The following is a 57,671-nucleotide window of genomic DNA, read 5'->3' as shown; positions in this document are numbered from 1 at the left end:
CGCGGTGCGGGGTGATGCCGAGCAGCCCGGCCATCTTGCGCACCAGCCGCTGCGCGACGGGAAGGGGGCGGGTCATGCCGCCATGGCCGCTCTGCACGATCGCGCGTGCGAACAGCCCGTCGGCGAGCGGCGAGGCGATCAGGTCGGCGATCGCCATCGCGCCGGCGCTTTCGCCGAAGACGGTGACATTGCCGGGATCGCCGCCGAAGCAGGCGATGTTCGCCTGTACCCAGTGCAGCGCGGCGATCATGTCGCGCAGGCCGAGATTGGTCGGCACGCCGGGGATCGGCAGAAAGCCGTCGACGCCCATCCGATAGTTGATCGCGACGTACAGGATGCCGTCGCGTGCGAAGGTCGCGCCATCCTGCACGCCCGCATCCTTGCTGCCGACGACGAAGCCGCCGCCGTGGATGAACAGCATGACCGGCAGGGGCCGATCCGCCCCGGCCGGCTGCCAGATATCCAGCGTGAGATAATCGTCGCCCTGCGACCAGCCGCGACCGATCAGCGGCGCGGCGTCCAGCCCCGGAACGACCCGCGTCCGTTGCGGGGCGTTGGGACCGGGGTCGCTCGCCTCGCGGATGCCGGACCATGGCGCGACCGGCTGCGGCGGCTGGAAGCGGCGTTCCCCTACGGGCGCGGCGGCATAGGCGATGCCGCGGAAGACGGTGAGATCGCCGACCCGGCGACCTCGCACCGTGCCGGCGGCGATCCGGATCGTGTCTGGCGATGAAGACGTCATGGCCCATCATGCCCTGCGCCGTCCGCGAACCAAACCGCCGTCACTGTGCCCGGTGGCACATTCGCGATGCTGCGCAGGTGAAGGCGGACGGCGCGGTCGGGTGCGGGCAGATGCCCGACCGCGCCGTCATCGGTCAGCGCGCGGCCGCGGCGCCGTCCACCTGGCCGGCCTTCACCTGCGCGGTCGACGCAGTCAGCGCGTCGCCGACCGGTTCGGCGCGGCCGCCGAGGCATTTGGCGAGGAAGTTCTCGGCGACGGCGTTGAACGCGATGTTGTTGACCGGGCGGGCGAAGCCATGGCCCTCGTCCGGGAAGACGACATAGGTGACGGGGATGTTCTTCGCCTTCATCGCAGCGACGATCTGGTCGCTCTCGGCGACGTTGACGCGGGGATCGTTGGCGCCCTGGCCGATCAGCAGCGGCTTGCTGATCGCGTCGGCATAGGTCAGCGGGCTGCGTTCCTTCAGCAGCGCCTGTCCCTCGGGCGTGCCGGGGTCGCCCATCCGGCGGTACATCTGCTGCTTGCCCGCCTCCCAATAGGGCGGGATCGTCTTGAGCAGCGTGAACAGGTTCGACGGCCCGACGATATCGACACCGCACGCGAACACGTCCGGCGTCATCGTCAGGCCAGCGAGCGTGGCATAGCCGCCGTAGCTGCCGCCCATGATCGCGACCTTGTCCTTGCTGGTGACGCCGCGGTTCACCGCCCAGTCGACCGCGTCGAGCAGATCGTCGTGCATCTTTCGGCCCCATTGCCGGTCGCCCGCCTGGACGAATTTCTTCCCGAAGCCGGTCGAGCTGCGATAATTGACCGACAGCACCGCATAACCGCGATTGGCGAGCCATTGGTGATAGCCGTTGAAGCCATAGCCGTCGCGCGCCCAGGGACCGCCATGGACGAAGAGCACCATCGGCACGGGCCCGGTCGCGTTCTTCGGCCGCGTCAGGTAGCTGACCATCGACAGGCCGTCGCGGGTCGGGATGTCGATCGATTCCATCGCGACCAGCGGCGCCCCGACCAGCTCCGGTCGCGGCGTGTAGAGCTCGGTCAGCGCCCTGGCCCGGCGGTCGTAGAGCCAGGTGGAGGAGGGGGCGGTGACCGGGTCGAAGGTCACCAGCCAGCGGTCGTCGGCATCGGTGCGGCTGCCGACGAAGAACTCGCCCTTGTTCTGCGCTTTCAGGAAGGCGAGGTCGGCCTTCACCGCGTCGCCGACGGGGACATATTCGTTGCGGTGGAAATAGACCGAATAGGCCTCGACCTTGCCGGTCTTCGGATTGGTGAGGCCGCCGCCGACATCGGCGCGGTCGTCGGCGCCGATCGTGGTGAATTTGCCCGTCGCCATGTCCTGCGCGAGCAGCGCGCGGGTGTCGCGGCCGCGGGCGTCGGTCCAGTAGAGCGTCTTGCCGTCCTGCGTGAAGCCAAGCGGCGCGGTCGAGGACGCATCCTCGTAATCGACGCTGGTGAAAGGCTTCGGCTCGACCTTGTTGTCGACGATGCGATAATAATCGACGCCGCTGTCAGGCCGCGTCTTCGCCGCGATACGGAGCTTCAACTGGTCGTCGGTGACGAAATCGGCATAGCCGTCGTTCTGGAAGACGGGGGTGAGCGTGCCCGTGGCGAGGTTGAGTTCCTGCACGTCGTGCCAGCGCGGGTCGCGGTTGTTGACGCCGACGAGGATGCGATCCTTGATCGTGTCCGACGTGCCGACGATCTGGACGCGCGTCTTCTCGAACGGAGTCAGCGCCTTCTGCCGGCCGGTCGCGAGGTCGACGCCGTAGAGCAGGAAGTTCTCGTCGCCGCCCTTGTCGTTGACGAACAGGATCTGGCGCGAATCGGGCGACCAGAAATAGGAACGGATCGGCCGCGTCTTCTCGGCGGTCAGCGGGCGTGCCTGACCGGGGGCGTCGACGGGCGCGACCCAGACGTTGAGCACGCCGTCGCGCGGCGCGATGAAGCCGAGCCACTTGCCGTCGGGCGAGAGCTGGCCCGCGGTGCGGGTCGGGTTGCCGAAGAGCTTGGCGCGCTCGATCAGCGCCACGCCCGATGTCGACGCCTGAGCGCCTGCGTTCGTCGTCATCAATGCTGCTCCTGCCGCGGCTGCCAACAAGATCGTCCTGCGCATGTTCGCCTCTCCCGGAAATGGTGTGTTATCAATACAGCACGCTTCGGACGGATCGGCAAGCCGTGCGATCGGGTGGCGAACCGCCCGGGTTCGGGCCCGATCGACGGTTAGCGCTAGCGGACGGGCGTGGCCTTGCCGGGGCGATCCTGCGCCATGTCGATCATCACCGCCGCCGCCGCCAGCGCGTGGGCGAACATCGCGCGCGCGGCCGGGTCCCGTCGCGCGGCGAGGCATGGGGGCAGCTGACCGAGCGTCGCCGGATCGGCGAGCAGGCGGCACAGCAGGGCCTCGTCGCCGTCGGGGCCGAACGGACAGCCGCGACACAGGGCGCGGCCGAGGCAGCATTCGCCCAGCGTCATCACGCTGTCGAGGACGGGCGCGAGCATGTCGTAGCCGAGCGGCGCGAGCAGCCCGTGCAGCCGCTGCTGCGCCGGCTCGTGCCGATCGCGGGCGGTACGCCAGCAGCGCGCGGCGCGCGCGATCACGGCGGCGGGGATCGTCACCCGTGCCTCGGCGGCACGCGCCGGTTCGTCCGGGCCCGATCCGCGGTGGATCGGGCCGGCGACCATGGCCGACGGGATCGGCGCCGGGGCGTGCGGGGGGTCAAAAGCGCCCTTCGAAACTGAGGCCGACGACTCGCGGCTCGCTGATCGAGCCACGCCTGCGGCCGTCGAAATCGGTGTAGAAGCTGGTCGGCCGTTGCGTATCGAGGATGTTGCTGGCGATCAGGAATGCGCCGAAATGCCGCCCCTGCCAGCCGGTCTTCGCATTGACCAGCGTCAGCCCCCTGATGTCGCGCCGGATCTGGTCGACGTTGGTCTGGAACAATGCGCTGCGGAAATTCGCGTTCACGTTGGCGATCAGGCCGTTGGTCCGGTGCCACGTCATGCCGGCCGAGGCGGTCCAGCGCGGCGATCCGCCGAATTCATTGCCGTTGGCTGCCCCCGATGCCGTCCCGACCGGAACGGTGAAGTCGAGGAACTTCGACCGGCTGTGGCCGCCGCCGACGTAGAGGTCGAGCGTCCGGGCGGGGCGGCCGCGCAGCTCCACCTCGAACCCGTAGAGTCGCGACTTTCCCGCATTCACGACCTGCGAATCGAACACCGCGCCGGGCGTCAGCTGGACCGCCACCTGCTGGTCCCGCCAGTCGATGTAATAGGCGTTGGCGTTGAAGGTCAGCTTGCGCCCGAACCATTCGGAGCGGAGCGCCAGTTCGTAGTTCCAGGTATATTCGGGGTCGTAGGTGAAGGCCTGCGCGCGCTGCTGGTTGATGCCCGCGCCGCCGGCGCGATAGCCGCGCTGCACGGTCGCGCTGAGCGCCACGTCGCGCGCTACGTCCCATGTCGCGCCGAGCTTGGGCAGCCAGGCGTCATAGGTCACCGTGCGGACCGGTTCGACGCTGTTGGCACCGGCCGCCGTGGCGGCGAGCAGAGCGTTGAGCCGGGCGACGACCGGCGCCAGCGCCGCGACCGGCACCGTCGCGGGATCGGGCAGCGCGCCGTTCAGGACCACCGTCTGCGTGGCCCCCCGCTGCTGGCGCTCGCTGTCGTACCGCAGGCCGGCACGCAGCCGCAGGCGATCGGTGATCGGGAAGGTGAGGTCGGTGAACCCGGCGAGATTGCGCGTCAGGCGCGGTTGCGACAGGCTGTTCCGGATCGACACGACGCCGCCATAGAGCGCGAGCACCGCATCCACGGTCGGTCGGGTCAGCCCCAGCGCCAGCAACTGGCGATCGACGCCGAGACGGGTGAGGTTCAGGCTCTGCGTCGCCTCGAAGCCGTACCCGCGATTGTCCTCGCGCAGATAATAGGCGCCGACCAGCCCCTCGACCCAACCGAGGTCGAGCGCGAGCCGCACCTCCTGCTGGTACGTCTTCGCCGGATCGCGGGTGTTGCTCGTCTGCCCGGGTTCGGGATTGCGATCCGGATCGGACAGATAGCCGGCCTGCACGTTCGAATAGTTGGTGACCGACGTCAGTGTGCCACGGTGTCCCAGGTCGTAGCTCGCTTCCAGCGTGCCGATATCGCTGACGATCCGGCTGACGGAGGCGACATCCTCGGTGACGATCCGGTCGTTGCGGGCGTAGGGGGCATCGAATTCGTTCGCGAACGCGCCCCGCGTGTGCCGATCGTGCAGATAGGTCGCCACGACGCGCAGGGCGGGGAGGGCGGTCGGCGTCAGCAGCAACTTGCCGCGGATCGTCTCCGAGGCGCGGGGATCGGCGTCGCGGTGCAGCGTTCGGTTGTAGAGCAGGCCGTCGGCCCGCGCGACCTCGCCCGCGAGGCGGAAGGCGACCTGTCCGTCGACGACCGGGCCGCCGATCGCGCCGGCGGCGCGGCGCTGTCCGTCGGCGTCGGTCATCATCAGCCGCGCGCGTCCGCTCCAGTCGAAACCGGGATCGGTCGTCCGCACGATGACCGCCCCGGCCAGCGCGTTGCGGCCCTGCACCGTCGACTGCGGCCCGCGAAACACCTCGACCTGCGCGATATCGTAGAGGTCGAGCGGCCCGTTGTTCAGCGCGGCGCGCGGCAGCACCGCGCCATCGACATAGACGCTGGCGAGCGCCCCGTCGCCGGCGCCTGATACGTTGAACGCATCGATCCCCCGGATCGTGAAGCTGTTGCGGTTGGCGCCGATCGCGACGTTCGGCGTGCGTTCGAGCACGTCGTACACGTCGATCAGATTCTGTTCGACGATCGTCTCGGCGGTGGTGACGGCGACGCTGGCGGGCGTGTCCTGCAGCGTCCGATTGGCCTTTTCGCCCATGACGACGATGTCGTTGCTCGCATCCTCCGCAGGCGGGGTCGCCGCCACCGGCGCCTCCTGCGCCGCCAGCGGCGCGGCGGACGAGCAGAGCAGCGCGGCGATCGCCGATCGAACCAGAAACATCTTGACCCCCCAATGTCGTTACGGCAGCGAGCTAGTCATGATGCACATGCGAGTCAATCGCATTAGCGAAGGTGTTAAAATGCTGGTGATATTGGGGGCGGGCGGAGTCGGAGCGACGGTCGGGGCGATCGTCGCATTGTGGCGCGGGTCGGCGACGCCCGCCCGCGGACGGGTGTTTCGCCGCCTCGCGGCGATGCTGGCGCTCGCCTCCGCCGCTTGCTGGATCGCCGCGTTCGGCGCCGAGATCGGCATCCCGTTGCTGCTCGAGACATGGGCGCTCGCCGGCTTCGCCTTCATTCTGACCCGGCTGGAGCGGCGCCCGGACCGGGCGGCGCGCGAGCGTGTTCAGGCTGGTGCGGCCGTCCCCCGCAACGTGTCGCGCGGGATCGCCCGGGTCGCGGTCGCGGGGCCGCTCGGCTTCGCCGCCGCGATCGGGATCGCCGCCGCGATCGCGACCCGCGCGCCGCTCGCCGAACAGACGCGGCTGATCGGGGCGGGATTGCTGGTGCCGAGCCTGTGGGCGGTGTTCGTCGGCTGGACGCTGATGGCGCGGCGCCTGCCGATGCCGGCGGCGGGCATGGCGGCGCTGGCCGGCAGCGGCCTGGGTCTCGCCCTGCTGGGACAGGGATAGGCCGATGCGCGCACCCTCCAGCGATTTCACCCGCCGGATGCTGGACGGCCATGGCTGGCTCGGCCTGATCTTCGGCGCGATCCTGTACGCGATCTGCCTGTCCGGCACGCTGATCGTGCTCGTCGACCAGCTCGGCCGGTGGGAGCGCCCGGATGCCCCGGTGGTGCGGGGCATGGCGACGCCGCGGCTGGCGATGACGATCGACCGCGCCTTCGCCCGGGCGCGCGCCGAACATCTCGACCACGACCTGATCGTGCGGATGCCGAGCGACGAATATCCGCGGATGAGCGTCTTCGCGATCGGGGAGAGACGCAGCGCCGAATGGTCGGTCGATGCGGCGGGGCGGATCGGCGATCCGGTCAGCACGCCCTTCGTCGCGTTCGTCCAACTGCTCCATTTCAACCTGACCGTACCGGGGGCGATCGGCCGCTATCTGGTCGGGATCTTCGGGACGATGCTGCTCGCCAGCCTCGGCACCGGCATCCTCGCGCACCGGCGCATCTTCAAGGACGCCTTCCGGTTGCGATGGGGCGGATCGCGGCGGCGGAGCAATGCCGACCTGCACAATCGCATCGGCGTCTGGGCGCTGCCCTTTCACCTCGTCGTGTCGCTGACCGGATCCCTGCTCGGCCTGTCGGGCCTCATCATCATGATCGTCGCGCTGATCGCCTATCGCGGCGATCAGGAGAAGGCGATCGCCTCGCTGCTCGGACCGCAGCCGAGCAAGGACGCCCGACCGGCGCCGCTGCCCGACGTGGCCGCGATGATCGCGCGGGTGCAGCGCGACATCCCCGGCGCCAGCGTCACGCAGATATTCTTCCACGAGGCGGGCCGGGCGGGGCAGATCGCACAGGTGGCGGTGGCCGCGCCCGCGCATCTCGCCCGCAACGAGACGTTCACCTTCGCGGGCGACGGCCGGTTGCTCGCCAAGGCCGGATATACCGACGGGTCGGTCGGCATGCGCGTCTATGGCATGATAACGCCGCTGCATTACGGCACCTATGGCGGGCTGCCGCTCAAGCTCATCTATGTCGTGCTGGGGGCCGGGCTGACCCTGATCGTCGCGACCGGCGGTACGATCTGGCTCGCGCGGCGGCGCGAACAGGGGCGTGCCGCGCCGCGGCTAGAGCGGGCCTGGCCCGCGGTGCTGTGGGGGCAGCCGATCGGCATCCTGTTCGCTGCGCTGGCCGGCTTCGTCGCGCTGCCCGCCCTGCCGGTCTATTGGAGCGCGACGGTCGCCCTGCTGCTCGTCGCGCAGGGGCTGCGGTCGCCAGACACGGTCGTGGCGATCGGGCGCCGCGCCGCGGCGCTGTCGTCGCTGGCGGTGGGGGCGATCCATCTCGCGACGACCCGGCCGGGCGATCCGATGGCCTGGGCGATCGACGCGGTGCTGATCGCGGCGGGATCGGCCTTGTTGTGGCGGCGGCCGGCGCCGCGCCGGACGCCGGCCGGATAGGCGGCGGCACGCGTCCCGGCGGAGCGCCGCGGCGCCTCGTGCGGGACCGATTGTCAGGAATGTCGGATAACGTATTGATCCAGATCGGTACGCGGAAACAACGGCGTGTGAGGTCGTTACTCGTTCAAACAAAACGGGGCGGCCTTGTTCATAGTGCATATGGCGTTGGGGGGCTGCCTTAAGGCCCCTCCGATCAACTTTGGCATCACCGCCGATTCCGGTGGTCATCTCGCCTATGTGATGGACGCCGCGCTGGCACAGGCGGCGCTGCCCGCGGTGAGCCACGTCTCCATCGTCACGCGTCGTTTTGCCGATGCGCACCTGCCGGTCGAGCATGACGTCTGCCGCGAGATCGTCGCCGACCGGGTGACGATCGACCGCATCTCCACCGACAATGCGCTCTATCTCGAAAAGGAAGCGCTGGCGGCCGAATTGCCCGCCTTCGTCGCGGCCTTCTGTACCTATCTCGCCCGTCTGCCGGCCTTGCCCGACGTCATCCATGCGCATTTCGCCGATGCCGCGGCGGTGGCGATCGAGGCGCGGCGGCGCTTCGGCATTCCGTTCGTCTACACGCCGCACGCGCTCGCGATCGACAAGCGCGGGCAGGGGCTGGGCGACGACGGCCTCGATGCGCGGATCGCCGCCGAGCGGCAGGCGATCACCGCCGCCGATGCGCTGATCGTCTCGACCCTCGACGAGGCGGAGCGGCAGGTGCGCGCCTATGGCGTCGCGGTCGAGGGGCGGATCCGCTGTATCGCACCGGGGGTGCCGCAGCGGCTGGGCGGCGTCACCGCGCCGACGCTGGTCGATCGGCTGGGAGAGATGGTCGACCGGCCCGAACTGCCGATCATCCTCGCCATCGCGCGGCCCGTCGCCAAGAAGAATCTCGCCGGGCTGGTGCGCGCCTATGCCGGCGACCCTTCGTTGCAGGCGCAGGCCAATCTGGTGATCCTCGCCGGGCAGGACGATGGCCGCTCGTCCGACGAAGAGGGTGCGATCCGCGCGGAACTGTCCCGCCTGTGCGATACGCCGGCGCTGCGCGGACGGGTCGCTCTGCCGCAACGCCATGACGCCGCGGACGTCACCGCGCTGTACCGGCGCGCGGCGCAGGGCGGGGTGTTCGTCAATCCGGCGCTGCACGAACCGTTCGGCCTGACGCTGATCGAGGCGGCCGAGGCCGGCGTGCCGGTGGTGGCGACGCGTTATGGCGGGCCGACCGAGATCGTCGCGGCGATCGGCCATGGCCTGCTGGTGGAGCCGCGCGACGGCGTGGCGATCGCCGCCGCCTGTCGTGCGATCGTCGGCGATGCCGCCGCGCACGCGGGGTTCCGCGCCGCGGCGCTGGCCAATCACGGCCGCTACGACTGGACGCGCTATGCCGCGGAAGCCGTGACGGTCTATCGCGGGCTCAGGCGCCAGCCCGCGCTGCTCGCTTGCGATATCGATCATACGCTGACCGGCTGCACGGCGGCGGCGGCGGCATTCGCAGGCTGGCGACGCAGCGCGTCGATCCCGTTCGTGGTCGCGACCGGGCGCTCGTTCGCCGAGGCGTGCGCGGTGCTGGCGCACTGGCAGCTGCCGGAGCCGGACGCCTTCATCACCGATGTCGGCACGCGCATCATGCTGGCCGGCGACGACGGCGCGTGGCGGGCGTGCCCGGCCTATGCGGCGGCGCTGGACGCGGACTGGGACCTGTCCGCGGTTCGCGACGCGCTGGCGCCGCTGGGCATTACGCCGCAGGCGGAGGCGACGGCAGGGCCGCACAAGCTGAGCTTCTTCGGCGATGCGGCGGATGCCGCGGCGATCCGGGCGACGCTGGCGGCGGCGGGCCTGTCGGCGCGGGTGATCTTTTCGCATGGCCGGCTGATCGACGTGCTTGCGCCCGCCGGCGGCAAGGCGGCGGCGATCGCCGCCTATGCGGACCGGTTCGGACTGACGCTGGCCGACTGCGTCGCGGCGGGAGACAGCGGCAACGACGTGGATATGCTGGAGCGCTGCGGCAGCGCGATCGTCGTCGGCAATGCGGGCGACGAACTGGCGATGCTGGCGGAACGCCCCGGCCTGTACCGCGCGGAGCGGCATCATGCCGCCGGGGTGCTGGAGGGACTGGAGCGGCTCGGCCTGGCCGATGCCCCCGCCACCGTCGCGTCGCGGATCGCGGCATGATGCGGCCGTTCGGCTATTTCGTCCATCATCAGGGTCGCGGCCATGCTGAGCGCTGCGCGGCGATCGCGCATGCGCTCCCCGCCGAACGGCCGCTGACGATCTTCTGCGCGCGCGACGACATCTTTCCGGACCTGCCGCCGCAGGCGCAGATCGTCCGCATCCCGTCGCTGTTCGAGCCGACCGGGATCAAGGCGGCCGACGCCGACTGGGTGCCGACCCCGTCGACGCTGCATTGCGCGCCGCTCGGCTGGCCCGGCATCCGGCAGGCGATGGCACGGATGGCCGGCTGGTTCGCGGAGGCCGATCCGGCGCTGATGATCTGCGACGTCTCGGCGGAGGTCGCACAGCTCGCACGCATCTGCAGCGTGCCGCACGTCAAGGTGCTCCAGCATGGCGATCGGAGCGATGCCGGCCACCGCGCCGCCTATGACGGTGCGGCGGGGCTGCTCGCCGCTTTCCATGCCGATCTCGCGCAGCCCGAATGGGATGCGGCGATGCGGCAGCGGACCTGTTTCGCCGGTGGCCTCGGCGTCGACACGCGCGTGCCGGAGCGCGAGCTGGCGCGGCAGCGGATCGGCGTCGGCGCGGACGAAGAGGTGATCCTGGTGATGGCGGGCGGCGGCGGCGGCGGGTTCGGCCAGGCGCCGCTCGGCGTCGGCGCGCGGAGCCGCCCGTCGGCGCGCTGGATCACGATCGGCCCGGTGGTGCGCGACTGGCATGCGACCGAGCCTGCCAATATCGAACATCGCGGCTGGGTGGACAATGCCGCCGATCACGTCGCCGCGGCCGATCTGGTCATCGCCTCGACCGGCAACACCACCTGCCAGCAGATCCTCGCGGCCGCGCGGCCGTGGCTGGCGGTGCCGGAATGGCGCTATTTCGACGAACAGCATCGCAAGGCGGAGGCGCTCGCCGCCGCCGGCGTCGCCTGCGTGCGGCCGCACCTGCCGTCGTCCGCCGATGCGTGGACGCAGGCGATCGAGACGGCGCTGCTGACGCACGACCCCGTGCGGCAGCGGGCGATGATCGCCGACGCGCCCGCCGCCGATGCGGCGCACTGGCTGGAGGCGCTCGCCGCGCGATTGTGGCCCGAGCCCGGCGCAGGCACCGACTCCGGCATCGATCCGACTGCCGTCCAACCCCTTCCTTCGATCTGACCGGAGCCCCGTCATGTCCGTTTCCGTCGTTACGCTGGCCGGCGGCCGCCCCGATCATCTTCGCAACCTCGTCACCGGGCTGACCCGCCAGACGCAGCTGCCGGTCGAGCTGATCGTTGCGGTCATGCAGGATGGCACCTATGACCTGCCCGCCGCGCCATTCCCGATCCGCCAGATGATGATCGCCGGCGGCGACCTGCCGCTCGCCGCGGCGCGCAATGCCGCCGCGGGTGCCGCCGTGGGCGATGCGCTGGTGTTCCTCGACATGGATTGCATTCCGACGCCGACGCTCGTCGCCGATTACGCGCGCCGGCTCGGCGAACTCGACGGCTTGCTGATGGGGGAGGTGATGTACCTGCCCGGCGGTGCGACCGACGGCGACTGGCAGAGCGCGGCGTTCGAGGCGATTGCGGTGCGGCATTCGGACCGCCGCGGGCCGCCCGCGGACGGCATCGAATTGTGCAACGACTATCGCTGCTTCTGGTCGCTCAACTTCGCGATGCGCCGCGCCACCTTCCTCGCGGTGGGCGGCTTTCACGAGGGGTATCGCGGCTATGGCGGCGAGGACACCGATTTCGGCAAGCTGCTCGACACCGCCGGCGTGCCGATCGCCTGGATCAAAGGCGGGCTGGCGCACCACCAATACCATCCGCACCATATGCCGCCGGTCCATCATATCGACAGCGTCGTGCGCAACGCCGAGCTGTTCGAGGCGCGCTGGGGATATCGCACGATGGGGCATTGGCTCTATGCGTTCCGGCTGATGGGGCTGGTCGACGATGCCGAGAATGCGCCGATCCGCATCCTGCGCCGTCCCGATGCCGACGACCTCGCGCTGACCGGGCAGCAGAGCCATCAGCCATATGCCAATACCGCGAGCGTCATCCGCGTGCTCGAGGCGCGCATCGGCGGCGCGGATCGCGTCGCCGCGTGAGGATCGCGCTGCTCGCCCATGTCCGCCAGCGGATCGCGCAGCCGTTCATGGGGGGCATGGAATCGCACAGCTGGTATCTGGCGGAGGGGCTGGCGGCGCGTGGTCATGACGTCGTGCTGTTCGCCGCGGGCGACAGCGATCCGCGCTTCACGATCGACCCGGTGCTGGCCGAACATTACGAGCGGACCTTTCCGTGGGCGGAGCATCGCGGCTCGGCGCCCTTGATCGCGCATGTCGATGCCGGCTATGCCGCGGCGTGCGACCGGATCGCGGCGGGCGGGTTCGACGTCGTCCACAACAACAGCCTTCACCGCTTTGCGATCGAGCCGGCGCGGACCGCACGCGTCCCCACCGTCACCTCGCTGCACGTGCCGCCCTATGACGCGTTGCACTGGTTCGTGAAGGCGAGCCCCGCGCCGACCCACCGACTGACGGTGACGTCGCACAGCCAGTTGCGGGCGTGGTTCCCCGACGGTGCGCCGCCCGAGGCATCGGTGCTGCACAACGGCATCGACCCCGCGGCATGGCCGTTCGCCGCGACGGGCGAGGGCGCGATCTGGTGCGGCCGGATCACGCCCAACAAGGGCACGCATCTGGCGGCGCAGGCGGCCCTGCGTGCCGGCGTGCCGCTGACGCTGTTCGGATCGATCGAGGACCCGGACTATTGGGCGGCGGCGGTCGAACCCCTGCTGGGACCGATGGTCCGTTATGGCGGGCATCTGGAGGGGAATGCGCTCGCCGTCGAGCTGGGGCGGGCGGGGGTGTTCCTGTTCACGCCGTGCTGGGACGAGCCGTTCGGGCTGGTCGCGATCGAGGCGATGGCCTGCGGGCTGCCGGTCGCGGCCTTCGACCGCGGCGCTGCGGTCGAGGTCATCGGAGAGGCGGGGCGGTTCGCCCCCGCCGACGATGTCGACGCGCTTGCCGCCGCGATCCGCGCCGCGCTTACGATCCCCCGCCACGTCCCGCGCGACCGGGTCGAGCGATTGTTCACCCGCGACCGCTGGCTCGACCGATGCGAGGCCCTGTATGCCGAGGTCGTCGCCGCACGGCTGTCTCGGGCCGCGTGACGGGGATCGACGTCGTTGCGCGCCAGCAGGCGGCGTTGCTGGCGATGTACCGCCGTCACGTCGGTCCGGGCGACCGGTATGCGCTGGTCGATTTCCCCGACCACGCCAATGTCGGCGACAGCGCGATCTGGCTCGGCGAGATCGCGATGCTGCGGGGCATCACCGGCCGCGATCCGGACTATGTCGCGAGCTGGGACGGGTTCGACATGGCGGCGTTTCGCGCGGAGAGCCCGACGGGCGTGCTGTTCCTGCACGGCGGCGGCAATCTCGGCGACATCTGGCGGCATCATCAGGCGTTCCGCGAGACGATGCTGGCGACGGTGCGCGACCGGCGCATCGTCCAATTGCCGCAGTCGATCCATTTCCGCGATCCTGCAGGCATCGCCACCTTCGGCGCGCTGGTGGCCGGGCATCCCGATTTCCACCTCCATGTCCGCGACCGCCCCGGTCTCGCGCTGGCACGGCGCCATTGGGCCTGCCCGGTCGATCTCGCCCCCGACAGCGCCTTCGCGCTCGGCCGGCAGGCGCGCAGGGCAGCGGACTGCGACCTGCTGATGCTGATGCGCACCGACGACGAGCGCGTCGCGCACGATGCGGTCGAGGCGGATGCCGTGGTCCTCGACTGGCTCGACGACGGTCCGCTGCCCGAGCGCCGGGCGGGCGAGACGCATCCCAGCCATTGCGAGCGCCTCGCCGCCGCGCGCGTCGATCGCGGGCTGGCGCTGCTGTCGCGCGGGCGGCGGATCGTCACCGACCGGCTGCACGCGCATATCCTCTGCCTGCTGCTCGACATCCCGCACGTCGCGCTCGACAATGATTACGGCAAGCTGTCCGCCTATATCGCCGCCTGGACCGCGGATTCGTCGCTGCTCGCATGATCCACGTCAGCCTGCTGATCTGTACGCGCGACCGCGGCGTCTCGCTCGACCGGACGCTGGCGTCGATCACCCGCGCCGCAGCGGCATTTGAGGGGCTCGAGGTGGTGCTGGTCGACAATGGGTCGTCCGACGATACGCCGGCCCGGCTGGCCGCGTGGCGGGATCGGCAGCGATTTGCGGTGACTTTGGTCGACGAACCGCGGCCGGGGCTGGCGCGGGCGCGCAACGCCGGTCTGGCGCGGGCGCGGGGGCGGATCGTCGCGCTGACCGACGACGATTGCGTGCTCGACCCCGGCTATTTCACGATGCTGGTCGCGCGCTTTGCCGACGTGCCGGCGCCCGTCGTCATCGGCGGGCGCATCCGGCTGGGTGATCCGGCCGACCTGCCGGTGACGATCAAGCTGGAGGATCATGCGATGGTCGCGCCGGCGGACGGCTTTCCCGGCGGGTTCGTGATGGGCGCCAACCTCGCCTTCACGCGCGACGTCGTCGCCCGCGTCGGGACGTTCGACGAACGATTCGGGGCGGGGGCGCCGTTCCGCGCGGCGGAGGACACCGACTTCCTGTTCCGCGCGATGGGCTGCGGCATCCCGGTTCGCTACGATCCGCACTTCGCCATTCTACATTATCATGGCCGCCGCTCCCCCGAAGCGTTGCGGACGTTGCTGACCGGCTATGCGTTCGGTGACGGCGCGCTCTATGCGAAGCATCTGTTCGCCGACCGGCGGATCGCGCGCGTGCTTCGCCGCGACGTCGGCGACGCGGTGACCGAGCTATGGCGCAGGCGACCGGTGTTCCCGACGATCCGGTTCTTCCACCTGTTCCGGCTGAGGACCCTGCTCAGGGGGTTCGTCTTCTACGGCCTGTGCGCGCTGCGGCCGCGCGACGATGCGTCAGTCGGGCGCTGATCCGGTTTCCGGGTTGAAGCGCGGATTGGCGAAGTCGATCGGCGAGGGCGTGACCTCGGCGGGGGCGGCAGCGCTTTCCGTCCAGGCGCGACACAGCATGTCGCGCAGCATCGCCGCGCCGGCGGCGGTGCGATCGTAGATCAGCTTGCGCACGTCCCGATCGGCGAAGTCGGCGAAGCCGTTCCGTTTCTCGAGCACATAGACGCGCTCCATCGCGTCGCCGGCGGTGTCGAGGAAGGCGAGCACCGCGTCGAACATGTCGCCGCTGCGATGCCCCGGTGCGCCGATGCGGGGGGCGATATCCGCCACCGTCAGTTTCATGCCGTCGACGAAGCGGCTTTCGAAGCGGCCGTGGATCGAGCGGTCCGTGGTGTAGCCCCTGGGGTTGTCCCCGCGCCAGCCGTCGCTGTTGACGGAATCGTGCAGCGGCTGCGCGCCATCGCCGATGTAATGGCCAAGGCGAATGACGTCGAAGGCGCAATGCTGTTCGGCGAACCCGGCATCGCGGCCCGCCGCGCGGGCGGCGCGGACGTCGCGCATGCAGACGACGATCCGGTCGTAGGCCTCGATCGCGGCATAGGGCAGGGTGCCGGTCCAGCGCACGTTGGTGCGCGCCGCCGTGGCCGGATCGGTGCGCTTGATCGTCTCGTGGTGCTTGAACAGCGCGATCACGAATTCGTATCGCGACCGCGGGATTGGACGAAGGAAGGTGAATTGTTCGCGGAACCAGCCGTGGTTCGGATCCTCCTCGATCTTCGAGAAATTCTCGGACGATCCGCGCCAGGCGTCGGGCAGCGACGCCGATCCCGCGATATAATCGACGTGGGCCCGCAGGAACGTCGGGCCGTCGTCGGGGATCGCCTCGATTGCGGCGCGGTCGATCACCGCATGCGCGGTGCCGCCCCATGCCTGCGCGGGGGCGGGAAGCAACGCCGCCAGCGCGCCGGCGGCGATCGTGGCAAGCAGGGCAGGGCGCATCATCGGGAGGGCTCCGGGATCAGGGATCGAGGGGGTCGCGCGGATCGACGCGCAGCGAGGCGGATGCAGGCTGGAATTCCAGTTCGGTCGGCGACAGACGCGGCCCGACGCGGCCCGGCGCATAGCCAAGTTCGGTGAGATTGCGCTGCGCGAAGGCGGCGCTGGCGATCATTGCGCTCTGGCCCGAATTGCAGACGATCAGCGCCGTCATCCCGGCGGGGGCCGCCAACATCGCCAGCATGCGGGCGGCATTGCGCAGGTTGGTCGTGGTGTGGCGCGCATAGGGTTCGACGAGGATCGCGTCCGCCGGCACGCCATAGCGGTCGATCAGCGCGCTCCGCATCTGCTCCGCCTCGGTGAAGCGGGTGGCGCGGGGATGCGCGCGACCGCCGGTGACGATAATGAAGGGCACGTCCCCACGCGCGAACCGCTCGGCGGCAAGCCGGACGTGATATTTGCCGAAGGGGCTCAACGGCATGTCGGGCGTTTCCGGCCCGACACCGGTCAGGATCAGCGCGCTGTAGCGCCAGCGCTTCCAGTCGAGCGTCGCCGCGCGTCGGAACGCGGCGGCGTTCAGCCCGCCGGTCAGCGGATCGAAGGCGATCGCATCCGTTCGGTCGCTGGCATCGAGGAGCGCCAGCGCGAATTCGACGCTGCCGTCCAGCGCCTGCGCCGACCCGGCGCGCGGCGTGCGCGACAGCCAGTCGGCCGCCTGCAACCGGGCGCGCGTTTCCTGCGGGTCGATCATGCCGGCGCCGTCGATCAGCGGGTAGCGCGGCACCTGGCCGAGGCCGAAGGTGCGCAGGACGACGTTGATGCCGTCGATCTCGCGCTGCGCCTGCGCCGCGGCGCCATCGTCCGCGGCCGGCGCGTCGGTCGGGATCGCGCCGACCAGCGTCGCGGCTTCGGCGGGCGTCCAGACCAGCGCCTGCGCGATGCAGGTGAGATCCTGTCCGCAGGCGGCGCGGCGGCCGGCCCGGTCCGCGAGCATCGCGGCGACGCCCGGTCGGGCGCGCAGTCGGGCGACCGCGGCCGGGTCCGTGCCGATCGCCGACAACAGCGGGAACAGGCGGTGCGACAAAGCGGCGGCGACACGGTCGCCGATCGCCGCCGCGGGTGCGGCGGGCGCTGCGATTACCGGCGTGCCCGTAAGCATCAGCGCCGTCGCCAGCAGCGCCCGCCGCAGCCTCACCACGATTTGCCGACGACGAGGCGGACGTTGCGGCCGAAGATTGGCCGGCCGTAGATCGCCTCGGCATTGCCCTGGCCGCTCAGCTGATCGGTCCGCGTATTGCCCTCGGTCAGGCCATGCGCGTTGAACAGGTTGTCGCCGACGACCTGCAACTGCCAGGTGCCGTGGCGTACGGTCACGCCGGCACCCGTGGTGCCGTAGGCGGGCAAGGCGGTGTTGTTGTACAGGTCGACGAAGCGCTTCCCCATATAGGTGTAGCGACCATAGACCGAGATGGCGTTGCCGCCCAGATCGAAGTCGAAGCTGGGACGGATGTTGCCGTAGATCTTCGGCTGGCGGACGATCTGCTTGCCCTCGGCCTGGACCGGGTCGGCGCCGGTCGAGCTCTGGAAGTTGCGGTACTTCGGATCGCTGACCGTTAGCGCGCCGTTGAGCGAGAACCACGACGTCAGGGCCAACGAGCCGTCGAATTCGACACCCTTCACCTGCGCCTCGCCGATGAAGGGGATGTTGACGTCGTTGCGCCCCGTCGTCGGGTCGAAGGCGAGGAACGAGGCGTTGAGCGGATCGAAGTTCGTGTAGAAACCGGTGACGTAGAGATACGAACGTCCCGCGGCGAGCTTCAGGCCGGCTTCGTACTGATCGGCGATCGTGGTGAGGATCGTCGGGTTGATGTTCATCACCGTCTGTACGCTGGGCGGCGTTTCCAAGTGCGAGGCGCGGCCGTAGACGCCGACATGGCGGCTGAAATCGTAATTGGCGCCGACGGTCCAGTTGGTGACGTTCGGCTTGCCGCGCTGGTTGACGATGCCGCCGGTGAAGGCGCGCGTCGTATCGTCGGCGAGCGTCGCGGCATTGCCGAGGTTCGCCGATCCGGTGAGCAGGGCATAGCCCTTGTAGCCGTAGCGTTCGTGGCGGATGCCGGCGTCGATGCGCAGGCCCGGCACGATCTCCCACGTGTCATTGGCGAAGACGGCGATCATCCGCGCATCCGCATTGCCGCGGGTCAGCGTCGCGGCATAGTTGAGCACGCCATTGTCGGTGACGCTGCCGATCCGCGTGCCGGCGGCGTTATAGGCGACCAGATCGAGCGTCCGCGGCTTGCCTGCGACCTCGATCAGGTAATTCTGGTAGATGGTGCGGCTGTCCTCGCCATACAGGCTACCGTAGACGCCGAGCTTCAGATCGTGGCTGCCGATGCCGGTGTCGAACTTCTTAGCGACCGTGACATTGGCCTGGTTCGAATAGAAGCGCGAATGGATGTCGCGATACTGGCCCTGCACGACCAGCCCGGACGCGGCATAGGGATTGTAGACCGTATTGGTGCCGGCGAGGACGTAGCCGAATGAGGCGACCGGCCCGAACGCGGTCGTCGCGCGCGTGCGGAAGCCGTTGGCATAGCTGTTGGCATCGACCGGATTGGTGGTCGAATAGAAAGCGTTGAAATCGAGCTTGCCCATGGTGAAGCCGGCCTTGGCGGACAGCAGCCAGCCGTCGAATTCGGCGTCATATTGCGTGCCGATGTTGAGCATCCGCATGTGGCGGCCATCGGCGAGATCGCTCGCCTGATTCTGGATGACGCCCGCGCCGTTGCGGTAGCGCAGGTTGACGTTGCGCAGCGCCGGCGAGTTCATCGTGCCGGAGAAATAATCGATGTAGCGGTCGAGCGACACCGACGGATTGCGCGGGTCGGCGGTCGGGATCGGCAGGTAGAAGACGTTGTGGTCGTTGACGTAATTGACGCTAAGCCGCAGCGAGCCGTTGTCGAGGTCGTGGCGGATGTTGGCGCGGAACTGGCCGCCCTTGTCGTTCGGGAAGCCGTTGTCGCGATAGCCGTCGTGATAGCGGACGAAGCCGCCCATCGCATAATAGGTCCGGTTGCCGAGCGGACCGGACTGGACGACGTCGGCGCGATAGAGGCCGGTGTCGCCGAGCGTCACCTGCGCCTTGCCGCGCAGCTGATCGCGTCCGGTGACCTCGATCGCATTGACGATCGCGCCCGAATAGCTGGCGTAGACGGGGGCGGGGCCGCCGCGGACGACTTCGACCCGTTCGGTCATCAGATCGGGTTTCAGGATGGCATCGCCGCGGAAGAAGACGCCGTCATTCTCGTGGAACAGCGGCAGGCCGTCCTGCTGGAAGCTGACGAAGCCGCCGTCGTTGGGCAGGCCGCGGATGCGATAGATATTCTGGACCTCGCCGCCGGTGATCTCCGTCTGGAAGCCGGGCAGCTGGCCGATCAGGTCGGCGAAATTGACCGGCGCGATCTTCTCGATATCCGCCTGCGAGACGGTGTTGATCGCATAGGAGGCATCGAAGCGGCGCTGCGCGCGCGTCGATCCGGTGACGATGATGTCGCTCTTCGGTTCCTCTTGGGTGGTATCCTGCGGTGTCGCCTCCGCCGTGCCGGCCGCCGCCGTGACGGGAACGGTCGTCGCCTGCGCGTGAACCGCGGTGGCGAAGGCGGGGCAGAACGACACGATCGCGGTGCCGGTTGCGAGAACGGATTTGAACATGGACCCCCACAGGACATTCGTGCTGCGATGCAGCGACGTCCGCCCGTTGGTATCCAATTGTTACACCTTCAATTATGCCGACGATTATATTGGGCGGAAAAGGCGCGGCGAGGGCGTGGCGGCCGTCAGCGGCCGGCCGTGGCGACCTTCATCTGCAGGATCGTGCCGCCGGCGCGGTCGATGCCGTAGAGCATGCCGGGCTGCGATTCGTCCCAGTCGATCGCCTGTCCGGCCGCCTCGATCGGGATCGTCGCGACATGGTCGAGCACCGCTCCGCCCGCAGGCAGGGTCATGGCATACATCTCCGGCCGGTCGTGGCCGGTCAGGTACAGGCGCCCGTCCGGTCCCCAGCCACCGCCGGATATGCTCATCGGAGCGATTCGGTCGAGGACGGAGGGCGGCAACGCCCAGCTCTGTGTCCGTCGCCACGCGTCGTCGAAGCGGACGAGAAGGGTATGGCGGTGGTCGCGGCCGGGCTCGGCGCCCTTGACGTCGTAATTGGCGAACATCGCCCACCACGCGCCGTCATGCCGGTCGACCCAGGTGAGCGAGCCGATGCCCTGTCCCAGCGCTACCGTGCGGCGATGCGCCAGCGTGACCGGATCGAAGAATTCGACCGAACTCCACTGCGGCACCGCGGGATAGTTGGAGAGGGCGCAGACCAGGTCGCGGGCGATGATCGCGCAGCTGTTGAGGTGGGGGAAGCGGGCCTTCTCCCCCTCCCAGACGGCGCGCCGTTCGCCGGTGGTCTTGTCGTAGCGGGCGATCCGGAAATTGGCGATCGCGTAGAGATCGCGCGGCCCGGCCGCGACGCCCTGCCGTGCCTCGACCGCGGGCAGACGGCGGACGGTTTCCGCGCTGCCGCCGAGCATGGCGGTGGCCGCGACGATCAGGCCCATCAACCGCATTCCATGCCCCCCGTCATGCCCTCGGCGGCTGACTAGACCCGGGCGGGTGCCGAGATCAATGCCGCGGCGATCGCATCGCGCATCGGCTTGGGACGCAGGCGTGCATCGAACGGGCAGGGGCGCTTGGGCAGGCCATCGGCGCGCGGGCGGAAGCCGTTGAGCCAGCTGTAGCGGTCGCCGAGCCCCCAGCACATCACCGTCCGCGTCTGCGGATAGGAGAGCATCAGGTCGAGATAGGCGCGGGTGTGAGCAGCAATCTCCGCATCGCGGCGGCGGATGTCGCCGGGCAGTGGATTGTCGTGGACGTCGAGTTCGGTGACGAGCAGGTCGAGGCCCATGCCGGTAACCTCGTCGAGGAACGTCCGCCACGCCCGTTCGTCGAGCGCGCCGAGGCCGGTTGGGCTGTCGCTGAACTTGCTGCCGAGATGGCTCTGCACGCCGAGCGCATCGACGGGCGTGCCGCGCCGTTTGAGCGTTTCGAGCAGCTTGAGCACGGCGGTGCGGTGGGCGCCCTCGTCGCTGCGCCAGCCCATATAATCGTTGTAGACGAGCTGGGCCCCAGGCGCGGCCTCGCGCGCGGTGCGGAAGGCGATGTCGATCACCGCCTCCGCACCGATCGGCTTCGACAGCGCGGTTTCGCGGAGCAGGCCGGTGTCGGAATCGATCGCCTCGTTGAAGACGTCGAAGCTGTCGACGTGCGGGGCATAGCGACCGGCGACGGTACGGACATGGTCGGTGAGCAGGCGCTCCGCCTCGGCGCGGGGATTGGCGCCAAAATCATGCTGCCTGACCCAGTCGGGCATCCAGCGTTCCGAATGCCACAGCAACGTATGGCCGCGCACGCCGAGGCGGTTGGCATTGGCCCAGTCGACGATCCGGTCGGCGGCGCGGAAATCGAACGTGCGCGCATCGGGGCGCGTCGCGCGCCATTTCATCTCCGTCTCCGGCACGACCAGCGCGCATTCGCGGGCGTTGAGCGCGCGATAGGCGGGGTCCTCGAAATTGTTGAGGCCGATCGTGCTGCCGAAGCGGATGCCCTTCGCCGCGGCGATGCGACCGAGCGTGTCCGGCGCGCGTGCCGCAGCGGGCAGCGGCAGCGCGAGGGCGGCCAGGCCGCCGATCGCGGCGCGCCTGCTGACCGTCATGCTCATACCTCGCCGGTGAACGGTCCGGCGATCGTGCGGTCGGGGAGCGAACGGCTGCCGATGGTGCGGAAACCGGTGACGTCGCGCAGCGCGAAGCCGACGCCGGCGGGAACCTTGACGCGGAAAGCGTCGGCGCCGGCGACGTCCTCGAACCGGAAGGCGGGGCGCGGATCGGGAGCGGCGACCGCCACCTCGACGTTGCTCAATTGCAGGTTGCGCGCGTGGCGGACGAACAGGCCGGTGGCGGGCAAGTCGCCGAACATCGTCGCTTCCGGATAGCCCAGTTCCTCCTCGGGCGGGTTCAGCCGCGCCATCGCGGCGGGGGCGCCGCCGACGTGGTGGAGGTAGACGTCGCTGATCCGTACGTCCTCGATCGGATGGCCGACGAGCCCGGCGATGACCGAGGGCAGGGGCGTGGCGTTGGAACTGACCACATTCTTGATCGAGATGCGGCGCATCGTCCCGATCGCGCGCCCCTTCGGCCCGCGCATCCGCTTGCCGAGGCGCAGGAAGATCGGCGCATCGACGATGCCGCGCATCGTGATGTTGTCCACCACGACATCCTCGATCATCGCGCCGTCGACGGTTTCGAAGGCGAGGCCGCGGCTGTCCTCGAACACGCAGTTGCTGACCGCGATGTTGCGGAAGCCACCGTTGCTTTCGGTGCCGAACTTGATTCGGCCGTGGATCGTTTTGGCGAAGGATGCGGGCATCTTCTGCCAGCTGCCGTCGATGACCGAACCGATCTTGTAGTTGCCGGTGACGAAGCAGTTCGCGATCGTCAGGTTCTCGGTGATGCGCGGCTCGCCGAGCGCGTAGCTGCTCTTGGGGCAGATCGCGTCGTCATAGGGCGAATTGACCGTGCAGTTGCTGATCCGCACGTTGCGGCAGCAATCGACGTCGAAACCGTCGCGGTTGGTATCGACCAGCAGATTGTCGATGGTGAGATTGTCGACGCCGGTCGCGAGCAGCGCGAACCAGCCGCCCTCCAGCAGTTTGAAGTCGCGGAGCAGGACGTTGCGGCAATTCTTGAGCGCGATCGCCTTGTTGCCGGTGCCGGGGCCGTTGGGGTCCTTCAGCCAATTGTCCTTGCCGTCGCCGCGGCCGAGGCCCTTGCCCCAGATCAGGCCCTGACCGACGATCGCGATATCGTGCAGCCCTTCGCCCCAGATCAGGCTGTTCTTCCAGTGGCTGTGGCCGAAGTCCTGGAACATGTCCCACGGATTGGGCTCGGCGACGTCGTAGCCGCCGCTCGCGGTTGGGGCGGCGGCGAGGATCGTCGCGCCATTGTCGAGGTGGAGCGTGACGCGGCTCTTCAGCCGGATCGTGTAGCAGGCATAGGTGCCGGCGGGGACGTGGACGGTGCCGCCGCCGCGCGCCGCCGCGGCGTCGATCGCGCGGTTGAAGGCGGGGGTGTCGATCGTCGTGCCGTCGCCCTTCGCGCCATGGTGGCGGACGTCGACCCAGCCACCGGATGCGGGAGCAGGGAGCGACGGACGGACCTGCGCGCCGGCGGTGCCGGGCAGCGCGGCGAGGCCGAACGCGCCGCCCAGGATCATCGAACGGCGGTCGAGCGTCATCGGGCGGCTCCTGAAACAAGAAAGCGGGCGGAGCGGCGACGTGCCGCTCCGCCCAGTTGGGGGACGGGTCAGAACTTCAGCGTCGCACCGAGGAAGAATTCGGTGCCGAGCACGTCGTAGGTTGCCGAGAAGGTGTTGGCGTTGGGACCCTGCGTCGTGATCGGGGGCTTGTTGTTGAAGACGTTGTTGGCGCCGCCGAACAGCTGGACCTGCTTGGCGATGTCGTAGCTGAACGACAGGTCGAAGTAATTCTGGTCGTCGAGCTTGGGGAAGGAGATGCTGGCGAGCGTCGGCGCGGCGGCGCTGCCCTGCCGCAGCGGCACGACGAAGCGGTCGGTGACGACTGGCCCGACGTAGCGATGGCGCACGCTGAGGCTCAGATCCTCGATGTTCCAGGTGATGCGGCTGGTCCCGCGCCAGCGCGGCAGCGGCTGGCCGCAGGTCGGGCCGAACGATCCGGCGCATTTGTTCTGGATGGTGGGGAAGGCCGCGACCGGGGTCGAGGTGAATTCCGCCAGCCAGGTGTAGTTGGTGCCGAAGTCGATCGAGCTGCTGCTGCCGAAGCCAGGCAGGCCGAAGCCGAGGTTGACGCGATAGCGCGCGGCGAAGTCGATGCCCGACGTCTTGAGCGATCCGGTGTTGGCATTGAGGATGCGCGCCACATAGGGATCGTTGATCTCGCCCGTGGTCGGGCTGCGGGTGATCGCGCGGCAGAACTCGCTGTTGGCGTCCTGGAGGACGTTGTAGCAGAGGTTGAACGTGTTCTGCAGTCCGCCGCCGAGCGACGACACCGCGCCGTCCAGCGTGATGTTGAAGTAGTCGACGCTGAGGTACAGCCGCGGCAGCGCCGACGGCGTGATGACCGCCCCGACGGTATAGGTGTCCGAGCTTTCCGCGCCGAGGTTGGGATTGCCGCCGAAATCGGCGGGGATGATGTTGTTGGGCTGGACCACGGCACTGAAGACGTTCGCGGTCGGCACGCCGGTCGCGACGCAGACGGCGCGGACGGCGGCGGTCTGTTGCGCGGCGGGGGCGCGGCTGGAGCAGGGATCGGTCGCGACGGCGACGACGCGGTTGACGCCGCCGAACAGCTCGCCGACGTTCGGCGCACGGATCGCGCGCTGGTACTGGCCGCGGAAGGCGATGTCGCGGTTGACCCGCCAGTCGAGCCCGCCGAGATAGGTCCATACCCCGCCGACGCCGCCGAGGCTGTAGTTGGAATAGCGGAACGCGCCGTTGGCGACGAGGCTGTCGATGAACGGCGTGTTGTGGATCAGCGGCACGCGGACTTCGCCGAACACCTCCTTGACGGTGGTGCTGCCGCGGGTCGGCAGGCCGGGGTTGAAGCCGGCGACGTCGCCCGACGACAGGAAGCTGTCGGGGGTGAATTGCGCGCTCGTCTTGCGCCATTCATAGCCATAGGAGAAGCCGACCGGGCCGGCGGGCAGCTTGAACAGGTTGCCGGTGACCGACCCCTGCGCGACCTGCTGCGTCGCGATCGTCGAATTGGTCGCGCTGATCGATATCGCCGAGGCGCAGGCGGTCGAGACGTTCGCGCCGAAGATGTTGCAGACCGGCGCCGCGCCGTTCACCGACAGCAGGTTCGCCTGCAACCGGCTGCGCGAGATGGCGTTGCGGAGCAGCAGCGTGTCCTCGCTGCGGGCGTAGGTGTAATAGACGTCGTATTTGAGGTCGGTCAGGACGTTCTCGCTGACGTCGCCCAGGTCGCCGCGGAAGCCCCAGGCGCCGCGGAAGACGTTGCGGCGCTCGCTGGCCTGACGCGCACCGACCTCGACGTAGCGGCGGCCGGCGGTGAGCACGGCGAGGCCGTCGCCCGCCACGGTGGTGCGGCTCGCGGTGCCGCTGACGACGTTGGTGGTGCCGACCTCGGCGAGGTCGAGCTGGCGCAGCACCGCCTGCAGCTGGGGGGTGAGGTACGGGTTGTTGACGTTGAACAGCGTCGGCGATCCGACGTTGGTCGGCGCGAGGCGGGCATCGACGACGTTGTTGCTGTAGTGCAGCTCCATGTAGCCGGTGATCTTGTCGCTGAAGTCATAGTGACCGAAGCTGTTGATCATCCAGCGTTCCTGCGGCTGGATCAAATAGTTGTCGGGACCGAGGTTGAAATCGTCCTGCGGCGTCAGCTGCGGACGGGCGGCGGTGCCGGCGTTATTGAAGGTAAAGCCGCGCGTGCCGAGCGCGCCGAGGCCGGCGGCGGCATAAGCGGCGTTGAGCCCGGCGTTCGATCCGCCGAAGGCGGGGATGCCCGAGAAGCGGCCGTTGGGGATGTCGCCGCTGCCGCCGGCGACGAAGCCGAGCGCGCCGCCGCCGGCGACGCAGCCGAGGCCCGCAGCGGGGCTGAAGGGCGTGCCGGCGCGGTCGGGGCTGACGCTGTCGCGGGTGACGCAGCCGTCGTTGAGCGAATCGAACGCGAAGCTGCCACGATCGCCGCGGGTGATCGCGCCGCGCTTCAGATAGTTGCCGGCGACGACGAGGTTGCCCTTGCCCTCGGCGAAATTGCCGCCGAGCGTCAGGTCGAAGTTATAGACGGGCGTGCCGGTCGGGCGGTCCATGTTGACCTGCGCACGGCCCTCCACGCCCTCGAAATCGTCGCGGATGATGAAGTTGACGACGCCGGTGATCGCGTCCGAGCCATAGACCGCCGACGAACCGCCGGTGACGATCTCCGTCCGCGCGACGAGGGTCGAGGGGATCGTGTTGAGATCGGTGACCTGTTCGGGGCCGAAGATTGCGAAGCGGCGGCCGTTGACGAGGACGAGGTTCCGCGTCGAGCCGAAGCCGCGCAGGTTGACGTCGGCATAGCCGCCGGGAACGGTGTTGGAGGTCGCGCCGCCGAGCTGCGAACCGACCGCCTGGGGCAGCTGGCTGAGCGTGCGTTCGACGTTGACGTTGCCCGACAGCTTGATGTCCTGCGCGTCGACGACGTTGACCGGGGTGGAGGCGTCGAAGCCGGCGCGGGCGATGCGCGATCCGGTGACGACAATATCCGCGGCCTCGGCATCGGCGTTGCCGGCGGCGTCCGGAGTCGTGGGCGATTGGGCCTGACCGTCGGTGGGGGCGGGCGTCGCGGCGCCCGCCTGCGCTGCGGCGCCGGGCAGCGGCGCGGTCTGGGCGGCGACCGGCTGGCAGGCGAGCCCGAGTGCAACGAGCATCGTTCCGCTCAGGAACTGCGCGCGACGGCGGTGGACGAAGTCCTTCATGCAATCCTCCCTGGTGCGACGACCTGCTCGTGACGGATGCCCCGGCCGGTCGTTCACAATTATCGTCGACGGAACCTCCGCCGCCCGACCTGCCCCCTCGGCAAATCGGATGTACCATATTATGGGAGCCATTATTATAGTTGAGGATGGCGCTGTCAATAGGTAGCGTTACCATTACCGTCGCCAAAGCGGTCGGAACGGCTTTTCGCTTCGACCGACGGTACGGGTTTCGGCTGTTTTCCGCGGTTCAGCTATCTGAAATCGCAGAAGATAGCGCTAACGACAAAGACGACCGGGCGATCATGCCGGCGGGATGGGAGAGACGAGGATGACGGTCATCGATCGGGCAAGATGTCGGGCAGTCGCGGCCGGCCTGCTGGCGCTCGGCATCGGTGCCGCGACCGCGCCGCCGCGTGCGCCGACCTATGCCAATCCCATCCTCTACGCCGACTATTCGGACCCCGATATCATCCGGGTCGGCAAGACCTATTACATGGTCGCATCCAGCTTTCACTTTTCGCCGGGCATCCCGATCCTGACCTCGACCGATCTGGTCCACTGGAAGATCCTAGGTCACGTCCTGCCGCGGCTGCCGTTCGCGCCCGGATACGACATGCCGGGACCGCATACGCTCACCGACGCGATCTCCAAGCCGGTCGGCGGCACGCGCTACGCCGGCGGCGTCTGGGCGCCGTCGATCCGCTTTCACGACGGGCGCTTCTACGTCTATTTCGCGACGCCGGACGAGGGCATCTTCATGGCGACCGCGACCCGCGCCGATGGTCCGTGGAGCGCGCCGGTGAAGGTGATCGACCAGCCGCTGCTCGAGGATCCGTGTCCGTTCTGGGACGAGGACGGCACCGCGTGGCTGGTCCATTCGCGCCACGGCGCCGGGCCGCTGATCCTGCACCGCATGGCGCCGGACGGCACGCGCGTGCTCGACGCCGGCACGGTGATCGTCGAGGACAAGGCGAAGCTGCCGATTCTCGAGGGGCCGAAACTCTACAAGCGCAACGGCTATTATTACATTCTCGCGCCGTTCGGCGGGGTGGAGAAGGGCGCGCAGGTCGCGTTGCGCGCGCGATCGATCCGCGGGCCGTACGAACAGCGCGTCGGGCTGAGCCAGGGCACGACCGCGCTGGAGGGGCCGCATCAGGGCGGCTGGGTCGAGACGCCGTCGGGGCAGGGCTGGTTCGTCCATTTCAACAGCACCGGCGCGTTCGGGCGGATCACCTATCTGGAGCCGCTGGTGTGGCGCGACGACTGGCCGGTGATCGGTGATCCGGTCGCGGGCACCGATGGCGGGCAGCCGGTGATGCGCCACGCCATGCCCGACACCGGATCGCCGCCGACCCGTGACCGGTTGCAGGATTCGGACGAATTCGCGTCGCCTCGCCTTGGCGTGCAATGGGAATGGAATCACAATCCCGATTCCCGCTCGTGGAGCCTGACCGCGCGGCCCGGTTTCCTGCGGCTGACCGCGGGGCGGGCCGAGCATCTGGTGACGGCGCGAAACACGCTGACCCAGATCCTGCAGGGACCGCGGACGCAGGTGACGGCGCGACTCGATGTCGGCCGGATGACGGACGGCCAGCGCGCGGGCCTGTCGCTGTTCGGGGTGCGCCCGAGCTGGATCGGGCTGGTCCGCGCCGGCGACGCGACGCGGGTGACGCTGGCGAGCGAGGGGCGCGAGACGCCGGGCGTGACGCTGACCGCGCGGACGATCGATCTGCGCGCGCAGGTCGGGCCGGACCAGATGGTCCGCTACGGTTACAGCATCGACGGCGGCCGGTCGTTCCGGGCGATGGGCGATGCGGTGAAGCTGGCGCGCTTTTCGTGGTGGAAGGGATCGCGGCCGGCGCTGTTCACCTTCACCCGCGGCGCACCCGGCGGGTCGATCGATGTGGACTGGGTGCGGGTCGTGCGCCCGCAAGGAGAGACCGAATGATCGACCGCCGCCTGTTCCTCGCCGGGGGTGCGGCGCTGACCGTGCCGGGCGCGATCCGCGCCGAAGCCGCGCCCGCCGGCGACGCGCCGCGCTTCGCCACCGCCAATGCGCGCTGGCAGGCCGCCTATGACAAGGCGCTGCGCATCCTCGCGGGCAATGTGCAGGTCATGCCCTACGTCAACCGGCCGGTGCTGATCGAGGGGTCGGTCTATCGCGGCATCTGGCAGGAATGCGGGCCGCACGAGGCGCTGGTCTATCGCAAGTTCCGCCCCGACGTGGCGCGCGACAGCCACCTGACGTTCTTCGAGCTGCAACGCGCCGACGGGCAATTGCCGGCGAACAACAAGGAGAGCGAGACGGGGTTCGGCCAGATCCAGATGGTGGTGCCGATCGCCGCCACCGCATGGGAACTGGCGCGTGCCACCGGCGACGAGGCGTTGCTGGCGGAGGCCTATCGGGCGTGCACGGCATGGGATGCGTGGCTGATGCGCTATCGCAACACGCGCGGCACCGGGATGGTCGAGGGATTCTGCACCTATGACACCGGCCACGACAACAGCCCGCGCTGGAAGGGGCTGCCCAACCAATGCCCCAACAAGAACGCGAAGGTGCACGCGCCGATCCCGTCGCTGCCGCGGCTCTGCCCCGACCTGTCGGCGACGGTCTACGGCCAGCGGCTGGCGCTGGCGGCGATGGCGGATGCATTGGGCAGGCGCGACGATGCGGACCGCTGGCGCGCCGCGGCGGCGGGACTGCGCGCGGCGATCCTCGCGCGGCTGTGGTCGGAGGAGGACGCCGCTTTCTACGACCGCGACGCGCAGGACCGGTTCGTCGCGATCCGCGGCGACATCCTCACCCGCATGTGCGGCGAGCATGTGCCGGACCAGGCGATGTTCGACCGGATGTGGCAGCGCCAGCTCGGCAATCCCAAGGCGTTCTGGACGCGCTTTCCGTTGCCCTCGATCGCGGTGAACGATCCGACGTTCGTCCGGCCGATCCCCGCCAACAGCTGGGGCGGGGCGGCGCAGGCGCTGACCGCGCTACGCGCCGGGCGCTGGTTCGACCATTACGGGCGCGGCGCCGAATTCACGACGATGATGAACCGTTGGTGCGAGGCGATCCAGGCGGACATGAGCTTCCGCCAGCAGATCGACCCCGATACCGGCGTGTTCACCAAGGGCGCCGATGCGCCGGACTATTCGCCCTGCGCGCTGGTGATGGTGGATTATACGTGGCGGCTGGTCGGCGTGCGCGAGGAGGCGGAGGACCTGCACTGGGCGATTCGCCCGGCGCATCCCGCGGCGGCCGGGGCGACGCTGTCGATGCGGACCGACGGGGGGCGTCGCGCGGCGATTCGCTATGGTGACGGGCGGGCCGAGCTGACCCTCGACGGACGGCCGCTCGCCATCGTCAGCGGCGGCAGCGTCCGGCTGGTCACCGATGCCGCCGGGTTGCCGAAGGCGGTTCAGGGGATCGAGGCCACGCCGCAGCGCGTCGAGGTGCAGCTGGCGGGAGGCGCGCGTCGCCCGTTCGTCCTGCGGCCCAACCAGCGGATCGCCTGGCGCGGCTGACCGCGCCGCCGCACGTACGGAAACCCCACTTTTTCGCCGCCACCCCCAGTCCAAATCGGACAGGATTAAGGCGTTATTATCCTCTTTGCTGCACTGCGGCCGGTAGGGGATAACAGAAGGGTGGGCATCTGCGATGCGTAAATGGGTTTATCTGTTGGCGGCGACGACCAGTGTCGGTGTTGCCGGGGCGGGGCATGCGCAAGGACTGCGCGGCGTAGCGCCAACGGCGAAGCAGGCGGCCGAGGACAAGGCGCGCCAGGGGGCCGTGTCGGAGAATAGCGCGGACATCGTCGTCACCGCGACGCGGCGCTCGCAGCGCCTGTCGAACGTGCCGATCGCGGTCAGCGCCTATGGCACCAACGCATTGCAGAATTCCGGCGCGACCGACATTCGGCAGATGGCGCAGCTCGCGCCGTCGCTGATCGTCTCGTCGACCGGTTCGGAAGCCAATGCGACCGCGCGCCTGCGCGGCATCGGCACGGTCGGCGACAATCCCGGCCTCGAAAGCTCGGTCGCGGTGTTCATCGACGGCGTCTATCGCAGCCGCACCGGATCGGGCCTCAACGACCTCGGCGAGGTCGAGCGGATCGAAGTGCTGCGCGGGCCGCAGGGCACGCTGTCGGGCCGCAATTCGTCGGCCGGCGCGATCAGCATCTACACCAAATATCCGGAATTCGAGTTCGGCGGCTATGGCGAGGCGAGCTACGGCAATTTCAACGCCGTGCGCCTCGCCGGCGCGCTGACCGGACCGGTCATCAAGGACGTGCTGGCGTTCCGCGTCGACGGCGTCTTCGCCAAGCGCGACGGCTTCTACCGCGACGTCGTCAATGCGACCGACTATAACGACCGCAACCGCTATTTCGTCCGCGGCCAGCTGTTCTTCAAGCCGACGCCGGAATTCTCCGTGCGCCTGATCGGCGACTATACGCATCGCGACGAAAAGTGCTGCGGCGCGGTCTATACCGACACGCGCGAGAAGATCGATCCGACGCCGGGCGTCGCGGGCGATTTCGCGGTGTCGCCGCAGAACCGGATCGTGTCGGTGCTGCAGAGCCTCGGCGCGATCATGCCGAGCGACGGCGATCCCTACAACCGGCGCATCACCAACACGCTGGGCCGCGCCTATGCCAACGTCACCACCGACTACGGCGGCTCGGCGCGGATCGGCTGGACGCTGGGGCAGGTGCAGCTGATCTCGATCAGCGCCTATCGCGAATACAAATCGGGCGGCGCGGCCGATCTGGATTACAGCAACGTCGACATCATCTACCGGCCCGACAACGGCAACGCCTATCGCCAGTTCCATACCTTCACGCAGGAAACCCGGCTGAGCGGCGGCCTGTTTGGCGGCCGGCTCGACTGGCTGGTCGGCGGCTATTACGCGCACGAGAAGCTGCAGGTCGTCGACAATCTGACGTTCGGATCGCAATATGGCGCCTTCGCCGCGTGCCGCATCGTCGCCACGATCAACCCGGCGGCGGCGCTGCGCAATCCGGGCAACGCCGGCTGCCTCAGCGCGGTCGGGCGGCCGACGCTGACCGCCGCGGTCGGGCCGCAGATCATCGCCGGGATCGATCGCCTCGGCACGATCAACTCGGTCGGCAGCCTGCGCGACGTCTTCGACCAGACGAGCAGCAACTATGCGTTCTTCACGCACAATATCGTCCGGATCACCGACCAGCTCAGCCTGACCGGCGGCCTGCGCTATACCAACGAACACAAGACGCTGGATATGCGCTTCAACAACAACAACACCGTCTGCCCGGCGCAGCAGGCGGCGCTCGGCCCGCTGCTCGGCAGCAGCAACGCGACCCTGCAGTCGCTCGCCGCCGGGATCATCACGCTGAGCTGCACGGGCAATGCCACGTCGGCGCTGAACGGCGTGCCGATGACCGATTCGATCCGCGAGGGCCAGTTCACCGGCACCACCGTATTGTCGTGGAAGCCGGCCCCGAGCACGCTGCTCTATGCCTCCTATGCGCGGGGCTACAAGGCGGGCGGCTACAATCTCGACCGGTCGGACCTGACGCCCAACGCCTTCTCGACGCCGGTCGCGGCGAACGTCCGCAACCTGCGCTTCGATCCGGAAACGGTGCAGGCGTTCGAGGCGGGCATCAAGTACAGCGCGCGCCGGTTCAGCGCGAACCTCGCCGGCTTCCATTCGGGCTTCCGCAACTTCCAGCTCAACACCTTCAACGGCAGCAACTATATCGTCCAGAACATCAGCGCGTGCGACACCGCGCTGAACGGCGCCGATCGCGACGCGTCGTCGGTCACCGGCGCCTGTTCGTCCAAGGTGAAGGCGGGTGTCGTCACCAAGGGCTTCGAGATCGAGGCGGGCGCCTATCCGACGCCGGACGTCACCTTCAGCCTCGGCTACACCTTCGCCCACACGCAATATCGCAAGAACCTCGTCGGCAGCGAGGCCGGCGAGGCGCTGAGCGCGGCGCTGTTCCTGCTGCCGGGTAACCAGATGTCGAACGCGCCGCGGCATACCGTCACCAGCTCGGCGACGTGGACACCGCTGATCGGCGGCAACGGCCTGTCGGGTCTGTTCTACGTCGATAGCCGGCTGACCAGCGACTACAACACGGGGTCGGACCTGTTCGCCGAAAAGCGGCAGGACGGCTTCTTCCTGGTCAACGCGCGCATCGGCCTGCGCGGTCGCGACCAGCGCTGGGCGGTGGAATTCTGGGGGCAGAACGTGTTCGACACCCGCTACGAACAGGTCGCCTTCTCCGCGCCGTTCCAGGGTTCGGGCAGCCTGTCGCAGGTGACGCGCTTCGGTGCGCCGGGCTTTGCGGTCGGCAACGCCATCACCACCGCCTTCCTCGCCGAACCGCGCACGTACGGCATCACGCTGCGCTCGCGCTTCTGATCTCTCCCTCTGCTGGCAAACGGACCGTCGAGACCATGAAGATACCGCGCAAACTGGGGCTGTCGTTCCTCGTCATCAACGCCTCTGCGGCCATCGTGATGCTGGTGTTCTTCGCCAACATCACGATGATCCAGCGGTCGACCGACCGGAGCAACGTCAGTCAGACGATCTATGCCAAGGCGTTGACGCTGGAGACGTCGATCCTGCGGCAGAACAGCCAGTTTCGCGGGTTCCTGGTCACCGGCGACCTCACCTACCTCAAATCCTACGAGGAGGCGCGCGAGGAGTTCGATGCGACGGCGGACGAACTCGGGCGGCTGCTGACCGATCCCAAGAAGCTGGCGCAGGTGCGCGAGGCGCGGCGCGAGACGCTGGCGTGGCGGCGCAACTGGGGCGATCGGCTGATCGGCTGGGTCAAGGCGGGGCGGCGCGACGAGGCGCAGGCGGCGGTCCGCGACGCGGGCAAGGCGGTGCTGGTCAGCAAGGTGGCATTGCCGCTACGCGACCTGCGTGCCGAGGAAACCGAGGACATGGCGCGCAGCGCCGCCAGCCAGGAAAGCGCGATCCGCATCGCGCTGATCGCGCTCGTCATCGGCGGGCTGGCGCTGATCGGTATCGCGATCACGCTGGCGATGCTGCTCAGCCGCCAGATCGCGCGGCCGATCACGACGCTGACGCAGGCTATGGCCGATCTGGCCGCGGGCCGGCACGATATCGCGATCGAGGCGGCCGGCCGCACCGACGAACTGGGCGACATGGGGCGCGCGGTCACGGTGTTCCGCGACACGGCGGCGGCGAAGGTCGCCGACGACCGCGATCGCGCGGCGGCGATGACCGCGATCGGCGGCGGGCTGCACCGCCTGTCCGAAGCCGATCTGACCGCGCGCATCGCCGACGTGCCGCCCGCGTTCCGCAGCCTGGCGGAGGACTTCAACAACGCCACCGCCAGCCTGTCGCGCGTGCTGGGCGAGGTGCGCGGCAGCGTGCGGGCGATCAAGGACAATTCCGGCGAGATCAACCAGGCGGCGATGGCGCTGGCGCAACGCACCGAGCAGGAGGCGGCGGCGATCCAGCAGTCCGCCGCGGCGCTCGACGAGGTGACGCGGTCGATCCGCGACGATGCCGGCGCGGCGACCGGCGCGAGCGGCGCGATGGCCGAGACGCGCGCCGAGGCTGAGCGTGGCGGCACGATCGTCCGCGAGGCGATCAGCGCGATGAACGGCATCGAACAGGCGAGCAACGAGATCGCCGACATCATCAGCCTGATCGACGGCATCGCGTTCCAGACCAATCTGCTGGCGCTCAATGCCGGCGTCGAGGCGGCGCGCGCCGGCGAGGCCGGGCGCGGCTTTGCGGTCGTGGCGTCCGAGGTCCGGGCGCTCGCGCAGCGTTCCGCCGACGCGGCGACCGAGGTCAAGAGCCGGGTCAATTCCGCCTCCATCCACGTCCGCGCCGGTGCCGAGCTGGTCGACCAGACCGGACAGGCGCTGTCACGCATCATCGACCGCGTCGCCGCGGTCAGCACCGCGATCGAGCAGATCGCGCGGTCGTCGGACCAGCAGGCGACGAGCCTGGGGCAGATCAACGTCGCGATCGGCGAGATGGACGGGGTGACGCAGCAGAATGCCGCGATGGTCGAGGAAACCTCGGCCGCGGCACGCCAGCTGGTCGCGGAGGCCGAACAGCTCGCTGCATCGGTCGGTACCTTTGCGATCGACGGGCCGGAACCGGCGCCGGTCCGCCACGCACCCGCGTCGCGCGCCGCGCCGCGCCGTCCCGGCCATGGCGCACCGGCGCCGCGCCGCGTCGCCAATGGTGACTGGGACGCGTTCTGAACGTGACGGCCACGCTGTCGGACGTCAGGCGGGATCCCATGGAACAGGACGATATCCTCGCGCGGCAGGGCCGGGCCGTCCGCGCGATGGGATCCGCCTTCGTCGCGGCGATCCTCGAGGCGGGCGACCGCCAGCTGTCGCGAGCGCCGCGGACGGCGGCGCTGATGGCCGCATGGCCGCGCGACGCCGCATCGGATGCGCTGGCGATGCGCTTCAACGCCGCCCTGCACGCGCTGGCGCGAAGCGGGACGATGCCGGCGCTCACCGCGCTCTATCGCGCCCGGGCCGGCGATTTCGACGGCGTCGTCGGCGCGGCGATGGCGGCGGCGGACGGCTTCATCGCCGACTGGATGGGCGATACGCCGCAGACCAACGAAGTCGGGCGCAGCGCCGCGATCATGGCGGCGCTGATGGTGCTGCGCGGGCGCTACGACATGCCCTGCGCGCTGTACGAACTCGGGGCGAGCGCCGGCCTCAACCTCAACCTCGATCGCTATGCCTTCGATCTCGGCGGGACGCGGGTGGGGGCGGCGGAGACGCCGGTCCATGTCGCGCCGGCCTGGTACGGCCCCGCGCCCGAACGCCGCACGGTCGAGATCGTCGCGGCGCGGGGCGTCGACCTGCGGCCGCTCGACGTCGGCGATGCCGATGCGTGCGAGCGACTGATGGCCTATGTCTGGGCCGACGAACCGGCACGGGCCGAGCGGCTGGCGCAGGCACTGGCCATCGCGCGCGTCGCCGCGCCGCGGGTGGAATGCGGCGACATCGCCCTGTGGCTGCCCGAGCAGCTCGCCGCGTCGCAGGCGTCCGGCACGTGCCGCACCGTGATCCATTCGATGGCGCTGCAATATCTGGAGGCGGACAGCCGCGCGGCGGTGGAACGGGCGTTTCGCGAGGCGGGTGCGCGGGCGACGGCCGACCGGCCGCTGGCGCGGATCAGCTTCGAATGGACGCCGGCGCGCGACGCGGTCCACCTGCTGCTGACGTCGTGGCCGGATGGCCGGACCGAGCATCTGGCGACCTGCCACGCCTATGGCGCATGGCTCCACTGGCATCGCGACGCCGGCGCGACCGCCTGACCTCCGGCGTCCGAGGCGTCAGGCCAAGATCGCGCCGCGCCCTTTCCGCCGCGCTACCAGCAGATAGACGACTGGAACGATCACCAGCGACACCAGGGTCGAGGTGGCGAGGCCACCGATGACGCAGATCGCCATCGGCTGGCGGAACTCCGCGCCCTGACCCAGCGCGAGCGCAGTCGGGATCATGCCGGCCGCCATCGCGACGCTGGTCATGACGATCGGACGGGCGCGTTCGTGACAGGCGGCGACGATCGCCCGCCGGGGGGCGTCGCCGTCGCGCTCGCACTGCATGGCGTGATCGACGATCAGGATGGAATTCTTGGCGGCGAGGCCGATCAGCATCAGGATGCCGATCAGCGAGGGCAGGTTGAGCGCGAACCCGCCGAGCAGCAGCGCGAGGAACGCGCCGGTCAGCGCCGGCGGCAGCGCGCACAGGATCACCACGGGGCGCGACAGATTGCCGAGCAGCAGGACGAGCAGCAGGTAGAGCAATCCGACCGCGGTCAGGAACACGAGCGCGAGCGAGGTGAACAATTGCTCCATCGCGCGCTGGTTGCCGAGCGCGGCGGTGTCGATGCCGGCGGGCAGGCTGCGCATCGCCGGCAGCGCGCGGATCGCGGCGGTGGCATCGCCGAACTCCACACCGGGAGACAGATCGGATTCGATCGCGATCTGGCGGCGCTGGCCCATGCGCGTGATCTTGGGCAGCGCTGCGGCGAAATCGAGCGTGGCGATCGCACCGAGCGTCGTCGTGCCGCCGGTGCCGGTCGGGATGCGCAGGTTGCGCAGCTGGTCGAGGTCCTGCCGGTCGGATTCGGGCAGGCGCAGGCGGATGTTCACCTGATCCTCGCCATCCGCCAGCCGGGCGAGGTTGCGGTCGATGTCGCCCATCGTCGCGACCCGGGCGATCGTCGCCAGCGTATCGGCACTGATGCCGAGCCGCGCCATCGCCGCCCGATCGGGGCGGATCACGATCTCCGGCGCGCCGGGGGGTGCGGACAGGCGGGGATCGTCGATCGCGGGCAGCCGCTTCATCTGCGCGAGCAGCCGGTCGGCGGTCGCCTGCAACAGGATCGGATCGTCGCCGGTCAGGACGGTGACGATGTCGGGGCCGGCGGTGTCGCCGAGGAAGTTGACGCGCGCATCGGCCAGCGTGCGCAGCCGCGGGCGCAGCCGGTCGCGGAAGGCGGTGGCGCTGGTGGTGCGGTCGGGCCGGAACACGATCGTCAGCGTCGCGTCGCGCAGGTCGGCGAGGCCGCGGTCGCCGCCCGCGGCGCCGCCGATCTTGGACCCGACCTGCGCGAAGACGGTCGCGACCTCCGGCTCGCCGCGGAACAGCGCGGTCGCGGCGCCGACGGCACGGTCCATGTCGACCGCGGTCGCGCCGGGCGTGCCCTGAACCTTGACGTAGATATGGTCGGGGTCGCCCGCGGGCTGGAACCCGGTGGAGAGCAACGGCACGATCCCCGCGGTCGCGACCAGCATCGCCCCGCACGCCAGCACCGTCCACCATGGCGCCGCCAGCGCGCGGTCGAGGATGCGGGCGTAGAGCAGCGAGCGCGGCGGCGCGGCGTGGCTGCGCCCGGCGCGCAGGAAGCGTGCGGCCATCAACGGCGTCAGCAGCCGCGCGACCGCGAGCGAGAACAGCACCGCGATCGACACGGCGATGCCGAATTCGTGGAAGAAGCGCCCCGGCACCCCGGCCATGAACGACACCGGCAGGAAGACGACGACGATCGCCAGCGTCGTCGCCACCACGGCCAGCCCGATCGCGTTCGCGCCGTCGATCGCCGCCGCGCGCGGGGGCATGCCCGCCTGCAGCCGCTTCTCGATATTCTCGATCTCGACGATCGCATCGTCGACGAGGATGCCGATGACGAGCGTCAGCGCGAGCAAAGTGACGATGTTGAGGCTGAACCCCAGCAGCGCCATCGCGGCGAAGGTCGGGATCAGCGAGGCGGGCATCGCGATCGCGGCGATCGCGGTCGCGCGCCAGTCACGCAGGAACAGCCAGACGGCGAGGCTGGTCAGCACCAGCCCCTCCAGCAGCGCCTTCAGCGTCGCGTCATAGCTGGCGCGGGTTTCGTCGACGGTCGAGAAGATCCGCCGGACGCGCAGGTCGGGGTGGGCGGCGGCGAGCGCGGCGACCGCCTTGCCCACTCCGTCCTCGACCGCGAGTTCGCTCGCCGCGCGGGTGCGGGCGATCTGGAAACCGATCGCGGGGGCGCCGTTCAGCCGGGCGAAGCTGCGCGTTTCGGCGACGCCGTCGCCGACCTCCGCGACGTCGCCCAGGCGGACGGTGCGGCCGTTGCCGGCGGGGATGGTCATCGCGCGCAGATCCTCGACGCCGACCGCCGCATTGGCGAGGCGCATCGCCTGTTCGCGGCCGCCGATCTGCGCGAGGCCGGCGGGATCGTCGCGGCTGAACCGGCGCAGCGCCTCGTTGAGCTGCGGCACCGTCAGCCCCAGCGCGGCCATCCGCGCCGGGTCGGCGATCACGTTGATCTCGCGCGCGACGCCGCCGATGCGCGTCACCTTCGACACGCCGGGAACGCGCTGGATCGCGGCGGTCACATCGTCGTCGATCAGCGTCGACAGCGCCCCGATCGACCGGCGCGACGAGGTGACGGCATAACTGAGGATCGGGATATCCTCGATCTCGACCTGGCGGACGACCGGCGGGTCGATGCCGGCGGGCAATTGCGTGCGAACCTGTTCGACCTGGGTGCGGATCTTGTCGGTCGCCTCGCGCAGGTCCTGGCCGAGGTCGAACTGGACGACGGTGGTCGAGACGCCCTGCGCGATCGTGGAGACGACGATTTCCGTGCGCGGCAGGCCGGCGACCGCCTGTTCGATCGGGCGGGTGACCGTGGTCTCCATCTCGCCCGCCGCGGTGCCGGGCTGGACGACGGTGACCGACACGGCGGGGAAGGCGATGTCGGGATAGCGTTTGACCGGCAGCGTGGCGAAGGCGACCAGCCCGGCTACCGTCAGCGCCACGAACAGCAGCACGACGGGCAGGGGATTGGCCACCGCCCAGGACGATAGGCGGAACGCACGGCGGGGCGGGGGCGCGGTCACTTGGCGGCGTAGACCGGGGTGACGCGGTCGCCCTCCGCCACGAACGAGGCCGCGGCGGCGAGGACGGGGGTGCCGGCCGCAGGGCCGTCGACCAGCGTGACATAGCCGCCGCCGCGCGTGCCGGTCCGCACCGCGACGCGGCGGACGCGGTTCTCCCGCCCCAGCACCATGACGCTGGCGCCGCCGGTGTCATACTGGATCGCGGCCTCCGGCACGGCGCGGGCGGCGGCGCCGGTCCCTTCGAACCGGGCGGTGCCCGAGGCGCCGGGGCGCAGCTCGACCGGGCGGGCGCCGGCGACCGGGCTGAGCCGCAGGCGGACGTTGCCCTGCGCCGATTGCTGGTCGATCCGCGTGCCGATCGACGCGACCTGCCCGTCGAGCGCGGTGCCGTCCGCCAGCGTCACCGCCGCCGGCGTGCCGGTGCGCAGCGCCGCCAGCCGGTTCTCCGGCACCTGGACCTGCAATTCGATCGTGCCGCCGGGCACGATGGTGAACATCGGCTGCGGCGATCCACTGAGGTCGCCGACGCGGACGTTGCGTTCGATCACCCGCCCGCCGACCGGCGCGCGCACCAGCAGCCGGGCGGCGCGTGCCTGCAGGTCACGCATCTGCGCCTCCTGCACGTGCAGCGCGCCGATCGCGGTGTCGGCGCGGAAACGGCGCGCCTGCACCGCCTCGCCCGACAGCACGCCGGCGCCGAGCATCGGTGCGCCGCGCGCCGCCTCCGCCTGCGCCTGTCGCACCGCGATGCGTTGCTGCGCGATCACCGCGGCCTGCTGCGCGATCTGGCTGCGGATCAGCGTGTCGTCGAGGACGGCGAGGACCTGTCCCGCCGCGACGAATGCGCCCTCCTGCGCGAGGACGCGCCGGACGATGATGCCGGGCACGTCGCTGGTCGCGGCATAGACCTGTCGCGCAACGAGCGTGCCGGGTGCGCTGAGGCCGATGTCGCCGGTGCGCGTCTCGACCCGGGTGACGCGGACGCTGCGCGGGGGGCTGCCGGTGTCGGCCGTGTCATGGCGCGTGGCTGTCGGTGCGGCGGGGGCGGTGCAGGTGGTCAGCGCGAGCAGCACCGCGGGCAGCCACAGCCGCGACGGCGGCGCGGGTCGCTTGTAGCGGTAGAGGACGAGCGCGGTGCCGGTCATGACGCGTCGTCCCAGCCGCCGCCCAGCGCCTTGAACGCCTGTACCGAGCGGCGCAGCACCTGCACGCGGGCGCGGACCAGATCCACGTCGGCGGACTGCCACTGGCGGCGCGCGGCGAAGGCGGCATCGGGATCGAGCACGCCCGCCGCCTCGCCCCGGCGCATCGTCTCGTAATAGGCGCGGGCGTCGCGTTCGCTGGCGGCGACGCCGTCGCGCTGGCGGTGGTCGGACACCAGCCGCGCGAGGACGCTGTCCGCCTCGCCATAGGCGGTCTGCACCGATTTCTCGTAATCGCCGATCGCCTGCACGACGCGGGCGTCGCTGGCACGCAATTCGGCCATCAGCCGGCCGCGATCGAGGATCGGCATCAGCAGGCCGATCCCCAGCGACCAGAAGCCGGTGGCGAAGCTGTTGCGCGGGCGGACCTGCCGTTCGATGCCGATCCCGGGCGAGAGCGAGAAGGTGGGGAACAGGTCGAGCTTGGCGAGCGCGCGATTGCCGAGCGCGCCGGTCACCGCGCTGCGGGCGGCGAGCACGTCGGGGCGGCGCTTGAGCAGCTCGCCGGGGGTGGTGCGCGGCACCGGCGGGGCATCGGCGAGCCGCGGCTCGATCGGCAGCGTGTCGAGCGCCGCGGTGCCGCGGCCGACCAGCACCAGCAGCTGGCGGCGGGCGACGTCGACTTCGGTCGACAGCGTGTCGGCCTGCAGGGTCGCCGCGCGGAGCCGGGCGCTGGCGGGGAAGCGGTCCCCGGTGGGGGCGAGGCCGCGGGCGATGCGGCGTTCGACCAGCCCGGCGGCGGCGCGTTCGGTGTCGAGCGCGGCGCGGGCGCGCTCGCGTTCGATGGCGAGGCCGCGCGCGGCGAACAGCGCGTCCGCGATCGCGGCGGCAAGGCTGGCGCGCGACGCCGCCGCCTGCAACCGGGCGGAATAGACGCGCGCGCCGGCGACCACCGCGGTCGCATCGCGGCGACCGAAGACGTCGACTTCCCAGCTGACGTCGAAGGCGCTGTTGAACACCCTTGTGGTGCCGGTCTGGACGACGGGGACATCGACCGGCAGATTGGGCAGGTTGATGTCGCCGCTCACCTGGCGGACGTTGCGGGCGCCCGCGTTGGCGGCGATCCCGCCCTGCGGATCGAAGCGGCGCAGCGCGCGCGACATGGTCGCATCCGCCTCCGCGACGCGGGCCTGCACGGTCTTGAGATCGGGCGAATCGACCAATGCGCCGGCGATCAGCGCGTCGAGCTGCGGGTCGTGGAAGGCGTGCCACCATTCGGGCAGCGCGGCGGCATCGGCACTGTCGGTGCCGGTATCCACGCCGAAGCGGGTGGGGATCGGCGTGGCAAGCGGGGGCGGCGCGGCGACGCGGACGCAGCCCGCCAGCACGGCCGATGCGACGAGCGTCATCACCAGTCTGATCGTTCCGGTCCGCATCATGCCGCTGCTACCCGCGGCGGGGTGTCGACGAGGTTAAGGGCCGCTTCGGTAATATGACGGGCGACCGTGCCCGCCTGATCGCTATCGAGCATCGCATAATGGCCGCAGGACACCGGCCGGGCGCGCACCGCATGGTCCGCCAGCGCGCACCAATAGGCCTCACGCGCGGTATCGCGGCCATCACCGTCGGCGCGCAGATAGGTGAGCGATGGTACGCACCCGGCCGGGCGATGGCGGCCGGCAATCGCGATGCCGTTGGCGACCAGCCGGGCGAGGTGGCCGTCGGGGATATCGGCCGGCGTGACGATCGGCGCCCCCGCGTCGCAGCGGTCGGTATCGAGCAGGGTCAGCGATCCGATCGGCTCGCCCGCCGCGAGCAGTTCGACCGCCATCGCATGCGCGACGAGGCCGCCGAACGAATGGCCGAGCAGATGATAGGGCCCCGCCGGCTGCACTTCACGGATCGCGGCGACATAGCCGGCCGCCATCGCCGCGACGCTGTCGGGCAAATCGGCGGGACCGTCGAAGCCGGCGGCTTGCAGGCCGTAGACCATGCGGTGCGGATCGAGCGCGCGGGCGAGTGCGGCATAGCCGAACACGCCGCCGCCGATCGGGTGGACGCAGAACAATGGCGGGCCTTCGCCCGGCTGGATCGGGACCAGCGGGCCGGTGTTCGCCGCGACCTCTCCCGCCAGTGCCGCGCAGAGCGTCGCGACGGTCTGGTGGCGGAACAGCAGGCCGACGGGAATGTCGCGCCCGTCGTCCGCCGCGATGCCTGCGATCAATCGCAGTGCGGCGAGCGAATGGCCGCCGAGGTCGAAGAAATTGTCGTGGATGCCGACGCGGTCGACACCGAGGATCGCGACCCAGCGTGCTGCCATCGCCGCCTCGGCCGCGTCGCGGGGCGGGACGAAGGCCACCGCATCCGCTTCGACCGGTATCGCGGGCAGGCGCGCGACGTCGAGCTTGGCATGGGCGGTGAAGGGGATGGCGTCGAGGAAGCGATAGGCGCGCGGCACCATCGCATCGGGCAGCCGCTCGGTGAGGTGGCGGACCAGCTCGGCGGGGGGCGGGGGTGCGTCGCGGTCCGGTTCGGCGACCAGATAGGCGAGCAGCCGTCGCTCGGCGCCCTCGCCGCCGACGACGACCGCGGCGGCGGCGATGGCGGGATGCGCGCACAGCGCCGCCTCGATCTCGCCGGGTTCGATGCGGAAGCCGCGCAGCTTGATCTGCTGGTCGATGCGGCCGGCGAATTCGAGCCGGCCGTCGGCGGTCCAGCGGCCGAGGTCGCCGGTGCGGTAGAGTCGCCGGCCGTCGCGCTCGACGAAGCGCTCCGCGGTCAGGTCCGGGCGGCCGAGATAGCCGGCCGCCAGCGCCGGGCCGCCGATATGGATCTCGCCGGTGACGCCGATCCCGGCGAGGTCGCCGTGCGGGGTCAGCACCGACAGCGCATAGCCCGGCAGGGGGCGGCCCATCGGCAGGCCGGCGGTCGCTTCCGTGCCGCTCGCCCGGTGGCAGACCGCGTCGATGCAGGTTTCCGTCGGCCCGTACATGTTGAACAGCTCCACCCCCGGCAACCGCGCCTGCAACCGGGCGGCGAGGGCGACCGGGAATGGCTCGCCCCCCAGCATCAGGCGCTTGAGCGGCAGGCCGGCCGGGGCCGCGTCGATCACCGCCGCCATATAGGCGGGGCCGCTGTTGATGTGCGTGATCCGCGCGTCGGCGACCAGCCGCCAGAAGGCGGCCGGGGCCATGCCGGCGAGTTCGTCGGCGACGACGACGGTCGCGCCGCTGAGCAGCGGGGTGACCAGCTGACCGACGCTGACGTCGGAGCTGACGCTGAACGTCGCGAGCACGCGGTCGCCCGGCACGATCGGGTCGTGTGCCAGCCGCGCGCGGGCGAGATGCGCGAGGCCGCCGTGCGACATGGCAACGCATTTGGGCGTCCCGGTCGATCCCGAGGTGAAGATGCCATAGGCGATCGTCGCGGGTTCGGGCGGGATAGCGGGAACGAAGCGCGCGCCGGGAACGAGGTCCTCGACCAGCACCACCGCCGCCATCGGCGGCAGCAGCGCCGCGATCCCGCGTGCGGCGACCGCGATACGCGCACCCGCCGCCGCGACCGCCGCCGCCAGCCGCGCAGGCGGATGGTCGGGCATCAGCGGCAGGTAGATGCCGCCCGCCTTCATCACGCCGAGCGCCGCCACCGACAGGTCGACCGAGCGCGGCAGCATCGTCGCCACCGCGACATCGGGGCCGACACCGAGCGCCGCGAGCGCCGTCGCCAGCGCATCCGACCGCGCATCCAGCTCCGCATAGGTCAGCGCGACATCGTCATGCATGACCGCCGTGGCGTCGGGCGTGCGCGCCACCTGCGCGGCGAACAGCGCGGGGATGGTGGCCGGCGGGATCGGCGCGGAGCCGTCGCGGCTCCACGTCAGCAGCGTCGCGCGTTCCTCCGCACCGATCATCGCCACCCGGCCGAGCGCCCCGGCGGGATCGTCCAGCGCGGCGTCGAGCAGCGTCGCGAACCGATCCGCCAGCCGGACGATCGTCGCGGCATCGAACAGGTCGGCGGCATAGCTGATCTCGCCCGCGATGCCGTTCGCACCCTCGCCGAGCGACAGCGTCAGGTCGAAGCGTGCCGGCGCCGCCGGCAGCGCGACCGGTTCGAGCCGCGTGTCGCCCAGCGCGAACGCGTCGGCGGGCGTGTTCTGCAGCACGAACATCGTCTGGAACAGCGGATGGTGGCCGGGGTCGCGCGGCGGGCGCAGTGCCTCGACCAGTTTTTCGAACGGCACGTCCTGATGCGCATGCACGTCGAGCATGCGGTCGCGAAAGGCGTCGACCAGCGTCGCGAATCCCGCGTCCATGTCGATCGTCGCACGCACGGGCAGCGTGTTGACGAACAGGCCGACCAGCGGCTCCAGCCGGCTGTCGGTCCGCCCCGCCATCGCAGTGCCGACGACGAGATCGTCCTGCCCGCTCCACCGCGCCAGCGTCGCGGTCCATGCGGCGATCAGCACGATGAAGACGCTGGCGTGGCGATCGCGCGCGAAGGCGGCGATGCGCGCGGCGAGCGTAGGCGGCAGCACGACGGGGTGGAGGCCGCCGCGATGGCTCTGCTCGGGCGGACGCGGGCGATCGGTGGGGAGCGCGAGCAATGCCGGCGCGTCGGCCAGTTCCCGCGTCCAGAAGGCGATCTGCCGATCCAGTTCGGGGCCGGCGAGCAGGTCGCGCTGCCACAGCGCATAATCGCTATAGTCGATATCGAGTGGCGGCAGGGTATCGCCCGCACCGGCATACAATGCGCCGAGCTCGGCGAGCAGCACCCCCATCGACCAGCCGTCGGCGACGATATGATGCACGACGAATATCGCGAGGTGCCGGTCGTCGGCCAGCCGCAGCAGCGTGAAGCGGCACAGCGGCGCCGTGCCGAGATCGAAGGGCCGCAACGCCTCCGCCATCGCGCGCGCCTGTACGGCGTCGGCCGGGGCGCCGCACAGGTCGACGATCGCGAAGGGCATCGGCCCGGGGGGATCGACATGCTGGGACGCGACGCCGCCCTGTTCGGCGAACCGGGTCCTCAGCGCGGGATGCCGGGCGAGCAGCGCGTCCAGCGCGCCGGCGAGCCGCTGCGGGTCGATCGCACCGTCGACCCGGAACAGCAGCGGCATGGTGTAGAGCGCCGTCCCCGGCATCATCCGGTCGGTGAACCACAAGCGGTCCTGCGCGAACGACAGCGGCAGCGTCGCGGGTCGCGGGTCGCTGCGGGCGAGCGGCGGTCGCGGGACATCGCTCGCGCCGAGACGGTCGAGCCGCGCGGCGAAGCCGGCGACGGTCGGCGCCTCGAACAGCGTGCGGATCGGCACGGCGAGCGCATGACGATCGCGCAGCCGCGTCGCCACCTGCGTCGCGACCAGCGAATGACCGCCCAGCCGGAAGAAGTCGTCCTCGCGCCCGACCGCCGTGATGCCCAGCAGTTCCGCGAACAGGCCGGCGACGAGGATCTCGGTCGGGGCGACGGGCGGGCTGCCGCTGCTCGCCTCGTGCGCGGGATCGGGCAGGGCGCGCGCATCGAGCTTGCCGTTCGCGGTCAGCGGCAGCGCGGGCAGCGTCAGGATCGCGGCGGGGACCATGTATTCGGGCAGGCTGGCGGCGACATGCGCGGTCAGCGCCCCCGCATCGACTCCGCCATCGGCGACGACATAGCCGAGCAGGCGGAGCAGCCCGCGGGCGTCGGCGCGGGCGATCACCGCCGCCTGCGCGACCGCGGGGTGGCGGAGCAAGACCGCCTCGACCTCGCCGGTTTCGATGCGATGGCCGCGGATCTTCACCTGCCCGTCGACCCGGCCGAGGAAGGCGACCTGCCCGTCCTCACGCCATGCCGCCAGGTCGCCGGTGCGGTAGAGGCGGCCGTGGTCGGTCTCGACGAACCGGTCCGCGGTCAGCGCCGGCGCGCCGAGATAGCCGGTGGCGAGGCCGGGGCCGCCGATGTGCAATTCGCCGACATGGCCGATACCGACGCTCGCGCCCGCGGCATCGAGGATGTGGAGCGCATAATTGGGCAACGGCCGGCCGATCGGCAGCGCCGCGACCGTGGGGTCGAGGCGAGCGGGAACGGGATAGACGCTGGCGTCGATGCACGCCTCCGTCGGGCCGTAGACGTTGACGATCGCCGTGCCGTCGAGGCGGATGCGCAGCTTGTCCGCAAGCGCGGCGGACAGCGGCTCGCCGCCGAGCATCAGCCGGGTGAGGCGGGCCCCCGCGGGTGCGGCGTCGAGCATGGCGTCGAGGAAGGACGGCACGCTGTTGACGTGGGTGACGCCGTGGTCGGCGAGGAATTGCCAGAAATCGGCGGCGGCAAGGCCACGCAGCTCGGGCGCGACGACGATCGCGGCACCGCGCAGCAGCGGCAGCAGCAGCTGCCCGATCGAGACGTCGAACCCGACCGATATCGCTGCGAGCACGCGGTCGCCCGGCCCGATCGGGTCGTGGTCCTGCCGCGCGACGTCGAGGTTGACGAGCGCGCGATGCGGCACGACCACGCCCTTCGGAACGCCCGTCGAGCCCGAGGTGAAGATGACATAGGCCGGGTCGCCGGCCGTGGGCGGCGGGGGCAGCATCGCCCGCACGCCGTCGTCGCGATCCACGTCGAGCCGGGGCAGGCCGGCGGGCAGGCAGGCATCGGCGCCGCCGCGGGTGATCGCGATCCGGGCGTCGCAGGCGGCGACCATCGTGGCGATGCGCGCGGGCGGATGCGCCGGATCGACCGGCAGATAGACCGCGCCGGCTTTGGCGACGGCGAGGATCGCGGCGACGCTGGCGGGCGACCGGTCGAGGGCGACGACGACGATCGCACCGGGGGCGACGCCCGCCGCGACCAGCCGCATCGCGAGGCGGGTCGCGCGCGCGTCGAGCGCGGCATAATCGAGCATACCCTCGGCATCGATCACCGCGATTCCATCCGGCGTCGCGGCGACCTGCGCGGCGAACCGGTCGAACGCGGTGCCCGTCGGGATCGCAACCGTTCGACCGCGGACGAAGGTTTCGATCGCCCGTGCCTCCGTCGGCGTCAGGGGCGACAGCGCGGACAGCTTCGTCGCCGGGCGTTCGCACAGGCGCTTGAGGATCGCATCGAAGCGGTCGGCGATCCGCGCGACCTCCGCGCCGCCGAGCCGTTCGGGCGCGAAGCCGAAGGCGATCGTCATGCCGCCCTCGGCGGTTTCGCGCATGTAGAAGGACAAAGGCGTGGTTTCGTGCTTCGCCGACGCCGGGTGCCCGATCGCCGCACCCGCGAGCGTCGGCTCGGCGGCATCGCCGAGCCACGGCATGATCGTCACCGCCGCGTCGAACAGGTGCAGCCGGCCCTGCGCGGCCAGCCCGAGCTCGCGGCCGAGCCGATCGATCGGCAGGCGGGCGTGGCGCAGGTCGGCGTCGATCCCGGCGGTGATCGCCTTGACGGTGTCGGAGAGCGTCGCGCCGGGGCGGGCGGGGCAGCGGATCGGGATCATCCGCGCGAACATGCCGACGGCGTTCATCATCGCCGGCTCGCGCCCGTGCAGCGCCATGCCGATCGCGATGTCGTCATGCCCGGAGCGGCGGGCAAGCGCGATGCCCGCCACCGCGACCAGCACGCGATGCGGCGTGGTCGCCATCGTCCGGGCGGCGGCGGCGATCGCGGCATAGCGATCGGGGGCGATCACCAATGGCGGCGGGCCGTCGCCGCCGGTGTCGGGGGTGGGGCGATCGTCGAACGCGAGTGCCGGCAGCGGCGTCATGCGGTCGCGCCAATAGGCGAGGTCCGCGTCGATCGCGGGGGATGCGGCATAGGCCTGATCGTCGGCGATGCCGGCGACGATGCCGGATGCGGCGAGCGGCGGGCGGGCAACGGGTCGGCCGGCGAGCCGGTCGTAATGCGCGGTCCACGCCCCTTCGAGCATCGCCATCGACACGCCATCGCAGATCAGGTGATGTGCGGCGATCTGGATGCACCAGTCGGCGGGCGCGATGCGGATCGCCTCGACACGGAACAGGGGGGCGTCGCCGAGCGGAAAGCCCTGCCGCATCGCCGCCGCCAGATGCGCGTCGAGCGCGTCGGCGTCGGCGAGATCGGTGAGGAGGAAGGCGTCGGCCGCCGCCGCGATCCGCTGGCGGGGCTGGTCGGCATCGATCCGCAGGCGCAGCGCCTCATGATCGGCGACCAACGCATCGGTCGCGGCGCGCAAGGTCGCGACGTCGAGCGGCGCATGCACCCGCAGCGTCGTGGCGACGCGATAGGCGGCGGGATCGGCGAGCAGCAGCGTGTCGAGCCACACGCCATGCTGGGCGAGGCCGAGCGGATGCCAGTCGTGGTCGGTCGGCGCGGGAGCGGTCACAGCGGCCTCGTATCGGGGAGCAGGGGGGCGGGCCGCGGTAGCGGGCCGAACAGCGGGGCGGCGCGGCCGGCGAGCAGGGCGAGGCGCAGCACGCTGGTGGCGAGAATCGCGGCGACCATGCCGGCGATGCCGTGGCCCAGTGCCCCGGCTGATCCGGCGGCGAGCGGCACGGTCAGCGCCATCGTCGCGATCTGGATCGCGGCCGGCACGGTGACGTCGCGGCGACCGCGCAGCGCGGCGATCAGGAACAGCCCCATGCCGTCGAGCCACAGCACCACGCCGCTCATCGGCAGCAGACGGGCGAGCAGCGCCTGCATCGCAGGGTCGCCGCTGTAGAGCCCGGCGACACGGGCCGCGCCGCCCGTCAGGATCAGCGCCGGCACCGCCAGCCAGAGCGCGAGCATCGCCGCGTCGCGCAGGAGGCGGTGGCGCTCGCCCCGCGCCACCCGCAGCGTCGCGGCATCGCCATAGCCGCCGGCGAACAGCATGAAGGGAAGGTTGAGGACCCAGCACGAACAATAGGCACCGAGCGCGAGCGCGCCCTGCCACCCCGCCATGATCGTCAGCCCGATGCCGAAGACGTGCATCGATGCCGCGGTGCCGGCGATCGTCGCGCCGATCCGCCATTGTTCGCGACCGGCCGCATCGCGCAGGACCGGATGGCGCAGCAGCGGTTCGCCGAGGCGCTGCGCCGCGCGCGCGGTCATCGCCACCAGCATCGCGCACAGGGCGATGCGGACGAGGAGCGTCACCAATGCGGACCCCGCCGCGCCCATCGCGGGAATGCCCCGGCCGCCGGCGATGAACAGCGGGTTGAACGCGAGATTGGCGAGGTTCGCGACGATGACCGCCAGCGCGACGACGGACGCGCGCTTCATCCCTTCGAGGAACACCGCGCTCGCCACCGCGACGAGGGCGAAGGCGGCGCCGGCACCGTGGATCGCGACGACGCGGCCGGCGGTGGCGGACAGCGCCGGCGATTGTCCGGCGCGCAGGAACAGGGGGCCGGCAGCGGCGGCGAGCAACAGGCACAGCGCGCCCAGCGCCAGCGCGGCGACGCAGCCGCGCCGCCAAATCGCGAGCGCGGCGGCGGCATCGCCTTTGCCCTGCGCGATCCCGAGCAGCGGCAGCGCGCCGACGAGGAAGGCGACGCAGATGTCGAGGATGCGGCCGAAGCTGCCCTCCGCCAGCGCCGCCGCCGCAAGGTCCGCCGAGCCGTGGCGGGCGAGCATCGCCATGTCGACGATGCCCATCATCGCGAGGCCGGCGCGCGAGATGATGAGCGGTGCGGCTTCCGACAGGAAGGTCAGCCGGGCGGCGATCCCGCGCCGGCCGGCGCCGACGCCCGGTTCAGGCGGCATCGGCGAGCGCCGCCGCGGCAGCGCCGTCCGCCGCCGTTCCCCTGGCGCGGATGCTGCGCATCGCGACGTTGACGACCCCCAGCACGGTGCCGGCCTGGATCATCTGCATGACGGAGACGGGGCGGCCGATCTCCTGCTCCAGCGATTCGGCCAGCTCGACCGCCATCAGCGAATCGAGGCCGAGTTCGGCGAGCGCGCGATCGGGCTCGATCTGCGCGGCGGTCGATCCGACGACGCGGGCGACCTGTTCGCGGACGATCGTCATGAGGAGGTCGAACCGTTCGTCCTCGCCCGCCGCCTCCAGCACCCCCGCCATCGATCCGCCGCCGGCCATGGCGACGTTGATCCCCTGCGGCACCAGCCGTTCGAAGCGGGGCGTGCGGGCGAGTGCGAGCGACTGGCCGAGGCGGAGCAGGTTGAACTGCGCCACCGCGACCCGCGTCGCATCGACCGCGAGCATGCGGCCGAGGTCCTCCAGCGCGACCGGATACGGCGTCGCGCCCATGCCGGCGCGGCTCGACAGCATCTCCTCGACCTGCGCGTTGCGGGTCAGGAAGCCGGCGCCCTTGATCGCGCCCCAGCCGATCGACAGCGCGGGCAGGCCCGCGGCGCGGCGCAGCTGTGCGAGCGAATCGAGGAACAGGTTCGCGGCCACATAGGCGGCCTGGCCCGGATTGCCGACCACCGCGCTGGACGACGAATAGAGCACGAACTGCTCGATCGGATCGGCCAGCGAGGCGCGGTGCAGGTTCCATGCCCCCTGCATCTTGGCGGCCATGACGCGGTGCATCAGCTCGCGGTCGATCATGATGATCGGCGCATCCTCGATCACCGCCGCGGCATGGACGATGCCGCGGATCGGCGGCATCGCGGTGCGGATCGCGGCGAAGGCCGCATCGACCGCGTCGCCGTCGGTGACGTCGAGCGCGATGGGCTTCACCGTCACGCCCATCGCGGTTAGCGTGGCGATGCCCGCCTGCGCTTCCTCGGTGGTATCGCCGCGTCGGCCGAACAGCGCGAGGTGCCGCGCCCCGCGCTCCGCCAGCCAGATCGCGGTGGCGAGGCCGAAGCCGCCGAGGCCGCCCGACACGACATAGGTCGCATCCGCGCGCAGCCGCACGCCATCGATCGGCGCGACCGCGGGGGGCGGGGCGTCATGATCGATCGTCACCACCAGTTTGCCGACGTGGCGCGACTGCTGCATCGCGCGAAAGGCTTCGTGCGCCCGCCCGATCGGGGTGGACAGATAGGGCAGCGGTCGCAGCGCACCGCTGGCGAGATGCGCCGACACTTCGGCGAAGACGCGCGCGCCGAGTTCCGGGCGTTCGACCAGCAGCGTGTCGGCGTCGATGCCGAAATAGCTCAGATTCTGGCGAAACGGCCGCAGCCCGATGCGGCTGTTGGCGTACAGGTCGCGCTTGCCGATCTCGAGGAAGCGGCCGAACGGCCTGAGCAATTGCAACCCCTTGGTGATCGCCTCCCCCGCCAGCGAATTGAGCACGACATCGACGCCCTTGCCGCCGTTCAGCCGCATCACCTCGTCCGCGAAGGCGAGCGAACGCGAATGGAGGACGTGGTCGGCGCCCATGTCGCGGACCAGCCGCTGCTTGTCGTCCGCGCCCGCGGTGGCGAAGACGGTCGCGCCCTTCATCTTCGCGATCTGGATCGCGGCGAGGCCGACGCCGCCGGCGGCACCGTGGATCAGGATCGATTCGCCCGGTTCCAGCCGTGCGAGATGGTCGAGCGCATACCAGGCGGTGACGAAGGTCGTCGGGATCGTGGCGCCCGCCGCCAGCCCGATATCGTCCGCCAGCCGGGCGACGCCGATCGCGGCGGTGGTGACATGCGTCGCGAAGGTGGAGGAGGCGAAGGCGACGACCCGGTCGCCGACCGCGACATGACCGACGCCCGCGCCGACGCGCTCGACGATGCCGGAACATTCCATGCCGATCGTCGCGCCGGAAAAGCCCTGCTCCACCGCCTCCTCGGGCAGCATGCCCATCGCCCACAGCACGTCGCGGAAGTTGAGGCCGGCGGCGGCGATGCGGATCTCGACCTCGCCCGGATCGGGGGCGCGGCGGACGATCTCGCGCAGGTGGAGCGAATCGAGCCCGCCCTGCGCCTGCGTGTCGAGGCGGTAGGCGGGGAGCGGCTTCGATGACGGGGCGAGCCGCGCCTGCTCGACATGGCCGGTCTCGCGGACGCGCGCGACGTAGCGCATCCCGTCGACCAGCTGCACCTCGGGCTCGTCACCGGTGGTGAGCAGCGCGCGGGCGACGTCCTGCGCCGCGGCCACGTCGTCCGGTTCGGCATGGACGTCGATCAGGCGGCATTGCAGGCTGCCTACCTCGTTCGCCATGACGCGGCCGATGCCGGCGGCGGTCGCCTGGAACGGATCGATCGGGCCGGTGGCGACGCCGCCCAGTGCGCCGCGGGTGACGATGCGCAGATGCGGCTGGAAGTCGATGTCGTCCGGATGGTCGGCGATATGCGTCTCGATCGCCTTGACCAGCGCGATCAGGCTGAACGCGCGGCCGTCCTGATAGCCGCGCATCGTGGCGCCATCGGCGGCGTCGGCGCGATGTGCCCAGCCGGCGAGGTGGACGAATTCGTCGGGATGCTCCTCCGCGACCAGCGCGGCCATCGCGGCATCGTCCAGCGTCGCGGGATCGACGACGCGCACCGAGGGCGCCCCCAGTGCGGCGACCAATGCGGCGAGGAAGGGCGTGTCGACCTCTGCTGCGGTAACGATCAGCGTGCGGCGGCGGGTGTCGGCCGGCACGGCGGGGATGACGACCTCCGCGTCGCTGTCGCGTCGGGCGACGATCAGGTCGGGGCCGAAGGGCGATATCTCCGCCACGACCTGTTGCGCGCTGAACGGCAGCGGGTCGGCATCGCGACCCGGACCGCCCTCGACCGGGCCGTGCAGCAGGGTGGTCAGCCGGTTGGCGTGCGGGTGGAGCGCGATCAGCACACCGCCTGGCGCCAGATAGCCGGCGAGTGCCGCCGGGTCCTCCGCCGCGCCCGCGACGACGACGTCGAAGCCGCGATCCGCGAGCAGCGCATCGTCCTGAACCATGGCGCGGACGTGCATCTCGCCGCCGAACCGGTATTGCGCGCGGGCGACCAAAGCCTCGGACGGGTCGGTGAACAGATAGTCGCCACGCTGCGGTGGCAACACGGGGAGCAGCGCGGCGGCAAGGCCGCCGGTGCCGCCGCCGATCTCCAGCACGCGGATGCCGCGACCGGCGGGCCATGCCGCGACGACACGGCGCAGCACGTCGGCGGCGGCGCGGTTCGCGGCGGCGCGGCTGGGCGCGCCGTCCTCCAGCGCCTCGACCATCGCGATCCCCGCGTCGGGCTCGCCGCGCAGGCTTGCGACCAGACCGGCACCGGCGCGGCTGATCGCGACCAGTTCCGCGACCCAGTCCGGATGGTCGAGCATCAGCCTGCGCAGCGTCGCCCGGGTGTCGATCGCATCGTTGCCGGCATTCCAGCCGAACCGCCCGGTCGCATCGTCGCGCGTCAGGGCGCCGTCCGCCTGCGCCATCGCGACGAGCGCACGCAGCAATGGTCTCTGGTCGTCCTCGACCTCGCCCGACAGCGCCAGCCCGGCGATGGTGAAGTCGTCGGCCGTATCGTCGAGCGCGCGCAGGGCGGCGACCGCGTGGCCGCCGATCAGCCGGTCGATCCCGGCGACCAGGGCCGGGTCGATCGCATCGGCCGCGATCGTGCCGACCAGCGTATCCAGTTCAGGCAGCGTGATCGCCCCCGACAGGCGCGGCGTCCAGCCGAGGTCGGGACGCCAGTCCTCTGCGGTGCGGGTCAGCGCGACGGCGCCGAACTCGACCTTCTGGAAGCGCGCGCCGAGCAGCTGCAACAGGATCGTGCCATCGGCATCGGTGACGTCGATATCGGCAACGCCCGAGCGTTCGCTCTCGCGACGCAGGGTGACGCGGCAGAAGACCCGCGCCGGGATCGGCGCGAACGAGCGGACGCGATCGACCTGCACGGGGATGGTGGCACAGGCGCGCGCATCGGTCTGGCCGATCAGCGTGATGAGCACCTGCAGACAGCCGTCGACGATCGATGGATGCGAGTGATTGTCGGCGAGGTCGGTATCGCCCAGCCAGTCGAGCGCGACCTCGCCGAGCGCGACGCGCGTCGCGGCATCGGGGGCGGTCAGCGCGATCGAGCGGACGCCCTGGAAGGTCGGGCCGTAGCGCAGGCCGCGCCTGTCACAACCAGCGTAATGGTCCGCCGCGGCGATCGATACCGGCAGGTCGGCGCGGAGTGCGGCGAGGTCGATCGGATCGGGCTGCGTGCCGTCCATTTTCGACAGCCGGCCCTTGCAATGCACGATGTAATCGGTGGCGAAGACGTCGCTGCGCGACCGGATGACGATGGTGCCGTCGGCGGCGTCGAGCGTGGTTTCGATCACCGGTTCGCTGTCGGCCGGCAGGACGAGCGGACGCAGGATCTCGAACGTCTCGACGTCGATCCGCTCGCTGCCCATCGTCAGGCGGCCGGCGGCGAGGCTGATCTCGATGTAGCCCGCCGCAGGGAAGACCGCGGCGTCCTGGATCACATGGTCGCGCAGGTGCGGTTGAAGCGTCGGCTGGATCGCATTGGTCCACACCCCCTCGGCCGTGCGCGAGCGTGCGCCGAGCAGGGCGTGTTCGCGCGTCGTGACCGGCACCGCATCGGGCATCTCCGCACCGCCGCGCCAGTGGCGCTGGCGCTGCCATGCGACGGTCGGCAGCGTCAGCGTGCGATCGACGTGCGGGAACAGCGTCGCGACGGCGCCGGCACCGGCGGCATAGACGCCGGTGATGGCGGTTTGCAGGGTCGCCAGTTCCGGCGCGGGCTTGCGCTCGGATGGGCGACGCAGCGTGGTGCGGGCATCGACGCCGGCGATACCGGCCGCCTTGGCGACCTGAAGCACATAGTCCTTGAGCACCGGATGCGGGCCGACCTCGAGCAGGGTGGTGATCCCCATGTCCTCGATCACGGCGCGCGCGGCGGCGTCGAAGGCGACCGGGCAGCGGATGTTGCGCCACCAGTAATCGGCGTCGAGCGTTTCGCCGTCGATCACCGCACCGGTGACGGTGGACACCATCGGCACCCGTGTCGCGGCGGGGGCGAGGTCGTCGAGCGCGGCGCGGAGCGGCGTTTCGATCGGGTCCATCGCGCGGGTGTGGAAGGCATAGTCGAGCGCGAGGATGCGGACGAACTTATCGCGTTCGGTCAGGCGCGCTTCGAGGATCCTCAGCGCTGCCTCGTCACCGGCGACGGTCACCGCGCGCGGCGAATTGACCGCGGCGACCTCGATCCAGCCGGGGATGTCGGCGATCTCGCGCTCCGCTTCCGCCGGCGACAGGCCGATCGCCGCCATCTTGCCGGCCCCGCGTGTCGTCGCCTGCTGCTGGCTGCGGTGGTAGATCACCGTCGTCGCCTGTTCGAGGCTGAGTGCCCCGGATGCCCAGGCGGCCGCGGCCTCGCCGACGCTGTGGCCGAAGACCGCCGCCGGCGCGATGCCCGCCAGCGTGAGGACGCGGCACAGCGCGACCTGCTGCGCGAACAGCATCGGCTGCGCGACCTCGGTCAGTGCGATATCGGTGTCCGCCTCGTCGCGCGCCATGCGCTCGATCAGCGACCAGCCGGACAAGGGCGCGAAGATCGCGTCGACCTCCTCGATCGCGGCGCGGAACGGGGAGCATTCGGCGAGCAGCTCGCGGCCCATCCCCCACCATTGCGGGCCGTTGCCCGAAAAGACGAAGGCGATCGGCGCGGCGCCCGCGGCGCCAAGGCCGCGACCGCGGACCGCGCTCGACAGAGCGGGGGTTTCGCCGGCGCGGAAGGCGATCAGCTGCTTGCGGGCATCCGCCGCGCTTTCCGCCCACAGGACGAGGCGGTGCGCGTGGAGCGCGCGCAGTCGTGCCGCGCCGGCCCTGATGCGGTCCCATTCGGCGGTGTCGATGCCGTCGAGCTGCGCGATATAGGCCTCGGCCTGCGCGTCCAGTGCGGCGGGCGACTGGGCCGACAGGATCAGCAGCGGGTTCCAGACGGGCGCGGTCGCCGGGGTTGCGACCGGCGCCGCCACCCCGCGATATTCCTCGAGGATGAGATGCGCGTTGGTGCCGCCGAAGCCGAACGAATTGACGCCGAAGCGCAGCGGTCCGGCGCGGTCGGGCAGGGGGGTGACGCGATCGACGACCTGCAGCTTCCAGTCGTCGAACGCGATCTTGGGGTTGGGCGTGTCGAAATGGAGGTTGCCGGGCAGCGCGCGGTGACGGATCGACAGCAGCACCTTGGTCAGGCCGGCGATGCCAGCGCCGGATTCGAGGTGGCCGATGTTCGACTTGATCGATCCGATCCGGCAGACGTCGCCCACGCCGGTGCGCGGCGTCCCCAGCACGCGGCCGATCGCGCCGCATTCGATCGGGTCGCCCGCGGCGGTGCCGGTGCCGTGCGCCTCGACGTAGAAGACGTCGTCCGCCGCCACGCCGCTCGCGCCATAGACCTGCCGCAGCAACGCCTCCTGCGCCTCGCCGTTGGGGAGGGCCATGCCCATGGTGCGGCCATCGGAATTGACGCCTGTGGCGCGGATTACCGCAAGGATCGGGTCACCGTCCCGCTCCGCATCCTCCAGCCGCTTGAGCAGGATCAGCCCGCCGCCCTCGGCCCGGACATAGCCCTTGCCGTCGGCGTCGAAGCTCTTGCAGCGCCCGTCCGGTGACAGCATCGAGGCGCGGGCGAAGCCGATGAAGGGGCGGTGGCTCGCCAGGATGTTGATGCCGCCGGCGAGCGCGGCTTCCGCCTCGCCCGACGCAAGCGCCCGGCACGCCTGATGGATCGCGACCATCGACGAGGAGCAGGCGGTGTCGATCGCCATGCTTGGCCCGTGGAAATCGAAGACGTAGGAGATGCGGTTGGCGGCGATCGACAGGGCGCTGCCGATGTTGGTGTAGGCATCGGGGACCTCGTCCTGCGCCAGATTGGCGTAGTCGTTGCCGGAAATGCCGACGAACACGCCGGTCGCGCTGCCCGACAGCGTCGCGGGGACGATGCCGGCGCTCTCGAAGGCCTCCCATGCCAGTTCGAGCAGCAGGCGATGCTGCGGATCGATCTGCTTCGCCTCGCGCGGGGTGATGCCGAAGAAGTCGGCGTCGAACGCGTCGATCCGGTCGAGGAAGCCGCCCGCCTTCGTATAGATGCGCGTGCCGTTCGAGGTGCCCGCGACATGATGGCCGAGGTCCCAGCGGCTGCCGTCCGCCTCGCCCACCGCATCGACGCGGCCGATCAGGTTCCGCCACAGCGTGTCGAGATCGGGCGCCTTGGGATAGCGGCCGGACAGGCCGACGATCGCGATCGGGGCCACCATCGTGCGGCCCGAATCCGCGGCAACGGCTGGAATATGGCTCGGCAAGGTCACGGGCAGCTCCGGTCGTGATGCGATGAAGACGTCGCAACGTCGGGTATAGCTGTCATCGTTAAGATCTTGCGTACGATCATGCGTCGATCCGGGACGACAATTGTGCAATCAAAGACGCGACAAACCTATATCACTGAGAACGCGCCATTTTTTACGGGGCTAATCAGGATGAGAACAGTCACCAAGTCTTGTGGATACTGAAGAGTATCGTGCGATAAAGCGTACTTTAAGATCATTCCGCTACCAAGTCGGTGCCATGACTGCAAAAATCCTTTCACTTCAAGATGATGTGCACCATCTGCAGATGTGTCCGCATGTCGCGGGCATGATGCAGTCGCCGCCGTTGCGCACCGAGGGGCCGATCGAGTGGCGGCGGGCCGCGCCGCATCGTGCGCCCGGCGATGTCGGCCCCACCGCCGACGCACGCCGGGCGCTGGCGCGGTTCGTCGCGGTGCCGGCGGATCGGCTGCCGTCGCGGCCGGCGGTGCAGGCGGCGCTGGCCGCGGCACGGGGGGCGGACGGGCTGGCCGCGCT

31 protein-coding genes (1 of these 31 running past the window's edge) are annotated in these 57,671 nt (G+C 70.5%); 14 read left to right on the top strand and 17 right to left on the bottom strand.

Annotation, left to right across the window (positions count from 1 at the left end):
* The 4 genes from AC1RTO_RS17475 to AC1RTO_RS17460 form a co-directional block, all read right to left on the bottom strand.
* Nucleotides 1-742, bottom strand: the beginning of a protein-coding gene (locus AC1RTO_RS17475; RefSeq protein WP_493162081.1) for a carboxylesterase/lipase family protein. 764 nt of this gene lie to the left of the window's left edge; only the first 742 of its 1,506 coding nucleotides appear in the window; the start codon lies at nt 740-742; the stop codon falls past the left edge of the window.
* A gap of 133 nt (nt 743-875) precedes the next feature.
* Entirely contained in the window at nt 876-2,819 is a 1,944-nt protein-coding gene (locus tag AC1RTO_RS17470; protein ID WP_493162080.1) for a S9 family peptidase, read from the bottom strand.
* A 158-nt stretch (nt 2,820-2,977) separates the two neighbouring features.
* Nucleotides 2,978-3,433 (bottom strand): hypothetical protein, encoded by a 456-nt coding sequence (locus AC1RTO_RS17465; RefSeq protein ID WP_493162079.1) that lies wholly within the window; start codon nt 3,431-3,433, stop codon nt 2,978-2,980.
* Between the two features lie 34 nt (nt 3,434-3,467).
* Nucleotides 3,468-5,753, bottom strand: coding sequence for a TonB-dependent receptor (locus AC1RTO_RS17460; protein WP_493162078.1), 2,286 nt, complete (start codon nt 5,751-5,753; stop codon nt 3,468-3,470).
* 79 nt (nt 5,754-5,832) lie between these two features.
* Here AC1RTO_RS17460 and AC1RTO_RS17455 point away from each other — a divergent pair, with 79 nt between their 5' ends.
* The 8 genes from AC1RTO_RS17455 to AC1RTO_RS17420 all read left to right on the top strand — a co-directional run bounded on the left by AC1RTO_RS17455 (nt 5,833) and on the right by AC1RTO_RS17420 (nt 14,950).
* The gene (locus tag AC1RTO_RS17455; protein WP_493162077.1) at nt 5,833-6,384 is read left to right on the top strand and encodes a hypothetical protein; all 552 of its coding nucleotides are present in this window, start codon (nt 5,833-5,835) and stop codon (nt 6,382-6,384) included.
* A gap of 4 nt (nt 6,385-6,388) precedes the next feature.
* A complete protein-coding gene (locus AC1RTO_RS17450; protein WP_493162076.1) occupies nt 6,389-7,840 on the top strand; it encodes a PepSY-associated TM helix domain-containing protein in 1,452 nt (483 codons plus the stop codon).
* Between the two features lie 159 nt (nt 7,841-7,999).
* Nucleotides 8,000-10,006 (top strand): HAD family hydrolase, encoded by a 2,007-nt coding sequence (locus AC1RTO_RS17445; protein ID WP_493162075.1) that lies wholly within the window; start codon nt 8,000-8,002, stop codon nt 10,004-10,006.
* A complete protein-coding gene (locus AC1RTO_RS17440) occupies nt 10,003-11,163 on the top strand; it encodes a glycosyltransferase (protein ID WP_493162074.1) in 1,161 nt (386 codons plus the stop codon). The genes AC1RTO_RS17445 and AC1RTO_RS17440 overlap by 4 nt, the downstream gene beginning before the upstream one ends.
* Before the next feature lie 13 nt (nt 11,164-11,176).
* Nucleotides 11,177-12,097, top strand: a complete 921-nt coding sequence (locus AC1RTO_RS17435) for a galactosyltransferase-related protein (protein ID WP_493162073.1) — start codon at nt 11,177-11,179, stop codon at nt 12,095-12,097.
* A complete protein-coding gene (locus AC1RTO_RS17430) occupies nt 12,094-13,164 on the top strand; it encodes a glycosyltransferase (RefSeq protein WP_493162072.1) in 1,071 nt (356 codons plus the stop codon). Before AC1RTO_RS17435 ends, AC1RTO_RS17430 begins: the two co-directional genes overlap by 4 nt.
* The gene (locus AC1RTO_RS17425) at nt 13,161-14,042 is read left to right on the top strand and encodes a polysaccharide pyruvyl transferase family protein (RefSeq protein ID WP_493162071.1); all 882 of its coding nucleotides are present in this window, start codon (nt 13,161-13,163) and stop codon (nt 14,040-14,042) included. The genes AC1RTO_RS17430 and AC1RTO_RS17425 overlap by 4 nt, the downstream gene beginning before the upstream one ends.
* Nucleotides 14,039-14,950: a glycosyltransferase family 2 protein gene (locus AC1RTO_RS17420; protein ID WP_493162070.1), complete on the top strand. Its 912-nt coding sequence runs from the start codon at nt 14,039-14,041 to the stop codon at nt 14,948-14,950. The genes AC1RTO_RS17425 and AC1RTO_RS17420 overlap by 4 nt, the downstream gene beginning before the upstream one ends.
* Here the strand turns inward: AC1RTO_RS17420 and AC1RTO_RS17415 are convergent.
* The 7 genes from AC1RTO_RS17415 to AC1RTO_RS17385 form a co-directional block, all read right to left on the bottom strand.
* Entirely contained in the window at nt 14,936-15,931 is a 996-nt protein-coding gene (locus tag AC1RTO_RS17415; RefSeq protein ID WP_493162069.1) for a phospholipase C/P1 nuclease family protein, read from the bottom strand. The two genes, AC1RTO_RS17420 and AC1RTO_RS17415, sit on opposite strands and share 15 nt — an antisense overlap.
* 16 nt (nt 15,932-15,947) lie before the next feature.
* Entirely contained in the window at nt 15,948-17,123 is a 1,176-nt protein-coding gene (locus AC1RTO_RS17410; RefSeq protein WP_493162068.1) for a YdcF family protein, read from the bottom strand.
* Nucleotides 17,117-19,636 (bottom strand): TonB-dependent receptor, encoded by a 2,520-nt coding sequence (locus AC1RTO_RS17405; RefSeq protein ID WP_493162067.1) that lies wholly within the window; start codon nt 19,634-19,636, stop codon nt 17,117-17,119. The genes AC1RTO_RS17410 and AC1RTO_RS17405 overlap by 7 nt, the downstream gene beginning before the upstream one ends.
* Before the next feature lie 125 nt (nt 19,637-19,761).
* The gene (locus AC1RTO_RS17400) at nt 19,762-20,535 is read right to left on the bottom strand and encodes a hypothetical protein (protein WP_493162066.1); all 774 of its coding nucleotides are present in this window, start codon (nt 20,533-20,535) and stop codon (nt 19,762-19,764) included.
* A 41-nt stretch (nt 20,536-20,576) separates the two neighbouring features.
* Complete coding sequence (locus AC1RTO_RS17395; RefSeq protein WP_493162065.1) at nt 20,577-21,689, bottom strand: endo-1,4-beta-xylanase; 1,113 nt, start codon at nt 21,687-21,689, stop codon at nt 20,577-20,579.
* A 2-nt stretch (nt 21,690-21,691) separates the two neighbouring features.
* Nucleotides 21,692-23,269 carry a rhamnogalacturonidase gene (locus tag AC1RTO_RS17390; protein ID WP_493162064.1) on the bottom strand — a complete coding sequence of 526 codons (1,578 nt, stop codon included), beginning with the start codon at nt 23,267-23,269 and terminating at the stop codon, nt 21,692-21,694.
* Nucleotides 23,270-23,337: 68 nt separating this feature from the next.
* Nucleotides 23,338-26,490, bottom strand: a complete 3,153-nt coding sequence (locus tag AC1RTO_RS17385; protein WP_493162063.1) for a TonB-dependent receptor domain-containing protein — start codon at nt 26,488-26,490, stop codon at nt 23,338-23,340.
* A 328-nt stretch (nt 26,491-26,818) separates the two neighbouring features.
* On the opposite strand from AC1RTO_RS17385, the gene AC1RTO_RS17380 reads away from it, so the two are divergent.
* The 5 genes from AC1RTO_RS17380 to AC1RTO_RS17360 all read left to right on the top strand — a co-directional run bounded on the left by AC1RTO_RS17380 (nt 26,819) and on the right by AC1RTO_RS17360 (nt 35,801).
* The gene (locus AC1RTO_RS17380) at nt 26,819-28,438 is read left to right on the top strand and encodes a glycoside hydrolase family 43 protein (protein WP_493162062.1); all 1,620 of its coding nucleotides are present in this window, start codon (nt 26,819-26,821) and stop codon (nt 28,436-28,438) included.
* Entirely contained in the window at nt 28,435-30,009 is a 1,575-nt protein-coding gene (locus AC1RTO_RS17375) for an MGH1-like glycoside hydrolase domain-containing protein (RefSeq protein ID WP_493162061.1), read from the top strand. Before AC1RTO_RS17380 ends, AC1RTO_RS17375 begins: the two co-directional genes overlap by 4 nt.
* Before the next feature lie 133 nt (nt 30,010-30,142).
* Nucleotides 30,143-32,887: a TonB-dependent receptor gene (locus AC1RTO_RS17370; protein WP_493162060.1), complete on the top strand. Its 2,745-nt coding sequence runs from the start codon at nt 30,143-30,145 to the stop codon at nt 32,885-32,887.
* Nucleotides 32,888-32,922: 35 nt separating this feature from the next.
* Entirely contained in the window at nt 32,923-34,722 is a 1,800-nt protein-coding gene (locus AC1RTO_RS17365; RefSeq protein WP_493162059.1) for a methyl-accepting chemotaxis protein, read from the top strand.
* 38 nt (nt 34,723-34,760) lie between these two features.
* Nucleotides 34,761-35,801, top strand: coding sequence for a DUF2332 domain-containing protein (locus AC1RTO_RS17360; RefSeq protein WP_493162058.1), 1,041 nt, complete (start codon nt 34,761-34,763; stop codon nt 35,799-35,801).
* An 18-nt stretch (nt 35,802-35,819) separates the two neighbouring features.
* Here AC1RTO_RS17360 and AC1RTO_RS17355 read toward each other — a convergent pair whose 3' ends face one another.
* From AC1RTO_RS17355 to AC1RTO_RS17330, 6 genes are read right to left on the bottom strand one after another with little or no spacing between them, the layout of a single operon-like run.
* Nucleotides 35,820-38,834, bottom strand: coding sequence for an efflux RND transporter permease subunit (locus AC1RTO_RS17355; RefSeq protein WP_493162057.1), 3,015 nt, complete (start codon nt 38,832-38,834; stop codon nt 35,820-35,822).
* 44 nt (nt 38,835-38,878) lie between these two features.
* Nucleotides 38,879-40,027, bottom strand: a complete 1,149-nt coding sequence (locus AC1RTO_RS17350; protein WP_493162056.1) for an efflux RND transporter periplasmic adaptor subunit — start codon at nt 40,025-40,027, stop codon at nt 38,879-38,881.
* The gene (locus AC1RTO_RS17345; RefSeq protein ID WP_493162055.1) at nt 40,024-41,433 is read right to left on the bottom strand and encodes a TolC family protein; all 1,410 of its coding nucleotides are present in this window, start codon (nt 41,431-41,433) and stop codon (nt 40,024-40,026) included. The genes AC1RTO_RS17350 and AC1RTO_RS17345 overlap by 4 nt, the downstream gene beginning before the upstream one ends.
* Nucleotides 41,434-41,459: 26 nt before the next feature.
* Nucleotides 41,460-48,341 (bottom strand): amino acid adenylation domain-containing protein, encoded by a 6,882-nt coding sequence (locus tag AC1RTO_RS17340; protein ID WP_493162054.1) that lies wholly within the window; start codon nt 48,339-48,341, stop codon nt 41,460-41,462.
* Nucleotides 48,338-49,702, bottom strand: a complete 1,365-nt coding sequence (locus AC1RTO_RS17335; protein WP_493162053.1) for an MATE family efflux transporter — start codon at nt 49,700-49,702, stop codon at nt 48,338-48,340. The genes AC1RTO_RS17340 and AC1RTO_RS17335 overlap by 4 nt, the downstream gene beginning before the upstream one ends.
* Nucleotides 49,692-57,086 (bottom strand): SDR family NAD(P)-dependent oxidoreductase, encoded by a 7,395-nt coding sequence (locus tag AC1RTO_RS17330; RefSeq protein WP_493162052.1) that lies wholly within the window; start codon nt 57,084-57,086, stop codon nt 49,692-49,694. The genes AC1RTO_RS17335 and AC1RTO_RS17330 overlap by 11 nt, the downstream gene beginning before the upstream one ends.
* Nucleotides 57,087-57,462: 376 nt before the next feature.
* Between AC1RTO_RS17330 and AC1RTO_RS17325 the strand changes: the two genes are divergently transcribed.
* On the top strand, nt 57,463-57,671 hold a 209-nt coding region (locus AC1RTO_RS17325; RefSeq protein WP_493162050.1), incomplete at its 3' end, for a hypothetical protein.

Source organism: Sphingomonas sp. GW821-FHT10F09 (genome assembly GCF_058809195.1).
Note: the sequence above shows the minus strand (reverse complement) of the source record. Positions and strands in the feature narration are given on the sequence as shown.

Excerpts from the sequence above, each read along its gene's own strand:
- AC1RTO_RS17470 (WP_493162080.1), bottom strand. The coding sequence starts at position 2,819 with ATGACGACGAACGCAGGCGCTCAGGCGTCGACATCGGGCGTGGCGCTG.
- AC1RTO_RS17465 (WP_493162079.1), bottom strand. The coding sequence starts at position 3,433 with ATGGTCGCCGGCCCGATCCACCGCGGATCGGGCCCGGACGAACCGGCG.
- AC1RTO_RS17460 (WP_493162078.1), bottom strand. The coding sequence starts at position 5,753 with ATGTTTCTGGTTCGATCGGCGATCGCCGCGCTGCTCTGCTCGTCCGCC.
- AC1RTO_RS17455 (WP_493162077.1), top strand. The coding sequence starts at position 5,833 with ATGCTGGTGATATTGGGGGCGGGCGGAGTCGGAGCGACGGTCGGGGCG.
- AC1RTO_RS17450 (WP_493162076.1), top strand. The coding sequence starts at position 6,389 with ATGCGCGCACCCTCCAGCGATTTCACCCGCCGGATGCTGGACGGCCAT.
- AC1RTO_RS17445 (WP_493162075.1), top strand. The coding sequence starts at position 8,000 with ATGGCGTTGGGGGGCTGCCTTAAGGCCCCTCCGATCAACTTTGGCATC.
- AC1RTO_RS17440 (WP_493162074.1), top strand. The coding sequence starts at position 10,003 with ATGATGCGGCCGTTCGGCTATTTCGTCCATCATCAGGGTCGCGGCCAT.
- AC1RTO_RS17435 (WP_493162073.1), top strand. The coding sequence starts at position 11,177 with ATGTCCGTTTCCGTCGTTACGCTGGCCGGCGGCCGCCCCGATCATCTT.
- AC1RTO_RS17420 (WP_493162070.1), top strand. The coding sequence starts at position 14,039 with ATGATCCACGTCAGCCTGCTGATCTGTACGCGCGACCGCGGCGTCTCG.
- AC1RTO_RS17415 (WP_493162069.1), bottom strand. The coding sequence starts at position 15,931 with ATGATGCGCCCTGCCCTGCTTGCCACGATCGCCGCCGGCGCGCTGGCG.
- AC1RTO_RS17405 (WP_493162067.1), bottom strand. The coding sequence starts at position 19,636 with ATGTTCAAATCCGTTCTCGCAACCGGCACCGCGATCGTGTCGTTCTGC.
- AC1RTO_RS17400 (WP_493162066.1), bottom strand. The coding sequence starts at position 20,535 with ATGGGCCTGATCGTCGCGGCCACCGCCATGCTCGGCGGCAGCGCGGAA.
- AC1RTO_RS17395 (WP_493162065.1), bottom strand. The coding sequence starts at position 21,689 with ATGACGGTCAGCAGGCGCGCCGCGATCGGCGGCCTGGCCGCCCTCGCG.
- AC1RTO_RS17390 (WP_493162064.1), bottom strand. The coding sequence starts at position 23,269 with ATGACGCTCGACCGCCGTTCGATGATCCTGGGCGGCGCGTTCGGCCTC.
- AC1RTO_RS17385 (WP_493162063.1), bottom strand. The coding sequence starts at position 26,490 with ATGAAGGACTTCGTCCACCGCCGTCGCGCGCAGTTCCTGAGCGGAACG.
- AC1RTO_RS17380 (WP_493162062.1), top strand. The coding sequence starts at position 26,819 with ATGACGGTCATCGATCGGGCAAGATGTCGGGCAGTCGCGGCCGGCCTG.
- AC1RTO_RS17375 (WP_493162061.1), top strand. The coding sequence starts at position 28,435 with ATGATCGACCGCCGCCTGTTCCTCGCCGGGGGTGCGGCGCTGACCGTG.
- AC1RTO_RS17370 (WP_493162060.1), top strand. The coding sequence starts at position 30,143 with ATGCGTAAATGGGTTTATCTGTTGGCGGCGACGACCAGTGTCGGTGTT.
- AC1RTO_RS17365 (WP_493162059.1), top strand. The coding sequence starts at position 32,923 with ATGAAGATACCGCGCAAACTGGGGCTGTCGTTCCTCGTCATCAACGCC.
- AC1RTO_RS17360 (WP_493162058.1), top strand. The coding sequence starts at position 34,761 with ATGGAACAGGACGATATCCTCGCGCGGCAGGGCCGGGCCGTCCGCGCG.
- AC1RTO_RS17350 (WP_493162056.1), bottom strand. The coding sequence starts at position 40,027 with ATGACCGGCACCGCGCTCGTCCTCTACCGCTACAAGCGACCCGCGCCG.
- AC1RTO_RS17345 (WP_493162055.1), bottom strand. The coding sequence starts at position 41,433 with ATGACGCTCGTCGCATCGGCCGTGCTGGCGGGCTGCGTCCGCGTCGCC.
- AC1RTO_RS17335 (WP_493162053.1), bottom strand. The coding sequence starts at position 49,702 with ATGCCGCCTGAACCGGGCGTCGGCGCCGGCCGGCGCGGGATCGCCGCC.
- AC1RTO_RS17330 (WP_493162052.1), bottom strand. The coding sequence starts at position 57,086 with ATGGTGGCCCCGATCGCGATCGTCGGCCTGTCCGGCCGCTATCCCAAG.